This is a genomic window from Streptomyces sp. NPDC048353 (assembly GCF_055587165.1).
The window spans coordinates 1,069,880-1,125,864 of record NZ_JBVJGU010000002.1 but is presented as its reverse complement, the minus strand read 5'-3'; the positions used below and the strand labels follow the sequence as shown (position 1 = coordinate 1,125,864).

The window sequence follows — 55,985 nt, the reverse complement described above, 5'->3', positions numbered from 1 at the left end:
GCGGTCGCCGACGACCGTCACGCAGACGTCGCGGGTCGCGGAGCCCTCGGGGCGGATGCGGTAGCCGGTGACCGGAGTGCCGAAGGGTTCCACGGCGAAGGACTCCAGACGGGCCGGATCGCCGCACTCCGAGTCCTCCAGGGGCGCGTCCGGGATGCGCCCGCCGGACGGGATGCCCGAGCAGCCGGGGCCGTAGTCCGGGTGGTCCGAGAGGATCTGCCAGTGGCCGCCCCGGTTCTTCAGGGAGTAGAGGGGGACGACCGCGTCCTCGCAGGGGACCTGGTGGACCTGTCCGTTCCTGCTGCCCCGCCGCTCGTTCAGGCACAGGTCCGAGCCGATCACCCGTATCCGTATCTCCCCCTCCGCCGGGGCCGTCAGCCGCCGCGGGCCCGTCCCGCCGTCGTCCCGGACGACGGTGAGCACCAGGCTGAGGGCGGCGAGGACGAGCCCCGCGACGGCCACGACCGTGACGAGGGTCCGCCCTATGCGCCACCGGGGCGGCTCAGGGGCGGACGGCTCGGGTGCGGGGGCGGGGCCCGAGGGCCAGGTGGTGTCCACCGCCTCCGCCGAGCCGGGCCCCCGCTCGCCGGCTTCCTCGTCGGCGTCGGGTTCGTCGTCGGCGTCGGCTTCCTCGTCGGCGTCGGGTTCCTCGTTCGCCTCGGGTTCCTCGTTCGCCTCGGCCGAGGTACCGGACGGGGTCGCGGGTCCGGTGTCGTACGCCCCCCGTGCCGCCAGTTCCGTGCGGACGGCCTGCCAGCCCTCCAGCTCCCCCGCTCCGACTCCGCAGGCGCGGACGAAGGAGGTGAGCAGCTCCTCGCGGGGGAGCGTCGTACGGGCCAGCATGTTCGCCACCGTCGAGCGAGGCAGCACGTCGCCCTGTGCCTCCGCGCGGGACGACAGCTCGCGGTACGTGAGTCCGGACCGGTCCTTGAGCTCCTGGAGCAGGGCGATGAAGGCGGCGGGGTCGCCGGCCGTCCGCGGGTCGGGCGCTCTCCGCCCGCCGGTGTCCCCCTCGGTCATGCGACGTACCCCGCCCCTCCCCGGAACCGGCCATCGGACGTGCCCGGACGGAGTTGGGACATGTCCGGGACAGGCGCAAGCCTTGTTGATGATGGTGTTCGACTCAAGAGTGGAAATCAGCAATTCCGTTCGAAGGCCGAAACGTCTCGGTCACGTACCGAACGGCCCCGATCGCCCGCGGGGGTGGCGATCGGGGCCGTACCCCCGTGGCCGGATCACGGCCGTCGGGGTCAGAAGACCGACTCGGCCTCCGACATCCGGCTCTCCGGCACCGTCTTCAGCCGGGTCACGGCCTCGGCGAGCGGCACCATGTGGATGTCCGTGCCGCGCAGCGCCGTCATCCGCCCGAACTCGCCGCGGTGCGCCGCCTCCACCGCGTGCCAGCCGAAGCGGGTGGCGAGGACGCGGTCGTACGCGGTCGGCGTGCCACCGCGCTGGACGTGACCGAGGATGACCGGCCGGGCCTCCTTGCCGAGGCGCCGCTCCAGCTCGACCGCGAGACGGTTGCCGATGCCCTGGAAACGCTCGTGGCCGTACTGGTCGATCTCGCCCTTCTGGTACTCCATGGAGCCCTCGGCGGGGTGCGCGCCCTCGGCGACGCAGACGACCGCGAACTTCTTGCCGCGCGCGAAGCGCTCCTCGACCATCTTGACCAAGTCGTCGATCTGGAAGGGGCGCTCGGGCAGGCAGATGCCGTGGGCGCCGCCCGCCATACCGGACTCCAGCGCGATCCAGCCGGCGTGACGGCCCATCACCTCGACGACCATGACCCGCTGGTGGGACTCGGCGGTGGTCTTCAGACGGTCTATGGCCTCCGTCGCGACGCCCACGGCGGTGTCGAAACCGAAGGTCCGGTCGGTGGAGGAGATGTCGTTGTCGATCGTCTTCGGGACGCCGACGACGGGCATGCCCGCCTCGGAGAGCAGCCGGGCGGCGGTGAGCGTCCCCTCGCCGCCGATCGGGATGAGCACGTCGATGCCGTACTCCTTGGCCAACTCGGGCGCGGAGGCGGCGGCTTCCGCCAGCCGGGCGCGCTCCAGGCGTGCCGAGCCGAGGATCGTGCCGCCCCGGGCCAGGATGCCGCTGACCGCGTTGAGGTCGAGGGGGCGGAAGTGACCGTCGAGGAGACCCTTGAACCCGTCCTCGAAACCGATGACTTCGGCGTGGTGACCGGTGAGCGCGCGGTGCACGACCGACCGGATCACTGCGTTCAGGCCAGGGCAGTCGCCGCCTGCGGTGAGAACTCCGATGCGCATCGTGCTGTGTCTCCTGCTCGGGTAGCGGTACGTGTGAGCGCCTTCGATTGTCCCACGCCGGGCCCCGCGGCGACGCTCGCGACTGCTCCGCGCGTCCCCGGGGCAGACGGTCGGGAGGGCCTTTCGTCCCCTCTTACAGGCCTTTCGTCCGGCGGGCGCCCTACCCACCCGCGGAGGTATTGTCAAGAGGGCATTGCCGCCCTATCGGATGTTCCGAGCACACTCGGTTGACAGGACTGGACAGGAGACCACGGCGTGACGCGGAGCGTGTACGTGACCGGGATCGACCGCGGCGACGGTCGGCAGGTCGTCGAGCTGGGAGTCATGGAGCTCCTGACCCGCCAGGTGGACCGGGTGGGGGTGTTCCGACCCCTGGTGCACGACGGTCCCGATCGCCTGTTCGATCTGCTGCGGGCGCGCTACCGCCTCTCCCAGGACGCCGCGACCGTCTACGGCATGGACTACCACGAGGCGGCCGCGCTCCAGGCGGAGCGCGGCACCGACGAGCTGGTCGCCGTCCTCGTCGACCGCTTCCACGCGGTCGCGCGCGAGTACGAGGTCGTGCTCGTCCTCGGCACCGACTACGCCGCCACCCAGCTCCCCGACGAGCTGTCGCTCAACGCGCGCCTGGCCAACGAGTTCGGCGCCGCCGTGATCCCGGTCGTCGGCGGCAAGGGCCAGCCCCCCGAGTCCGTACGGGCCGAGGCCCGCAACGCCTTCCGGGCCTACGAGGTGCTCGGCTGCGACGTCCTCGCGATGGTCGTCAACCGGGTGGCCGCGGACGACCGGGCGGTCATCGCCGAGCGGCTCGCCGCCCGGCTGCCCGTGCCCTGTTACGTCCTGCCCGACGAGCCGGCCCTCGCCGCCCCCACCGTCTCCCAGATCACCCACGCCCTCGGCGCCTCGGTCGTGCTCGGCGACGACGCGGGCCTGGCCCGGGACGCCCTCGACTTCGTCTTCGGCGGCGCCATGCTGCCGAACTTCCTCAACGCGCTGACTCCGGGCTGCCTGGTGGTCACCCCCGGGGACCGCGCCGACCTCGTGGTCGGGGCGCTCGCCGCCCACTCGGCCGGCACCCCGCCCATCGCCGGCGTGCTCCTCACCCTCGACGAGCGGCCCACCGAAGCCGTACTGACCCTGGCCGCCCGGCTCGCCCCCGGCACCCCGGTCGTCTCGGTGCCGGGCAACAGCTTCCCCACCGCCGCCGAACTCTTCTCCCTGGAAGGGAAGTTGAACGCGGCGACGCCCCGCAAGGCGGAGACCGCGCTCGGTCTCTTCGAGCGGCACGTGGACACCGCCGACCTGGTGAAGCGGATCTCGGTCGCCCGCAGCGGCCGCGTGACCCCGATGATGTTCGAGCACGACCTGCTCGAACAGGCCCGGGCCGACCGCCGCCGGGTGGTACTGCCCGAGGGCACCGAGGAGCGGGTGCTGCGCGCCGCCGACGTACTGCTGCGCCGGGACGTCTGCGACCTGACGCTCCTCGGCGACATCGAGGTCATCCGCAAGAAGGCCGCCGACCTCGGCATCGACCTCTCCTCGCCGTCGACGCAGCTCATCGACCCGCACACCTCCGAGCTGCGCGACACCTTCGCCGCGAAGTACGCCGAACTGCGCGCCCACAAGGGCGTGACGGCGGAACTCGCCTACGACGTGGTGTCGGACGTGAACTACTTCGGCACGCTCATGGTCCAGGAGGGGCTGGCCGACGGCATGGTCTCCGGCTCGGTCCACTCCACCGCGGCGACCATCCGCCCCGCCTTCGAGATCATCAAGACCAAGCCGGAAGCCTCGATCGTCTCCTCCGTCTTCTTCATGTGCCTCGCCGACAAGGTCCTGGTCTACGGCGACTGCGCGGTCAACCCGGACCCGAACGCGGAGCAGCTCGCGGACATCGCCGTCCAGTCGGCGGCGACCGCGGCCCGCTTCGGCGTCGAACCCCGCATCGCGATGCTGTCGTACTCCACCGGCACCTCGGGCACCGGCGCCGACGTCGACAAGGTCCGGGAGGCGACGAAGCTCGTCCGGCAGACCCACCCCGGACTGCGGATCGAGGGCCCCATCCAGTACGACGCCGCCGTCGAACCGTCCGTCGCCGCCACCAAGCTGCCCGGCTCGGAGGTCGCCGGGCAGGCGACCGTGCTGATCTTCCCGGACCTCAACACCGGCAACAACACCTACAAGGCCGTGCAGCGTTCGGCCGGCGCCGTGGCCGTCGGACCGGTCCTGCAGGGCCTGCGCAAGCCCGTGAACGACCTCTCGCGCGGCGCGCTCGTCAGCGACATCGTCAACACGGTCGCCATCACGGCCATCCAGTCCCAGGTACAGGAGCCCTCCGCATGACCGCCCGCCCGTCACCCATCCCCCCGCACCTGGACGAGACCCGCCCGGAACCTCACGCCACCCGGGTCCTCGTCCTCAACTCCGGCTCCTCGTCGGTGAAGTACCAGCTCCTGGAGATGCGCGACGGCGGGCGGCTCGCGGTGGGCCTGGTGGAGCGGATCGGCGAGGAGACCTCCCGGCTCCTGCACACCCCCCTCCAGGGTGGCGGCGGCGTACGGCGGGAGAGGACCGGCCCCATCGCCGACCACGCGGCCGCGCTGCGGGCGGTGGCCGAGGAGCTGGCGGCCGACGGCCTGGGCCTCGACTCCCCGGAACTGGCCGCGATCGGCCACCGGGTGGTGCACGGCGGGCTGCGCTTCAGCGCGCCGACCGTGATCACGGACGAGGTGCTGGCGGAGATCGAACGGCTGGTCCCCGTGGCGCCGCTGCACAACCCGGCCAACCTCACCGGCATCCGTACGGCGAGGGCGCTGCGCCCCGACCTGCCGCAGGTCGCGGTCTTCGACACCGCCTTCCACACGACGATGCCGGAGTACGCCGCCCGGTACGCCATCGACGTGGAGACCGCGGACGCGCACCGCATCCGCCGCTACGGCTTCCACGGCACCTCGCACGCCTACGTCTCCCGCGAGACCGCCCGGCTGCTGGGCAAGACGCCGGAGGAGGTGAACGTGATCGTGCTCCACCTGGGCAACGGAGCCTCGGCCTCCGCCGTCCGGGGCGGCCGGTGCGTGGACACCTCGATGGGCCTCACCCCGCTGGAGGGCCTGGTCATGGGCACCCGCTCGGGCGATGTCGACCCGGCGGTCACCTTCCACCTCAAGCGGGTGGCGGGGATGTCCGACGACGACGTGGACGCGCTCCTCAACAAGCGGAGCGGTCTCGTCGGCCTGTGCGGCGACAACGACATGCGGGAGATCCGCCGGCGGATCGACGAGGGCGACGAGCGGGCGACGCTGGCCTTCGACGTCTACATCCACCGGCTGAAGAAGTACATCGGGGCGTATTACGCGGTACTCGGGCGGGTGGACGCGGTGGTCTTCACGGCGGGTGTCGGCGAGAACGCGGCCCCCGTACGGGAAGCTGCCATCGCCGGCCTGGAAGAGCTGGGCCTGGCGGTGGACGCCGGCCTGAACGCCGCCCGGTCCGACGAGGCCCGGCTGATCTCGCCGGAGTACGCGCGGGTCGCGGTCGCCGTGGTGCCGACCGACGAGGAGCTGGAGATCGCCCGGCAGAGCTACGCACTGGTGCGCGGGGAAGTGAACGCCTGAGCGGCCCCCCGCCCATTTGTACTTTCCACCAGCCGGAATATTCCGCAGCGAAACAAACCGATAGGATCCGCCTCATGCGCCGTTCCAAAATCGTCTGCACGCTGGGCCCCGCCGTCGACTCGTATGAGCAGCTGAAGGCTCTCATCGAGGCCGGCATGAACGTGGCCCGATTCAACATGAGCCACGGAACCCAGTCCGAGCACCAGGAGCGGTACGACCGTCTCCGCAGGGCGGTGGCGGACACCGGCCGCGCCGTGGGCGTGCTCGCCGACCTCCAGGGCCCCAAGATCCGGCTGGAGACCTTCGCGGAGGGCCCGGTCGAGCTGGTGCGCGGTGACGAGTTCACCATCACCACCGAGGACGTCCCGGGTGACAAGTCCATCTGCGGGACCACGTACAAGGGTCTGCCGGGCGACGTGTCCAAGGGCGACCAGGTCCTGATCAACGACGGCAACGTCGAGCTGCGGGTCGTCGAGGTCGAGGGCCCCCGGGTCAAGACGATCGTCGTCGAGGGCGGTGTCATCTCCGACCACAAGGGCATCAACCTGCCCGGCGCGGCGGTGAACGTCCCGGCTCTGTCCGAGAAGGACGTCGAGGACCTCCGCTTCGCGCTCCGCATGGGCTGCGACATGGTCGCGCTCTCCTTCGTCCGCAACGCCGACGACGTCAAGGACGTCCACAAGGTGATGGACGAGGAGGGCCGCCGGGTCCCGGTCATCGCCAAGGTCGAGAAGCCGCAGGCCGTGGACAACATGGAGGGCGTCGTCGCCGCCTTCGACGCGGTCATGGTGGCCCGTGGCGACCTCGCCGTGGAGTACCCGCTGGAGAAGGTCCCGATGGTGCAGAAGCGCCTCGTGGAGCTGTGCCGCCGGAACGCCAAGCCGGTCATCGTCGCGACCCAGATGATGGAGTCGATGATCACCAACTCGCGCCCCACGCGCGCGGAGGCCTCCGACGTGGCCAACGCGATCCTGGACGGCGCGGACGCGGTCATGCTGTCGGCGGAGTCCTCGGTCGGCGCCTATCCGATCGAGACCGTGAAGACGATGTCGAAGATCGTCGTCGCGGCCGAGGAGGAGCTGCTCTCCAAGGGCCTGCAGCCCCTCGTACCGGGCAAGAAGCCCCGGACGCAGGGCGGCTCGGTAGCCCGCGCGGCCTGCGAGATCGCGGACTTCCTCGGCGGCAAGGCCCTCATCGCCTTCACCCAGTCCGGCGACACCGCCCGTCGGCTGTGCCGCTACCGCGTGGCCCAGCCGATCCTGGCCTTCACGACGGACGAGAGCACCCGCAACCAGCTCACGCTGAGCTGGGGCGTCGAGTCCTTCGTCGTCCCGCACGTGGACAACACCGACGCGATGGTCGACCTGGTCGACGCGGAGCTGCTGAAGCTCCAGCGCTACAACGAGGGCGACACCATGGTCATCACCGCCGGTTCGCCCCCCGGCGTCCCCGGCACCACCAACATGGTCCGGGTGCACCACCTCGGCGGCCGGCAGCGCGACTGACGCGCGGCCCGTCCGCGCCCATGACGAGGGCCCCCGTCCGGAGTCGGACGGGGGCCTCGTCGCGTGCGGCCGCGGGTGGTACGGGCGGTCAGCTCGCCTCGATCGTGTTACGCAGGCCGGGCACCTTGAGCGTGCCGCCGAACTGGCCCGCCTGGATGACCTCGACGCCGGTGAAGAAGGCGAAGGGCACATCGAGCGGCGGCGGACTCTGCGGGTTGAAGGTGATCGGGATCAGACCGAAGAGGTTGCCCTTCAGCTGCTCCGTGTACATGGTCACCGTGCCGTTGCGGATGGTCGACGTCGAGCCCTTGTCCGAGCGGACGTGGCCGGTGTGACCCTCGGAGTGCACCGTGCGCTGGTGCAGGTCCTTGATGTCGACACCGTCGCTCGCGGTGAACTTCAGCACCTTCTTGATCTTGCCGCTGCCGGTCTTCACCTCGACGATGCCGTGGTACTTCAGGCCCTTGAGCGTCAGCATCGTGCTGTTCAGCTTCCAGGGCTCGTCCGGGAGCAGCGGGATGCCGGGCTCCAGCTCCGCCGCCGCCAGCGCCTCGGGGTCGGCCTCCGGGCACGGGAAGCGCGGCTTGGCGCCGTCGGGTATGTCCTCGTCCTTCTTGGCGTCGAGGCCCTTGGCGTCCTCCGGCAGCTCCTTGACCTCGGCGCCCGCCTTGTCGGCGGCCTCCTTGATCGCGTCCTTGGTCTTGTCGACCGGCGCGTCGGGCGCGTCCGGGGCGTCGGGCTCGGGCGCCGTGTCCTTCTTCGGCGGGGTGGCGGGAGCGGTGGTCGGAGCCGTCGTGGGCTTCTCGGCCGGGGTGGTGGCCGTCGGCGACGGGGTGCCGGTGGGCGTGGCGTCCGGACCGTCGAAGAAGTCCTTGATCTTGTCCCCGAGGCCCAGCGGGTCGAGCGGGTTGACGCTCTTCGTCGGGGTGGGGGTGGGGGCCGGGGCCGGCTGCTGCGGGGCGGCGTCCTGCTCGGCCCCGGTCTTCGCGGGCCCGGTGCCGGCGGTCCCGGTCTTCGGGGCGTCGTCGGCCGGGGTGCCGGTGTCCGGTGCGGGCTTCTCCTGCTCCTCGCCGGTCTCCGGGCCGGACGTCGCGTCGGGCGCCGGTGTCCGGCTCGCGCTCGCGCTCGGCGTGGGCTCGGGCTTCTCGGACGGCTTCTTCGACTCCTCGTCCACCGGCTCGTCCGAGCGGGTCACGCACGGACCGGGGGCGAAGGGGATGTCCTTCTCGTCGGCGAGGGCGAGCTTGGGCGCCATGCCCATGCCCATGAGGACCGCCGTCGGCATGGCCGCCAGGGCCATCGCCTTGCCCGCGGGTCCCTGGATCTTGTTCAGCAGCGACTTGCGCGGAGCCGCGTGCCGCGGACCCCTCCTCGCCAGAGTGGCGTCGCCGGCAGCCGTCGCCGACTGCGCCGACCCTGTTTCGTCACCCCGCACTGTTCCTCCCGCCGTTGGCGTCGATCGTCGATTCGGTCGCCTGCGCACCGGGGCCCGGCAGCGGGTCCGGCTCCTGACCGGCGCGCTGCTCCGGGACCGTGACGGTGCCGAAGGCGTAGCGGCCCTCGTCCCCCTCGGCGCCCAGCGGCGGACCGTCGTACTCGTGCTGGTGCGTGGCGGCTTCGGCCTCGGTCTGTCCGGCGGACTGCTCCACCGGTACGCCCGGGGCCCAGGAGACGGAGAGTCCGCCGCCGATGAGCGAGCACAGGAACCCGACGACGAGGCCGCCGAAGTTCGAGACCGGGATGGAGACGAGCCCCAGGACGATCGCCGCGACGCCCGCGAACACCCGGACGACGGGCTGGAACCACATCGTCAGGCCGAGCGTGATCAGCAGAACGCCGATGATCAGTGCTCCGGCGCCGGCCGTGGTCGCCATGGCGAGCGTCATGTTGCCGAGTCGCATGTCGCCGTAGGGCAGATACGCGATCGGAACACCGCCGATCATGGTGAACAGGCCGCCCCAGAACGGGCGGTTGCCCCGCCAGGCGCGGAAACGCAGCCGCCAGTAGTGGAATCCGCGGGAACCAGTGGACTCGGCGCTCATGGAAAACAGCTCCCTGGAAGCGGTGTTGCTGAGAAGAGTGGTGAAAGGGAGAGCGAATCCCCCGGAACGGACGGGGCCGCACGGAACGGCCCCGTCCATCGAGGAGGACTACTCCTAGAAGCACTCCTTGGTGCCCTTGTGCAGCTTCAGCTTCAGGTCGGGAAGCTTGAAGGTCGCGGCGGTGGTCGCCCACGCCGTCTGCTCCACGCCCGTCAGCGTCGCGTCTTCGGCGCGCTGGGAGAAGCCGTACGGGTTCGCCTGGGTGTTCGGCTGAATACCCGGCTTGCCGTCCTTCTTCGGAAGCTGGCCCGCCGCGACGCCGATGTCGATGTTGCCGAACTCGGCGTCCGCCTTCAGCGAGGAGACATCGAGGTAGATGCCCTTCGCGTAGACCGGCTTCTTGTCCTCCGTGCCGGCGCGCAGCTCCAGCGAGACGTTGCCGATGAACGGCACGTCCGGAGTGACGACGGACTGGCACATGTTGGTGATCCAGGCCTCGGAGAAGCCCGAGACGGCGACCGGAGCCGCGAACGGCTTGCCGTGCAGGTCCTTGCCGGACGCCACGCTGCCGTACTGGACGAAGTCCTTGCCGACAAGACTGTCGGCCTTAACCTTGAACTCCTGGCCGGAGATGCTGAAGGACGCGGCCAGCGCGCCCTGGGCCAGGCCGACACCGATGGCGGCCGTCGCGGCCACACTCGGCACCATGACGACGGCGAACCGCTTCCATCTGGTCCCGCCACGAACCTGGGACTTCATGAGAATTCCTCCTTCTCGGACGTACATCTCCGGAAGGGCCGGGGCCCGTCCTGGGATGGGAGAAGTGCTACGTCCTCGGGAAGGTAGGCGCCGGCCCATCGGGCACGATGCGCGTCCGAATCACCGGCGATCACCCCCGAGCGACAACCACTGGCCACGCCTTGCGCGCAACCGCTTGGACAGGCCCTGCCGGTGAGGGCAGGAACCCCCCTGTCCACGGCCGGCGCCACTGCCGCCGGCCGACTCGGTGGGGACCCTCGCCGCGGACCCGGGTGGTTGCCGGGCTGGTGCGGTATCGGACCGAGCGTCGCCGATCGTGGTCCATTACGGGCCGGGGCACAAGGGGGCTCGTTACTCGCTAGTAACGGCCTGATAACCCGCCCACGACAGGGCGATGTCGGCCGGGCACACAGGGTGTGGTTGACAGGCTCAGTACATCAGGAGGATGAGGTTGAAACCCGGACAGACCGTCGGGTTCGATTTACTGCAAGTAACAGCGGCCGCGTTTACCAAGTTTTGGTAAAGCGCGGCCGCGTTATGTCACTGTGTCGCCAAATCGGCCCGGCCCTCAGGGCCGGACGGAGGTCAGAAGAGCACCCGCGCGAGGGCCTGCCGGCCCGCGGTCACCCGCGGGTCCTCGGGGCCGATCACCTCGAAGAGCTCCAGGAGCCGCAGCCGCGCCGCGTCCCGCTGCTCGCCCGCGGTCTGCCGCACCGCGTCGACCAGCCGGCTGAAGGCGTCCTCGACGTGACCGCCCACCAGGTCCAGGTCGGCGGCGGCGATCTGCGCGTCCACGTCGGCCGGGTTGTCGGCCGCGTTCTTCCGGACCTGCTGGGGGTCCATGTCCTGCACCCGCGCCAGCAGCTCGGCCTGGGCCAGGCCCAGCTTGGCCTCCGGGTGGGCCGGATCGTCGCTCAGCACGTTCTTGTACGCCTGGACCGCGCCGGACAGGTCGCCCGCGTCCAGCGCGGACATGGCCGCTTCGAGGAGGGCGTCGTACGGACCGGCCGGCACCGGGGCCGACTCGGCGGCCGCGCCGGCCTCGGGGTCCACGGCGATGCCGGTGAGACCGAAGCGCTCCTCGCCGACCTGGATCAGCTGGTCGAGCGTCTGCCGGATCTGTGCCTCGGGGGCCGCACCCTGGAAGAGCGGCAGCGCCTGACCGGCGACCACCGCGAAAACGGCCGGAATTCCCTGGATGCCGAACTGCTGCATCAGCATCTGGTTGGCGTCGACGTCCACCTTGGCCAGGAGGAACCGGCCGTTGTACTCGACGGCCAGCCGCTCCAGCAGGGGGCCGAGCTGCTTGCACGGCTCGCACCACTCGGCCCAGAAGTCGATGACGACCGGGACCTCGGCGGAGCGCTGCAGGACATCGCGTTCAAAGCCGGCCTCGTCGACGTCGATCACCAGGGCGGAAGGGGTGACGGCCGTCGGGCCACCCTGCCGGGCGGCATCGGCGCGAGCCTGCTCCGCCTTGGCCTTGGCCTCTCCGGCCGCCTTCACCGCGGCGAGGTCGACGACGCCGCTCATGGACATGTTTCGGGGCTGCATGGGTACATCCTCCCCCTTCCGCGCGCGTAACCGGTAAGCCATGGCTGAACCGTGCCGTCCGCAGGTCTCCCGCCGGTGTGCGAGACGTACGGACGACACGGTTCTTCGTTGTGTCTGCGGTGTACATCGCACCGGGTCCCCACCCGGCGCTCGTGGTTGTCGCTGGGGCCGCTCAAAGCCTTTCGCTACAGGTCGTAGCGTAACTGCACAACGGCGGCCGAGGGAAGACGGCCTCGGTGAACTGGCTCACATCACCACCCTCTGGCGCAAGACCTACCGGCGGGTATGGTCCATGCCCATGTGCAGCCGTACCAGCCCCCGACCCCGCGCCGCGGGACGTCCCGGCCGTCCGCGCTCCCCCGAGGCCGACACGGCCATCCTGGAGGCGACGCGCGCCGCTCTGGTCGAGCTGGGCTGGTCCAAGCTCACGATGGGGGACGTGGCGACGAGGGCGGGGGTCGCCAAGACCACGCTGTACCGCCGGTGGGCCAACAAGAACGAACTGGTCGTCGACGCCGTCGCCGTCCTCTTCGACGAGCTCGAACTCCCGGACCTGGGCAGCCTGCGGGCCGACATCGAGAACGTGGTGCTGCAGTTCGCGGCGCTCCTGGAGCGGCCGGAGACGAAGACGGCCCTCATGGCGGTGGTGGCCGAGTCCACCCGCGACGCGCCGCTGCGCGAGCGCATCCGGGCGTCGATCGTGGACCGGCAGAAGCGCCTGGTCCTGGAGGGCCGCCAGCGCGCCCAGGAGCGGGGCGAACTGCCCGCCGACCGCGACCCCGTGGCGATGGACGCGACCGACGACCTGATCTTCGACGTGATCGCCGGGGCGGTGGTGCACCGGGCCCTGGTGAGCGCGGAGCCGGTCGACGGGGAGTGGGTGCGGCGCCTGTCCGCGCTCCTGATCGGCGGCCTCGGCGAGGCCGCCGCCTCCGCCTGACCCACCGTCACCCCACCGACCGCCACCACCCGGGCCGGCGGCGGCGGGACGTCCGGTGACCAGTCCCGGCGTACGGCAGATGCGGCGGATCCGGGCGGAGAGCCGCTTAACTGACCCCATGACAGGCCGTGACAGCCCGCGCGGACACGGGCCGCGCAGGGAAGCCCTGGACGAGCGACGGCGGGCCGCCACCCGGCGCTTCCGGGAGAGCCAGGCGAACGAGATGTGGAGCCGGCTCTCCGCGCTCGACTTCCTCGGCAACTGCTTCCAGCTCGCCGCGCTCGCGATGCTGTGCTTCTTCCCCTTCCTCATCGTCGTCACGGCCGCCGCCGGGCGGGACGCGGCCGCCTCGATCGCGGTCTGGCTGGGGCTCGACCACGAGGCGGCCCAGGCCGTGGCATCGCTCTTCGTGGACGGCGAGGACCCGGGCTCCCTCACGGTGGCGAGCGCCGCCATGCTGCTCATCGGCGCCGAGGCCGTCGCCGGCACCCTGCAGGGCTGGTACAAGAGGCTCTTCGACGTCCCGCGCCGGGGCTGGCGTGACCTCACGGCGCAGCTGTGCTGGATCGGGCTGCTGATCGGCTACGCCGCCACGCAGACCGTCGTCGGCCGCGCCCTCGGCCAACCGCTGCTCCAGGGCACGTTCGGCATCGCCGCGGCGACCTGCTTCTGGTGGGCGACCATGTACATCCTGCTCGCGCGCGCCGTGCGGTGGCGGGCCCTGCTGCCCGCCGCCGTGGTCACGGCCCTGTGCTGGACCGGGCTCGGGCTCTTCTCCTCCCTCTTCTTCTCGTCGGCGATCGTGGAGAACAGCGAGAAGTACGGCCCGATCGGCGTCGTCATGATCATCATGTCGTGGCTGGTGGCGGTGGGCGTGGTCATCCACCTCGGAGCGGTCGTCGGCCGCCTCTACGAGGAGCGCCGCGCCGCCCGACGGGCGTAGGGGTCTCCCTCGGCGGGCACGGCCTCGCACCGGACCGGCGGGCTGGCCGCGCGGGCGGCCGGGCGGGAAGGTGGGCGGGCGACCGGCCTGGCGGAGGGCCGGCCGCGCGGGCGGCCCGGCGGGAAGGCTGGGATGCTGAGGGAAGGAAGCCCCCTGCCCCTGGACGCGGGACCTGGACGGACGGTGGTGAGCGCCGTGGCACGGACCGGGGAGACCGCTCCAGGACGGCCCGGCCCGGCCAGTCCCCCCACCGGCGCCTCGGCCGGCCCCGCGGAAGGCGGTGCCTCCACCGGGCCCTCGGGCAGCGCGTCCACCGATCCCCTGGGCGATCCGTTCCTGCGTACCCGCACGGCGCTGCCGGCCAGGCCGGCCGCCTTTCTGCGGCGGGAGCGGCTCGTCCGCCACCTCGACCGGGCCCTGGAGACCCCGCTGACCCTGGTCAACGGCTCCGCCGGGGCGGGCAAGACCCTGCTGGCCGCCGACTGGGCCGCCGGACTGCGGCAGCCGGTCGCCTGGCTCACCGCCGAGGCGGGGGAACACCGCCCGGGCGTGTTCTGGGCGTACGTCCTCCAGGCCCTGCGCGCCTGCGGTACGCCGGTCTCCGACGCGGTGGGGGCCCCGGCCGAGGCGTCCCGGGTGGACCACACGCTGCTGGCGAGGCTCGCCGCCGAGCTGGAGGCGCGCGATCGGCCGGTGGTCGTGGTGCTCGACGAGTTCGACCGGGTGACGGCGCCCGAGGTCGCGGAGCAGCTGGAGTTCGTCCTGCACCACGCCGGGCGGGGCATGCGCCTGGTCCTGGTGACCCGTACCGAACCGCTGCTGCCGCTGCACCGCTACCGGGCGGCGGGCGAGCTGACGGAGATCCGCGCGGCGGAGCTGGCCTTCACCCCGGAGGAGGCCGTCGTCCTGCTGGAGCGGCACGGTCTGAGCCTGCCGGTCGCCGCCGGACGCGCCCTCGTGGACCGTACGCGGGGCTGGGCGGCCGGCCTGCGCCTGTGTGCCCTGGCCGCCCGCGAGAGCGCCGATCCGGAGGCGTACCTCAAGGAGTTCGAGGCGGGTCACAGCACGGTCGCGGACTTCCTGCTGGCCGAGGTGCTCAAGCGGCAGCCGCCGCAGACGCAGGACCTGCTGCTGCGCGTCAGCGTCCTGGACCGGTTCTGCCCCGGTCTGGCGAATGTTCTGACCCGGCGGGACGACGCCGAGCCGATCCTCGTCGGGCTGCACCGCGAGAACGCGTTCGTCGAGGACCTCGGGCACGCGTGGTACCGGCTCCATCCGCTCTTCGGGGAGATCCTCCGGGCCCATCTGCGGGTCAGCCTCCCCGGGCTCGAACCCGAGCTGCACCGGCGGGCCGCGCGGTGGCTACACCGGCGCGGGCCGCTCACGGACACGCTGACCCACGCCGCCGCCTCGGGTGACTGGGCCTTCGCGGCCGGGGCCCTCGTCGGCGACCTGGCGATCGGGCAGCTCTTCACCGGTCTGCGCTCGGGCGATCTCGACCGGCTGTTCTCCGGGATGGGCCCCGAGGCCGCGGGGCCGGCGACGGAGCTGGTCCGGTCGGCGCGGGACCTGGCCCGGTGGGACGTCGAGCGCGGTCTGCTCCACCTGCGCCGCGCCCAGGAGCGGCCGGCCGCCGCCGATCGACCCGCCGAGCCCGCCGAGCTGCTGTCCCGTGCGCTGCTCGAGACCCTGGCCGGGCGGCTGACCGGCTCCCTCGAACGGGCCGAGCGCGCCGCCGAGGCCGCGGACCGGCTCCGGCGCGAGGTCCCGCCCGACCTGCTGGACGCGCACCCGGAACTCACCGCGCTCCTGCTGACCCACCTGGGCGCCACGCGCCTGTGGGCCGGGCGCTTCGAGGACGCGCGGGCCGTCCTGACGGCGGTGACCGGCGGGCAGGGCACCTCGGCCACCGCGCTCCCCCGCCACGACGCGATGGGGCACCTGGCCCTGATCGACTATCTGGACGGCTGGACCGGCCGGGCCGAGCGCAAGGCGCTCGCCGGGGCCGCCGAGGCGGAACGGTTCGGGCTGTCGCGTCCCGGCGCCTCCGGCCTCGGGCTGCTGGTGCTGGCCGCCGTCGCCGTCGACCGCGACGAACCGGGCCGGGCCCGGGCGCTCCTCGACGAGACGGCCCTGCTGCCCTCGGCGGCCCGCGATCCGGTGACGGCGGCGGCGCGGGCCCTGGTCGGGGGCCGTCTCCTGTCGGCGCGCGGCGAGGCGCGGGCCGCCGCCGAGCAGGCGGTCCCGGCCGTCTCCGCCGTCGTCGCCTCGCCCTGGGCGACCGGCCACGAGGCCCTGGCCACCGCCGCCGCTCACCTGGCCGAGGGGCGGCCGGAGAGGGTCGCCGAGGCGCTCGAAAGTGTGTCCGGCGGCCAGCCGGCGTCGGCGGTGGAGGCCGCGCGGATGCTGTTGGCCGCGGGCCGGCCCGAGACGGCGCTCGGGCTGCTCGACGGCGTCCGCAGCGGGGCCAGGACCGGCCCGGCGGTGACCGTGCGGATGACGTTGGTCCGCGCCCACGCCGCGTACCGGACCGGGGACGTCGCCACCGCGCGCCGGCTCGTCGCGCAGGCACTGCTCGACGCGCGGCGCGACCGGCTGCGCGGGCCGTTCCGTGACGCCCGGTCGTGGATCCGGCCGCTGCTGTCGACCGCGCCGTTGGACGGGCTGGCCGCGGATTGGCTGACGCCGGGCCGGCCCCGGGGCGGTGCGCCGGCGGCCCTCGTCGCCGAGGAGCTGAGCGGGCGCGAGCGGGACGTCCTGGAGCGGCTGGCCCGGATGATGTCGACCGAGGAGATCGCCGCCGACCTCTACGTCTCGGTGAACACGGTGAAGACGCACCTCAAGAGCGTCTACCGGAAGCTAGCGGTGAACCGGCGCAACGAAGCGGTGCGCCGCGCGCGCGAGCTGGGCCTGGTGTGAGCCTCCGCCCTCCCCCGCGACGGGTGAGCCGCGGGCGGCCGGGGGCCGACATCCTGAGCCGGAGGAGGCACCGATGTCCCGGTTGATCCACCACGACCCGGCCCGGGCCGGGCGAGCCGCAGAGCGCCGGGCCCACGCGGACTACTCGGGCGGCGTCTACGGGTCGATGCTCGCGGCCTCGGTGGTGATCGGCGCCGGCACCCTGGGCTCCTTCCCGCGCGCGGAGCTGGTGATGCTGCTGGTGCTCACCGGCGCGGTGTTCTGGGCCGCGCACGTGCACGCACACCTCTTCGGAGCGCGTCTGACGCAGGGGTCCCTGGACCGGCGGACGGTGCTGGGCGTGTGCCGGGAGGAGTGGCCGATCGTCAAGGCGGCCCTTCCGCCGGCGATCGCGGTGGCCGTCAGCCCGCTCCTGGGCCTCGACGTGGAGGGCGCCCTCTGGCTGGCGGTCTCCGTCGCCGTGGCGGGCCAGGTGGGCTGGTCGGTGGCGGCGGCCCGGCGGGCCGGTGCCTCCCGACGGCTCATGGCGGTCAGCGCCTCGGTCAATCTGCTGCTCGGCCTGCTGATCATCGGCTTCAAGCTCGTGCTGACGCACTGACCCCGGTCGGCCGGGATGGGACGGGTCGCGGGCTCGGCAGGTCAGGTCACCTGTGCCGGGTGAGGCCGGGCCCGCGCCCGCGGAGGGACGATCGCGGGGTAGGGCGCCGTCCGTCTGCCACCACGCAGCCCCGCGGGAGAACAGCCCATGCGCTACGAGATCCGCGTCGAGGGACACATGTCGGAGACGCTGACCCAGGCCTTCCCGGAGCTGGGCCACGTCACGATGTCCGGCCAGACGGTGCTGTTCGGCCCCGTCGTGGACGAGGCGCATCTCTACGGGCTGCTGGCCCGCTTCCAGTCGCTCGGCCTGCGCGTCCTGGAGATGCGGCAGCTGCCGGAGTGACCGGCCGGGTGCCCGGCCCGTGCAGGGGCGTCCCGGGCGCGGGCCCGCGGTGACGCCCCGGACGGCCTGCGGCGGTGTCCCGGCCGCCGTCAGAGACTCCCCGCGGTGACCCTTCCCGAGCGGACCGCGGCCTGCAGCGCCTCGAAGTCCCGCTCGTTCCGGTCGGCGTAGGACTGGGCGAACTCGGTGAGCGCGCGCTCGAAGCGGTCGCTCTTCCCGAGGTACGCGGCGATGGCGACGGGGTCGCCGGAACGGGCGTGGGCCCGCGCCAGGGACGCTCCGCAGAGCCGGCCGAAGAGGCGGAAGAGACCCGGCCCCATGGTCTCCGGCCGGGCGATGCCCTTCCAGTCCCAGAGCTGGCGTACGTAGAAGTCCCGGTGCCGGCCGTCGAGACCCACGACGTGCGTCCAGCCGAGGAGGATGTCGCTGGTGGTCTGGATCAGCCGCTGGCCGGTGACGACCCGGCGGCCCTGGTTGTCGAAGTCGTCGCCGCCGACGTGGGCGGAGAGCACCGATTCCTGCGCCTCCTTGGCCTGCAGCAGCAGGGGGTCCTCGTCGTCCCTGCCGAGCAGGAGCACGATCCAGCAGCGGGTCCCCACGCTGCCCACGCCCACCACCTTCCGGGCCATGTCCACCAGGCGGTAGTGCCGCAGCAGGTGCCGGCGCTCGGCCGGCAGGGTCCGGGCGTACCCCTCCAGGACGCCGGTGAGCTCCTCCGCCCGCCCGGCCTCCGGCGCCTCGGCGAGCAGCCGGTCGAGGGGGGTGATCAGCGGCGGGTCCGGGGCGATGCGCCGTCCCTCGTCCGTGAGCCGGGTGAGCTTCGCGAAGGCCTCCAGATGGGTCCGGGTGCGGGCTTTCGCCGTCGCCCGGTCGGTGCGGCGCCGGGCGTCCTCGTCCAGCGAGGAGGCCATCAGCTCCCGCATCCGGTCGGCGTCGTCCTGGGCGTACCAGATGTCCAGGGTCCGCATGCCGGCGAAGGCGCGCATCCGCTCCCGGTACGCCCCGACGCAGGTGCGGACAGCGGCGTTCTGTTCCTTCGGCGAGAAGCCGTTCGCCCGGCCGGCCGTCACGAAGCTCGCCGCCAGCCGCTTGACGTCCCATTCGAAGGGCCCGGGCAGGGTCTCGTCGAAGTCGTTGAGGTCGAAGACCAGATGACGCTCGGGAGAGGCAAGCAGCCGGAAGTTCAGCAGGTGGGCGTCCCCGCACAGCTGCACCGTCAGCCCCGTGTGGGGCAGGGTCCCGAGGTCCGCCGCCATGATCGCCGCGGCGCCGCGGTAGAAGCGGAAGGGTGACTCGATCATGCGGCCGTAGCGGATCGGCACCAGTTCGGGCAGGCGCGTCGCCGACTGGCCCACGATCACGTCGACCGGGTCGGGCCGGTTCGGGTCCGGCTCGAACCGCCCGTGGCTCGTCCGCGGTACGCGCTCGCGCGCCTTTCTGCCGAGTTCCGCCCGCTCGGCCGGTGTCGGTACGGCGGTGAAGTCGCGCGGTACGGTCATGATGATCCGGCCTCCCGGTCCGTCGGGGTGTCCGTTGCGCCGTCCGTCCGGGTATCACCCGTGGCGTCCGTCGTGGTGTTCCTCCCGGTGTCCGCCGTGGGGCCTGCCGGGGGCTCCGTCCCGGGGCCCCGCGCCGCGTCCGGCTCCGTCGGCTGCTCGCGGCCCTGCCGGCGCAGCCCGGCCTGGACCGCGCCCGCCAGCACCCGGGCGGCGACGCCGACGAGGAGCAGTCCTCCCGCCATCTGCATCATCGTGAGGATCCGGCCCGCCTGCGAGCGGGCGGTGATGTCGCCGTAGCCGACGGTGCTGAACGTCGTCAGCGTGAAGTAGAGGGAGTCCGTCCTGGTCAGCGGCTCGCTGAAGGAGCCGGGGGCGGAGTCGTCCAGCAGGTAGTAGGCGCCGGCGAACAGGACGAGGAACAGCGCCAGCGTGGCCGCCAGGGCCTCGACGGCCTTCAGACGCGGATGGGCCGAGCGCGTGATGACGCGTACCTCCCACAGGAACACCAGCACGACCGCGAGCAGACCGGTCGCGAGCAGCGCCAGCCGGCCGGCCGTGTCGCGGTCGGTCAGCGGGAGCAGGAAGTACGCGGTGAGGAGGAAGGCGACGATGAGGAAGGCGCGGGCGATGGTCGCGAGGGCCGCCCGCCGGTCGCGGCGCGCGGGGACCTCCGTTCCGGTCGGGTCGTCCGGGGCTGACGCGGCATCGCTCATCGCAAGCCTCTTCGTTCCGTGTCGCGGTCCGGGGCCGTCGTACGGGGTCGTCGTCCCTGGTCAGGGCTCGGTCGTCGTTCCGTGTCGCGGTGTGGGGCCACGGCGCGGCGCCGGCGGGCACCTGCCGGCGCCTCCCCGCCGGCGGACACCTGCCGGTCTCCAGCCCACCGCCGCCGGGGCTCCGACGGATCACCCGCCGTGGGTGACCCGGTGGCGGGTGGCGCGCGGGACGCTGAGACGGCCGGGTCCCGCCCACCGCCCCGACGGCGGTCGCGGGCGACCCGCTCGAACGCGCGAGGAGCCCCCCATGACCTCATCGCCTGGTCCGGCACCGCGGACCGGACCGGAAGAGACCGCCGGTGGAGCCGCCGGAGCGGACCGCCACCCGTCCGGCGACCCGGCGGAAGTGCTGGCCCGCCTCGGCCGTTCGTGGACGTGGCTGCTGATCTCGGCGGTGGCGACGCTGGTGCCGGGCATCCTGATCCTGGTGTGGCCGGACGGCACCCTGCACGTGGTGGCCGTCCTCATCGGCCTGTACCTGCTGGTGACCGGGGCGTTCCGGTTCGTGGGCGTCTTCGCGCGCGAGGAGCACGGCGAACGGCTCCCCGGGCTGCTCGTGGCGGTGCTGTACATCCTGGCCGGGGTGCTGTGCCTGCGGAACCCGCTGCAGACCATCGCCGCGCTCTCGCTGATCGTCGGCGTCGTCTGGCTGGTCTCGGGCGTCCTGACCCTCTACACGGCCCTCGCCGCCAAGGACCTGCCGCACCGCGGCATCGTCCTGGCGATGGCGGTCCTCGCCATCGTCGCGGGGATCGTGGTGCTCGCCCTGCCCACGGAATCGGCCCGCGCCCTCACCCGCCTGCTCGGCCTGTGGCTGGTCCTGCTCGGCCTCGCCGAGGGCGGACTCGCCCTCGCCCTGCGGTCCGCGCTCAAGGGCGCCCGCCCGAGGGGCCCGCACGGCGCCACGACGCCGGTCTGACCCCCCGGGGCCGTCGCGCACACGGCGCGCGTTCCCTCGCCCCGGACCGCCCCTCCACCGCACGGGCCGGCCCGGCTGGGGACCCGTCCGCCGCCGGCCCCGCACGGCGGAGGGGGCCGAACCGGTTACCGGCTCGGCCCCCTCCGTCTTTCCCCACGTCTCAAAAGCCCGGGGGCTCGGTGTAGACGCCCCACTCCTCCCGGAGCACGTCGCAGATCTCGCCGAGCGTGGCCTCCGCCCGTACGGCGTCGAGCATCGGGCCGATCATGTTCGAGCCGTCGCGGGCCGCCGCCAGCATCGCGTCGAGGGAGGCGCGGACGCGGGCGTCGTCGCGGTGGGTCCTGCGCTCGCCGAGGGCCCGGACCTGCTCCCGCTCGACCTCGTGGCTGACCCGCAGGATCTCCAGGTCGCCGGTGACCGAGCCGTGGTGGACGTTGACCCCGACGACCCGCTTGTCGCCCTTCTCCAGGGACTGCTGGTACTGGAAGGCGGACTCGGCGATCTCGCCGGTGAACCAGCCGTCCTCGATGCCGCGCAGGATGCCGGAGGTGATCGGTCCGATCGGGTGCTGCCCGTCCGGGTGGGCCCGGCGGCCGCGCTCCTTGATCTGGTCGAAGATCTTCTCGGCGTCGGCCTCGATCCGGTCGGTGAGCTGCTCGACGTACCAGGAGCCGCCGAGCGGGTCGGCGACGTTGGCGACGCCGGTCTCCTCCATGAGGACCTGCTGGGTGCGCAGCGCGATCTCGGCGGCCTGCTCGCTGGGGAGCGCGAGGGTCTCGTCGAGGGCGTTGGTGTGCAGCGAGTTGGTGCCGCCGAGGACGGCGGAGAGGGCCTCCACGGCGGTCCGTACGACGTTGTTGTACGGCTGCTGGGCGGTGAGGGAGACACCGGCGGTCTGGGTGTGGAAGCGGAGCCACTGGGCCTTGTCGGTCTGCGCGCCGTAGACCTCCTTCATCCAGCGCGCCCAGATCCGGCGGGCGGCGCGGAACTTGGCGATCTCCTCGAAGAAGTCGAGGTGCGCGTCGAAGAAGAAGGAGAGACCGGGGGCGAAGACGTCGACGTCCAGGCCGCGGCTCAGCCCCAGCTCGACGTAGCCGAAGCCGTCGGCGAGGGTGTACGCCAGCTCCTGCGCGGCCGTCGCCCCGGCTTCGCGGATGTGGTAGCCGGAGACGGAGAGCGGCTTGTACGCGGGGATGCCCTGCGCGCAGTGCTCCATGAGGTCGCCGATGAGGCGCAGGTGGGGCTCGGGCTGGAAGAGCCACTCCTTCTGCGCGATGTACTCCTTGAAGATGTCGGTCTGGAGCGTGCCGTTGAGCACGCCCGGGTCGACACCCTGGCGCTCGGCGGCGACCAGGTACATGCAGAAGACGGGTACGGCGGGCCCGGAGATGGTCATGGAGGTGGTGACGTCGCCGAGCGGGATGTCCTTGAAGAGGACCTCCATGTCGGCGGCGGAGTCGATGGCGACGCCGCAGTGGCCGACCTCGCCGAGCGAGCGCGGGTCGTCGGAGTCGCGGCCCATGAGGGTCGGCATGTCGAAGGCGACGGAGAGCCCGCCGCCGCCGGCGGCCAGGATCATCTTGTACCGCTCGTTGGTCTGCTCGGCGTTGCCGAAGCCGGCGAACTGGCGGATGGTCCAGGTGCGGCCGCGGTAGCCCGTGGGGTGCAGCCCGCGGGTGAAGGGGTACTCGCCCGGCCAGCCGATGCGCTCGAACCCCTCGTAGGTGTCGCCGGGCCGGGGCCCGTAGACGGGCTCGACCGGGTCCCCGGAGAGCGTGGTGAAGTCGGCGTCGCGCTTGCGGGCCTTGTCGTAACGGGCCTGCCAGCGGCGGCGGCCTTCCTCGATCGCGTCAGCGTCCATACCCACGAATTTACTAGGACGTCCTAGTAAATGTCGATGGCAAACCTCCGCACATCCGTGCGGAGGCAGGCGTCAGACCTTCGCCGGAGCGGGCCGCGCGCCGCTGACCAGCGGAAGCGTCTCGCGGACGACCTTGCGCTCGACGAAGAAGGCGGCGAAGGGAATCGTCCCGGACAGCAGCACCCACAGCAGCTTGCCGAACGGCCACTTCGCCTTGGAGCCCAGATCGAAGGCGAAGATCAGGTAGATGATGTAGAGGACGCCGTGGGTCTGGGAGACCGCGAAGGTCACGTCCTCGCCCATCTCGAACCCGTACTTGAAGATCATGCACGTGCAGAGCACGAGCAGCATGACGGCGGTGATGTACGCCATGACGCGGTAGCGGGTCAGCACGCTGGATTTCATGCCGTCGAGCGTAACGGCAGGTTCCGGGCGATCTTCGGGCGGGCCCCTCGCCCGCTACGTCTCGTCGAAGTCGTGCGCGGCGACCCGCAGCGGCCGCAGCATCGCGAAGATCTCGCCGCACTCCTCGGAGTCGTACACACCCAGCCCGAAGTCCATCTCCATCAGGTCCTTGGTGGCCGACTCGACCACCTCGCGGCCCTTCTCGGTGATGGAGGCGAGGGTGCCGCGGCCGTCGTTCGGGTTGGGCCGCTTCGCGACGAGACCGGAGCGGACCAGCCGGTCGACGGTGTTCGTCACCGAGGTGGGGTGCACCATCAGCCGCTCGCCGATCTTGGACATCGGCAGCTCACCGGCCTTGGAGAAGGTGAGCAGCACCAGCGCCTCGTACCGCGCGAAGGTCAGTCCGTACGGCTTGACCACGGCGTCGACCTCCGCCAGGAGGATCTGGTGGGCCCGCATGATGGAGGTGATCGCCGCCATCGAGGGGACCGGGCCCCAGCGGTGCTGCCAGAGTTCGTCGGCGCGGGCGATGGGGTCGAACGGGAGACTGAGCGGCTTCGGCACGCGTCGACCTTACCGACTGGTCATATGCCGGTCAGCCCCGTCTCGCACTTCGGTCCGGTGGTGCGCGGGAGGGCGCGGTGTCGCGCCCCGGCGCGGACTGACCGGTATGCCACGATGGCCCGATCTGTCCCGACCCGACCCTGGGGGCTGGATGTCCCGCCGCACCCTCGCCGCCGCCCTCGCCCTGGCCTGCGGTCTGCTCCTCGCCGGATGCGGCGGGCAGGAGCCGCCGGGGACACCGGCCGGCCCGCCCTCGGCGCGCGGCGAGTCCGGCGGCCCGACGGCCGGTTCGCCGTTCTGGGTCGATCCCGACAGCGACGCGGCCCGTCAGGTCCGGGCGTACGAGGAGCAGGGGCGGGCCCGGGAGGCCGAGCTGCTGCGGCGGATCGCGGACCGCCCGGTCGCGGAGTGGCCGGCCGGCGACGATCCCGTGGCGGACGTGACCAGGGCGGTGCGCGGCGCCGCGGCCGGCCGGCGGACCGCGGTCTTCGTCGCGTACAACATCCCGCACCGCGACTGCGGGATGTACTCGGCGGGCGGCGCGCGCGACGGGAACGCGTACCGGACGTGGGTCGACTCCTTCGCCTCCGCGCTCGGCGACGCGTCCGCGGTCGTGGTCCTGGAGCCGGACGCGGTGCCGCACATCGTGGACGGGTGTACGCCGGGGCAGTACCACGACGAGCGCTACCGACTGCTCTCGGAGGCGGTCGACCGGCTGAAGCGGCAGCCGAACACCCGCGTCTACCTGGACGCGGGCAACCCGGCGTGGATCCACGATCCGGGCAAACTGGTGGAGCCCCTGCGGCGGGCCGGTCTCGCCAAGGCCGACGGCTTCTCCCTCAACGTGGCCAACTTCCAGACGACCGAGGCCGTGAAGGGCTTCGGCGCCCGGCTGTCCGGCATGCTCGGCGGGGCCCACTTCACGGTCGACACCAGCCGCAACGGCGACGGCCCCCTCCCGGGCGACGGGGAGGAGGCCTGGTGCAACCCACCGGGCCGGGCGCTCGGCCTCCCGCCGACCGACGAGACGGGCGACGACCTGGTCGACGCCTACCTGTGGATCAAACGCCCGGGCGAATCGGACGGCACCTGCAGGGGCGGCCCCGCCGCCGGCGTCTGGTGGCCGGAGTACGCCCTCGGCCTGGCCCGCAGGGCCAAGGAGGCGTAGCGCGGGGAGGGGTAGGGCTGGGGAAGGGGCGCCGGGCCTGGAGGCACCGCCTCTCCACGCCGTTCACTCCCGCCCGCCCGCGCCGTCCTCGGCGACCGCCGCGTCCTCGCCCACCCGCACCCAGCTCGCCTCGGACGGCGTCCCCTCCCCGTCCGTCACGAAGAGCATGTACCAGCCGGGGGGCACGAGCGTGCTGTCCGGGGGGATCTCGAACGTCACCGTGTCCTTCGTCTTCGTCAGGCCGAGGGCGATCGAGCGCTGTTCCACGTCCGTGGTGTGGGTGACCGCGCTCGGCCGCATCAGGCGGGCCGTGGTGATCCGGGACGCGTCCTTCGTGCGGAAGGTGGCGCGGCCGCCGCGGGTGAGTTCGCGGGGGCCTTCGGCCAGGACGGGCCGGTCGGCGCCGCCCTTGTGGAGGTAGGGCGGGGTGAAGACCTCGATCTCCTGCTCGAAGGTGCCGAGCTTGGTGTTGTCCTTGTCGTCGAAGAGCGGGTCGGAGCCGAAGGTGGCGACCCGGCCGTCGGGCAGGAGCAGCGCCTCGGAGTGGTAGTTGCGGCCGACGGTGGGTTCGGCGGCGGCGCGGAAGGTGTTGGCGGTCGGGTCGTAGAACTGTGCCTTGAGGATGTCGCTGCCGCTGCGGCCGCGGTACTCGCGCGAGCCGCCGGTGGTGAAGACGGTGTCGTCGGGCAGGAGCACGCTGCTGAGGTAGCGGGTGCCCTGCGGCAGCGCGGGTCCGTCCCGGAAGACGGGGCTCTGCCGGGAGAGGTCGATGATCGAGGTGCGGGCGGTGGACTTGGGGGACTCGCCGACGCCGCCGCCGCCCAGGACCATGATCTTCTGGTCCTGGGCGGGCGGCAGGATCAGCGAGGCGGAGGTCTCCAGCTGGTCGGGGTCGGTCAGCCCCCGGATCTTCTGGAAGGAGTTGCTCCGCAGGTCCCACAGCCCCGGTTCGCGGCCCTTCCCGGCGGGGCCGTAGCCGGCGTTGGAGCCGGTGTAGAGGAGCCGGCCGCCCTGGGTGAGGAAGAGCGACGGGTAGGTCGGGAAGTAGCGGAACGGCCCCTGGGACCACTTCTTGGTCTTCGGGTCGTAGATCTCGTTGTCGCCGGGGACCACGTCGCCGACGTCGTTCAGGCCGGAGACGGCGAGGACCTTCCCGTCCTGGAGGGTGACGAGGGTGGGGTACCAGCGGGCGTCCTTCATGGGGGCGACCGGGATGTACCTCTCGGCCTTCGGGTCGAACTCGTACGCCCCCTTGATGCCCTGGAAGTCCTGCTTCTCGGTGGTGAGCCGCTGGGCCAGGCCGTAGACGTTCCCGGCGTCGGCGCCCTCGAGGCCGAGGACCTCGTACTGCGCGGCCTCGGTGGTGAGCGCCTCGGCGCCCTCCTTCCGCGCCTCGACGAAGACCCGCGCCTCCGCCGGGGTGATCTTGGTCTTCCAGGGCTTCATCTGGCCGCTCTCGAAGTACGAGATCTCGAACTCGCGCTTGGCCTTGGGAACGGTCACGTCGAAGCGGGAGACGTACTCGACGCCCGAGGGCGAGCGGAAGACGGTGCCCTTCTTGAGGGTGACCGCCCGGTCGGGACTCTCGTTCTTGACCCGCATCCCGCCGCCGGCCTTCTTGACCTCGCCGTCGAGGATCTCGTAGCGGGCGGTGCCGCCGGCGACGAGGAGGCGGCCGTCGGGGAGCTGGGTGTGGCCGGCGCAGAAGAAGTCCTCGGGGGTCGGGATCTTCTTGAAGGTGTTCTTCACCGGGTCCCAGAGGATGGTCTCGAAGGTGCCGGAGTCGAACTTCTTCTGGTCGTTTCCCGAGCCGGCGATCAGCAGCACCTTGCCGGTGCGGAGCAGTGCGGCGTGGATGGCGTTGATGCGGTACGCCTCGGGGACGTCGACCCGCGCCCAGGAGCCGTACCTCCGCTGGTAGCCGGGCTGCGCGATCTTGTAGGCGTGGTACTTCTCCTCGACGAAGGAGACGGCGGCCGGGGCGTTGAGCGCCGCGAGGACCACGACGGCGCCACCTCCGAGAAGGGTCTTCTTCACGTTCCTCGTCGGCCGGTGGGCCATGGTTCAGCTCCCTCCGGTGGTGCTCGGCGCGGGAGCGGCGGAGGGCGCGGGGGCCGGGTGGACCGCGACGGCTCGTCGGGCGAGGGCCCGGGCGCGCCGGTCCCGCAGGGTCGTCCAGCTCCAGATCGCGACCGGGGCGAGGGAGACGGCGAGGGCGAGGACGGCCCAGGTGCGCATGGCCGCGTGGGTGTGCCGGAAGTACACCGAGGCGGCGAGCGAGGCGGCCAGGACGGCGGCCCAGTAGAGGTGGATCCGGAAAGTGAGGACACGGTCGGGGCTGGCCTGGCCGCCCTTGGGCGTGACGACGAAACGGCCCTGGGTGCGCAGGACCGCCGAGCAGAGCGACATGAGGTAGATCGGGGCGGAGAGGGCGGACATCGCGATGCCGGCGAGGCCGCCGGAGCCCTCCGGCTCGTGGGGGGAGACGTTGTGCCGCCGGTTCCACAGATAGAGGCCGATCTGGAGGGCCACGGCGTCGCTGTAGATCATCAGCCAGACGGAGGAGGAGACCTGGGTGCCGGAGGCGCCGAGCCAGAGGAACAGGACGCAGCTGAGGATGCCGAGGAGCCAGTTGACGGCGGTCATGGGGTAGTAGAAGAGCATGAGCGTGTAGTTGAGGAAGCGGCCGGGCGGGGTGCGGAAGGGGGCCCGCCAGTACTGCTTGATCAGCGTCTCGTACGTCCCCCGCGACCAGCGGAGCTGCTGGCTGAAGAAGTCGGTCCAGGAGGCCGGGCCCTCGCCGACGGCGAGCACGTCGGGGGTGTAGACGGAGCGCCAGAAGCGGCCGGTGCGCGGGTTCCTGGTCCGGTGGAGTTCGAAGCCGGTGGCCATGTCCTCGGTGATCGAGTCGTAGAGGCCGCCGACCTGCATGACGGCGGAGACCCGGACGGCGTTGTTGGTGCCGACGAACATCGGGGCGTGATAGCGGTTGCCCGCCCGCTGGATCAGGGCGTGGAAGAGGAACTGCTGGGACTCGGCGGCCTTGGTGACGGCGGAGGTGTAGTTGCCGTAGACCTGCGGCCCGACGACGAAGGCGATGTCGGGGTCGCGGAAGTAGCCGAGCATCCGCTCCAGGAAGTTCGGCAGGGGGACGTGGTCGGTGTCGACGGAGGCGAAGAAGTCGTACGCGTCATGGTGCATGGCGAGCCAGGCGTTGTAGTTGCCGTGCTTCGTGCGGGCCTTGTGGGGGCCCTTGCCGCGGTTCCATTCGGGGATGCCGGCCCGGGTGAAGTGCCGCACCCGGAGCTCCCGGCACATCTCCTTGGCCTGTTCGTCGTCGCCTTCGTCGAGGAGCCAGATGTCCAGCGGGCCGCAGTGCCGCAGCCGGACCGCGCCCTCCAGGGTGGCGCGGACCATGGAGAGGGGTTCCTTGCCGGGGACGTAGGTGGTGAGGAAGGCGACGCGGGTGCTCTTCTCCGGGTACACCGGGACGGGGTCGCGCGCGACCATGGTGGCGTGGGTGATGGAGGCGACGTTCACCAGCATGAAGAAGCAGATCAGCCCGATCGACGCGAGCATCACGGTGTCGAAGGCGACGAGCCATCGGGCGCCGCCCTCGCGGACGGTCCAGTGGCTGGGCCAGACGAGGTAGACGAGCAGCAGGGCGGAGAGCACGGGCGCGAGCCCCATGAGGAGGGCGGCGCGTATGCGGTGCGGTTCCTTGGCGAGGAGGCTGCGGTACTCCACCGCGTAGACGTCGGTGTCGGGTTCCGTGAGCGGGCCGGCGAGTCGGCTGTAGGTGGCGTAGTCGTAGCCTTGCGGCCGCACGGTGCCTCCAGCTGTCGTCGAACGAGCTGTCGTCGAACGAGTCGATGTCCCCACGAAAGTGGAGTTCGATCGGCATGTCGACCGGAGTAGTCCGAGCGGGTCGTTCTCGGCGGCGTACGGGTGAGCCCCCGTCCCAAAAGGGTTCGGGGGCTCGGGTGAGCCCCCGTCCCAGGAGGGTTCGGGGGCTCGGGCGCGTTGGGCGGATCAGCCCGCCAGGTGACGTTCCACGGTGTCGATCTTCGAGGTCAGTCCGTCGGTGACACCCGGACGGACGTCGGCCTTCAGGACCAGGGAAACCCGGGGGGCCCGGGCCTCCACGGCGGCGACGGCGCGTTTGACGACGTCCATCACCTCGTCCCACTCCCCCTCGATCGAGGTGAACATGGCGTCGGTGCGGTTCGGCAGGCCGGACTCGCGGACGACCCGGACGGCGTCGGCGACGTAGGCGCCGACCTCCTCGCCGACGCCGAGCGGGGTGACGGAGAAGGCGACGATCACGCGTTCACCGTGCCCTCGCGCCGGGCGCGGGAGGCGATGACCGCGTCCTGGGCCTCGCGCTTGAGCTTGCGCTCGGCGAAGAAGCCGCCGAAGGGGAGGACGGAGAGGACGAAGTAGAGCGCCGCCGTCTTCAGGTTCCACTTGGTGCGGTTCCAGGAGTCCAGCCAGAAGAGCACGTAGATCACGAAGAGGATGCCGTGGATCGCGCCCATCACCGGCACCGCGTTGAACTCCGTGGTGCGCTTCAGCACCGAGCAGACCAGCAGCAGGAGGAAGGACACGGCCTCCGGCGCGGAGACGAGCCGGAGCCGGTGGAGGGAGGAGGCGGTCTTGATGTCCACGGGTGGGGTCACCTTCGTTCGATCTTGTGAACGGATGCACAAGGGCCTGACCATTGTGCACGGCGACTTTGCTGTCTCTTTATCCGGGGGCCCAGTACCGTCACTGGGTGGCAACGTTCCGACTCCAAGGCAGCAAGACGCTCGCCGTCGACATGACCGGCGACTCCGTCAAGGCGAAAAACGGCTCGATGGTCGCCTACGACGGCCAGATGGCCTTCAAGAAGATGTCCGGCGGCGGTGAGGGCCTGCGGGGCATGGTGACCCGCCGGCTCACCGGCGAGCAGATGGAGATGATGGAGGTGAAGGGCCAGGGGACCTGCTGGTTCGCGGACCGCGCGTCCGAGATCAACCTCGTCTCCCTGCACGGCGACAAGCTGTGGGTCGAGTCCAGCAATCTGCTGTGCACCGACGCGGGCCTGCGCACCGGCACCACCTTCACCGGCCTGCGCGGCGGCGCGACCGGCAACGGCCTCTTCACCACCACCGTCGAGGGCAGCGGTCAGGCCGCGATCATGTCCGACGGTCCGGCCGTGGTGCTGCGGGTGTCGCCGCAGTACCCGCTCTCCGTCGACCCGGGGGCGTACATCGCCCACCAGGGCAACCTCCAGCAGAGCTTCCAGTCCGGTGTGACCTTCCGCACGTTCCTGGGCGAGGGTGGCGGCGAGGCGTTCCAGATCCGCTTCGAGGGCGACGGGCTCGTCTACGTCCAGCCCAGCGAGCGGAACACCGTCGGGGGTGACGTCTGATGCCGTTCCAGGAGATCAACGCGAAGATGGTCGAGGCCACGGTCGTCCCGGGGCAGCGCATGTTCAGCCAGCGTGGCGCGATGCTCGCCTACCGCGGGGACGTCACTTTCACGCCGAACACGGCCGGCGGGCAGGGCGGCGTGATGTCGATGATCGGCCGCCGGGTGGCGGGCGAGGCGACGCCGCTGATGACGGTCGAGGGCAACGGCACGGTGATGTTCGGGCACGGCGGCCACCACATCCAGGTGATCCGGCTGACCGGCGACACCCTCTTCGTCGAGGCCGACCGGCTCCTCGCCTTCGACGGCACCCTGGAGCAGGGCACGATGTTCATGGGCTCGCAGGGCGGCGTCATGGGCATGGTCCGCGGCCAGGTGACGGGGCAGGGCCTCTTCACCACGACCCTGAAGGGCCACGGCGCCGTCGCCGTCATGGCGCACGGCGGGGTCATCGAGCTGCCGATCAGCCCCGGGCGCCCGGTCCATGTGGACCCGCAGGCCTACGTCGCCCACCACGGCGACGTGCGGAACAAGCTCTCCACCGCGCTGGGCTGGCGCGACATGGTGGGGCGCGGCTCGGGCGAGGCGTTCCAGCTGGAGCTGAGCGGCAGTGGTGCGGTGTACGTCCAGGCGTCGGAGGAGAAGCTGTGAGCGCCCCCGTGATTCATGACCCGATGACGCTGCCGTCGGACGACAACGTGAACCCGTACACCTTCTGCGTGGAGCTCAAGGGCTCCCAGTGGTTCCTGCAGAAGGGCAAGATGATCGCCTACTACGGGCGGATCGACTTCAACGGCATCGGACACGGGCGCCTGGACCGCCTGGTCCGTACGTCGTTCCACTCGCCGCTGCACGCGAGCGACTGGGTGGTGGCGGAGGGCAGCGGCAAGATGCTGCTGGCCGACCGGGCCTTCGACGTGAACTCGTTCGACCTGGACGAGGGCAATCTGACGATCCGTTCGGGCAACCTCCTCGCCTACCAGCCGACGCTGGCGCTGAAGCAGTCGATCGTGCCGGGCTTCGTGACGCTGATCGGCACGGGCAAGTTCGTGGCCGCCTCGAACGGTCCGGTGGTCTTCATGGAGCCCCCGATGCGGGTGGACCCGCAGGCGCTGGTCGGCTGGGCGGACTGCCCCTCGCCGTGCCACCACTACGACCACGGGTACATGACGGGCGTGATGGGCGGGGTCCGGGCGCTGACCGGGCTCGGCGGCACCTCGGGCGAGGAGCACCAGTTCGAGTTCGTGGGGGCCGGCACGGTCCTGCTCCAGTCGACGGAGCTGCTGATGCCGGAGCGGGCGACGGGCGAGACGCCGCACCAGCCGGGGGTGCCCGGTACGCACGGTTCCGGCCACACTGGGGCGGGTTCGGCACCGCGTCTTCCCGGACAGCTGGGGGACCTCCAGCGTCGCTTCGGGCTGTGAGCGGTAGTCTGCGGAGTGTGACGTCCTCGAACGTCTGCGCCCGTACGCCGTGGTCCAGGTGCCCGGCGTCACACTTCGCGACTTCGTCCAGAATTCAACTTCTTAGGTAGAATCCGTATATGGAGACCGAGACGGCCACCCCCTGGCTCACCGACGCCGAGCAGTGCGCCTGGCGCACCTACCTCGATGTCAACAGAATGCTGACGTACCAGCTGGAGAAGGACCTTCAGCCCTTCGGCCTGACCATCAACGACTACGAGATCCTCGTGAACCTCTCGGAGTCGGCCGACCGGCGGCTGCGGATGAGCGACCTCGCGGCGGCGACCCTGCAGTCCAAGAGCCGGCTCTCCCACCAGATCACCCGGATGGAGACCGCCGGTCTCGTGCGCCGGGAGAACTGCGAGTCGGACCGGCGCGGGCTGTACGCGGTCCTGACCGACGCCGGCATGGAGACCATGCGCAAGGTGGCGCCCCACCACGTCGATTCGGTACGCCGGCACTTCATCGACCAGCTGAGCCCCGAGGCCCTCGGCGACCTGCACGAATCCCTGAAGCCGGTCGCCGACCAGCTCAGGGGCCGCCGGGGCAAGCCCTGACCCTGGTCCCGCCGTCACTGCCCCGCGGCCACCTCGGCCCGGGGCGGCCGTCACCGTCCCGCCGGGGACGGGTCCTCGGCCCGGGGCAGCCGCAGGACGAAACAGGCGCCCCCTGACGGAGCCTCCGTCACGGTCAGGTCTCCGCCGTGGCGGCGGGCCACGTCGCGGGCGATCGCCAGCCCCAGGCCCGCCCCGCCCTCGTCGCGGGTGCGGGCCTCGTCGAGCCGGACGAACCGCTCGAAGACCCGCTCGCGTTCGGACTCGGGCACGCCCGTGCCGTCGTCCGCGACCTCCAGGAGCGCCCACGGGCCCTCCGCGCGGACCGTGACCGTGATCCGCCGCCGGGCGTGGCGCCGGGCGTTGTCCAGCAGGTTGGCCACCACCCGGCCCAGCTGGGCCCGCGAGCCCGCCGCGCCGACGCCCTCCCCCGGGCCCGGGTCCGCCGCGGACTCCACCCGTACCTCGACGCGGTCTCCCGTACGCCCCGCCGACTCCGCGCGCACCAGCTCCGCCAGGTCCACCCGCGTCCGCCCCGGCCGCTCCCCCGCGTCCAGACGGGCGAGCAGCAGCAGATCGGCGGCGAGACGCTGGAGCCGCACCGTGTCCTCCACCGCCCCCGGGACGTCGAGCAGCTCCGGATGCGCGGCGCCCACCTCCAACTGCGTACGGAGGCTGGCGATCGGGCTGCGCAGCTCGTGCGAGGCGTCCGCGACGAACCGCCGCTGCCGCTCCACCGAGGTCTCCAGGGCGGCCAGCGTCTCGTTGGTGGTCCGGGCGAGCCGGGCGACCTCGTCGTGGGTGCCCGGCTCCGGCACCCGCCGCGAGAGGTCCTGCGAGGCGGTGATCTCGGACATCTCCCGGCGGATGGACTCGACGGGCCGCAGCGCCCGCCGGGTCACCAGCCAGGTCACCGCGCCGACCACGGCGAGGAGCACCGGCAGCCCGGCCAGCATGACGAAGGACGCGGTGCGCACCGCGTCCCGCTGCGCCGCCAGCGGCGCGCCGGCGTGGACGAGGACCGTCCCGCCCTCCGGGTCCGTGACCTCCACCTCCGCGAACCGGTACTCCGCGCTCGTGCCGTCCACGGTGGCCCGCCCCTGGGCGTGCCCGGTGACGACGCCCGCCCCGGCGGTCCCGGAGTCGTCGTCGTCATCGTCGTCCTGCCCGGGGCTCGGGCTCGCCTCCGGGCGGACGTCGGACGATCCCGTACCGCTGATCGCCGTCAGGCCCTTGCTCACCGCGAGCGCCCGGCCGGCGCGGTCGACGACCTGGACCGGGTGGTCGTCCCCGTCCGGGAGGTCGAGGGCGGGGTAGGGCGTGCCGGTCGCGATCCTGGCGGCGATCTCGCGGGCGACGCCGTCGGCCTCCGCGTCCGCCCGGCCGGCGAGGTTGCCGCTCAGCGACAGCAGGACGGCGATGCCCGCGGCGATCAGCGCCAGGGCGACCACGAGGGTGGCGCCGAGGGTGGTCTTGGCCCGGACCGAGGCGAACGGCCGGCGGCTCACCGGGCCTCCAGCCGGTATCCGGCGCCGCGCACCGTCCCGATCAGCGCGGCGCCCAGCTTGCGGCGCAGGGTGCTGACGTACACCTCGACGATGTTCGGGTCGCCGGCGTAGGCGAAGTCCCAGACGTGCTCCAGGATCTCCGACTTGGACACCACCTCGCCGGGGCGCACGGCGAGCTGCTCCAGGACCGCGAACTCCTTGGCGGTGAGCGGGATCTCCTCCTCGCCGCGGTGCACCCGCCGGGCCGCGGTGTCCACCCGCAGCGGGCCGATCGTCAGCACGGGCGAGGCGCCGGAGTGCCGTCGCCGCAGCAGCGCCTTGATCCGGGCGACCAGGACGACGTACGAGAACGGCTTGGTGAGGTAGTCGTCGGCGCCCGTGTCCAGGCCCTCCGCCTCGTCGTACTCGCCGTCCTTGGCGGTCAGCATCAGGATCGGCACGTCGTTGCCCGCGGCGCGCAGCGCGGCGCAGACCCGGTAGCCGTTCATGCCGGGCAGCATGATGTCGAGCACGACCAGGTCGTACGCCGTCCCGCCCGCCCGGTGCAGGCCTTCCAGGCCATCGTGGACGACGTCGACGACGTAGCCCTCCGCCGTCAGGCCCTTGGCCAGCGACAGGGCGAGTCGCCTTTCGTCCTCCACGATCAGCAGCCTCATGGGCACCAGGTTCCCAAACCGCACCTGAAGACGCCTTCAGGTTGCTTCAGCGTGGCTTCAGGTCGGGTTCCGCACAGTGGTCCACGTCGGAAACGAACACCCCACCACCGGTCGGAGGACCTCATGAAGCGCAACATCGTCATCGCCACCGTCGCGGCCGCCGCCGTGGTCTGCGGCGGGACCGCCGCCGCTTTCGCGGACGACGCGGGCACCGGCGGCGCTGGGCGCGGCGGCGCGGCGGAGGCGCGGACCGCGAAGGTGACCGCCGTCCAGGCGATCGACGCGGCCCTGAAGGCGCAGCCGGGCACGGTCGTCTCCGCGGATCTCGATCTCGACGACGACGGCGACGACGGCGGCTCGGACGAGGAGCGCGGCTGGGAGGTCGACGTCCTCGGCCAGGGCACGACCTCGTACACGGTCCACGTGGACTCCGCCAGCGGCAAGGTCCTGGGCAAGGAGACCGAGACGGACGACGACGACGCGAACGACGACGGCGCCGCCCGCAGCGGGAGCGTCGACGCGCGGCAGGCCGCCGAGGCCGCCTCGGCGAAGGGCTTCGTCACCTCGGTCGACCGGGACGACGACGGCGCCGCGGCGTGGGAGGCGGAGACGGCCTCCGGCGACTGGCGGGTCGACCCGAAGACGGGTCAGGTCACGGCGGACCGCGACGACGACGCCGACAGCGCCGGCGCCCAGGACGACACGAAGGACGGGGCCGGGGGCAAGGTTTCGGACGACACCGAGGACGACACGAAGGACGGCGCCGGGGACAAGGCCTCGGACGGCACCGAGGACGACGCGCACGACGATGACGGCGCGGCCGCCGGGCAGGACGCCCAGGACGACGACGCCTGATCACCGGCACGACGAGAGGGGCCCGGCACGCGCGCGTGCCGGGCCCCTCTCGTCGTTCTCGTGCCCCGGCGGCCGGGCCGGGCGCGCGTCCGGTCAGGTGCCCGTCAGGCTCGCGATCAGCTCGTCCGAGGCGGCGTACGGGTCCAGCTCCCCGGCCACGATGCGCTCGGCCAGCGCGTCCAGCCGGCGGTCGCCGTGCAGGTCGCCGATCCGCTCGCGCAGCGCCGTCACCGCGATCGTCTCGACCTCGCGGGCCGAACGCGCGCGGCGCCGCTCCGCCAGGACCCCGTGCTCCTCCATCCAGGCGCGGTGCTTCTCCAGGGCCTCCATGACCTCGTCGATGCCCTCGCCCCGCGCCGCGACCGTCTTGACGATCGGCGGCCGCCAGGCGCCCGGACCGCGGGCCTCGCCGAGGCCCAGCATGTGGTTCAGCTCGCGGGCCGTCGCGTCCGCGCCGTCCCGGTCCGCCTTGTTGACGACGTACACGTCGCCGATCTCCAGGATGCCCGCCTTCGCGGCCTGGATCCCGTCGCCCATGCCGGGCGCGAGGAGCACCACGGAGGTGTCGGCCTGGGAGGCGATCTCCACCTCCGACTGACCGACCCCGACCGTCTCCACCAGGACCACGTCGCAGCCCGCCGCGTCCAGGACGCGGATCGCCTGCGGTGCCGCCCAGGCGAGCCCGCCCAGATGGCCGCGGGTGGCCATCGAGCGGATGTACACCCCCGGGTCGGAGGCGTGCTCGGACATCCGGACCCGGTCGCCCAGGAGCGCTCCGCCGCTGAACGGGGAGGACGGGTCGACGGCCAGGACGCCGACCCGCTTCCCGGCCCGCCGGAAGGCGGCGACCAGGGCGGACGTCGACGTCGACTTGCCCACGCCGGGCGAGCCCGTCAGGCCCACGACGTACGCGCCGCCGGTCAGCGGCGCGAGCGCCGCCATCACCTCGCGCAGCTGGGGGGACGCCCCCTCCACCAGCGAGATCAGCCGGGCCACGGCGCGCGGCCGGCCCTCCCGTGCCTGGGCGACCAGTTCGGGGACGTCCACCATGTTCAACCGCTCCTTGGTTCCGGTGCTACTTGCCGGGTACGCGAACGATCAGAGCGTCACCCTGGCCGCCGCCGCCGCACAGCGCCGCCGCGCCGACACCGCCGCCGCGCCGCTTGAGCTCCAGCGCGAGGTGCAGCACCACACGGGCGCCGGACATGCCGATGGGGTGGCCCAGCGCGATCGCGCCACCGTTGACGTTCACCTTTTCCGGGGTAACGCCCAGGTCCTTCATTGACTGGACGGCGACCGCCGCGAAGGCCTCGTTGATCTCGATCAGGTCGAGGTCCTCGACGCCCAGGCCCTCCTTCTTCAGGGCGTGGCGGATCGCGTTGGACGGCTGCGACTGGAGCGAGTTGTCCGGTCCCGCGACATTGCCATGGGCGCCGATCTCGGCGATCCACTCCAGGCCCAGCTCCTCCGCCTTCGCCTTGCTCATCACGACCACGGCGGCGGCGCCGTCCGAGATCTGCGAGGAGGTGCCGGCGGTGATGGTGCCGTCCTTGGCGAAGGCCGGGCGCAGCTTCCCGAGCGACTCGGCGGTCGTCTCGGCGCGGATGCCCTCGTCCTTGGAGAAGACGACCGGCTCGCCCTTGCGCTGCGGGATCTCGACCGGGGTGATCTCGGCCTCGAAGAGACCGTTCTTCTGCGCGGCGGCGGCGCGCTGGTGCGAGAGGGCGGCGATCTCGTCCTGCTCGGGGCGGGCGATGCCGAGACGGGAGTTGTGCTTCTCGGTGGACTCGCCCATGGCGATGTTCTCGAAGGCGTCGGTGAGGCCGTCGTACGCCATCGCGTCGAGCATCTCGATCGCGCCGTACTTGAAGCCCTCGCGGGACTTCGGCAGCAGGTGCGGGGCGTTGGTCATCGACTCCTGGCCGCCGGCGACGACCACGTCGAACTCGCCGGCGCGGATCAGCTGGTCGGCCAGCGCGATGGCGTCGAGGCCGGACAGACACACCTTGTTGATGGTGAGGGCCGGGACGTTCATGGGGATCCCGGCCTTGACGGCGGCCTGGCGCGCGGGGATCTGGCCGGCGCCCGCCTGGAGCACCTGCCCCATGATCACGTACTGCACCTGGTCGCCGCCGATGCCGGCCCGGTCGAGCGCGGCCTTGATGGCGAAGCCGCCCAGATCCGCGCCGGAGAAGGACTTGAGGGAACCGAGCAGCCGTCCCATGGGCGTGCGGGCCCCGGCGACGATCACTGAGGTGGTACCGGTCGTTCCAGACATGAGGCACAGCCCCTTGAGATGAGGAGTGAACGAGGGTTTACCGCCAATGTACTGAGCGGTACCGCGCGGGGTCACCGCCCGGCCGGTGTGACGGCGCGCACGTTGCGTAACCACCTCCCCGGGGTTGCACTAAGACCATGCTGACGCGAATCGACCACATCGGGATCGCCTGTTTCGACCTCGACAAGACTGTCGAGTTCTACCGTGCGACCTACGGTTTCGAGGTGTTCCACTCCGAGGTGAACGAGGAGCAGGGCGTCCGGGAGGCCATGCTCAAGATCAACGACACCTCGGACGGCGGCGCCTCCTACCTCCAGCTCCTGGAGCCCACCCGCGAGGACTCCGCCGTGGGCAAGTGGCTGGCGAAGAACGGCGAGGGCGTCCACCACATCGCCTTCGGCACCGCGGATGTCGACGGGGACGCCGCCGACATCCGTAGCAAGGGTGTGCGGATCCTCTACGACGAGCCCCGGATCGGCTCCATGGGATCGCGCATCACCTTCCTCCACCCCAAGGACTGCCACGGCGTGCTGACCGAACTCGTCACGTCCGCCGAGCCGTCGGGCGACCACTCCTCGGCGGAGCACTGACCTCCGGATTCCCGGCCCGGTAGAGTGGGCGACTCCGGGCCGGGGCCGGTCGGTGCCGCATGCCATGCGGCGTCGTCGTCGGGACATCCGATCTGTCACCATTCCCCGGGGGGCCCGTTCGCCGGGGAACGGATCTCATTGGAGTGTTGCGACCAGGGGACGGATGGGACCGCGCAGTGCGGGGCTACGAACGCCAGGAGAGCCACCGAGCTGAAGACGACCATCTTTCGCGGTTCGAAGCCGAGATGGACCGGCTGAAGACCGAGCGGGAGAAGGCCGTCCAGCACGCCGAGGACCTCGGTTACCAGGTCGAGGTCTTGCGCGCCAAGCTCCACGAGGCGCGCCGCACCATCGCGTCCCGCCCGGCCTACGACAGCGCGGACATCGGCTACCAGGCCGAGCAGCTGCTGCGTAACGCCCAGATCCAGGCCGAACAGCTCCGCCAGGACGCCGAGCGCGAGCTGCGCGAGGCCCGTGCCCAGACCCAGCGGATCCTCCAGGAGCACGCCGAGCACCAGGCGCGGCTCCAGGCCGAGCTGCACACCGAGGCCGTACAGCGCCGTCAGCGCCTGGACCAGGAGCTGGCCGAGCGGCGCCAGACCGTCGAGGCGCACGTCAACGAGAACGTGGCCTGGGCCGAGCAGCTGCGCGCCCGTACGGAGTCCCAGGCCCGCCGGCTGATGGAGGAGTCGCGCGCCGAGGCCGAGCAGGCGCTCGCCGGCGCCCGCGCCGAGGCCACCCGGCTCGCCGAGGAGACCCGCCAGCGCGTCGGTTCGGAGGCCGAGGCCGCCCGTGCCGAGGCCGAGGCGATCCTGCTGCGCGCCCGCAAGGACGCCGAACGGCTCCTCAACGCCGCGTCCACCCAGGCCCAGGAGGCCACCAGCCACGCCGAGCGCCTCCGCTCGACCGCCGGCGCCGAGACCGACCAGGCCCGCCGCCAGGCCGGCGAGCTGTCCCGCGCCGCCGAACAGCGGATGCAGGAGGCCGAGGACCGGCTCCGGGAAGCCCGCGCGGAGGCCGAGAAGGCCCTCGCGGAGGCCAAGGAGGCGGCCGCCAAGCAGCTGTCGTCGGCGGAGTCCGTCAACGAGCAGCGCACCCGTACGGCGAAGGCGGAGATCGCCCGCCTCGTGGGCGAGGCCACCAAGGAGGCCGAGTCCCTCAAGGCGGAGGCCGAGGAGAAGCTCCGCGAGGCGAGCGCCGAGGCCGAAAAGCTGGTCTCGGAGGCGTCCGAGAAGGCCCGTACGGTCGCGGCGGAGGACTCCGCCGCCGCGCTCGCCAAGGCCGCGCGGACCGCCGAGGAAGTCCTCACCAAGGCGTCCGAGGACGCCCGGGAGACCACCCGCAAGGCCTCGGAGGAGGCCGAGCGGATCCGCCGCGAGGCCGAGGCGGAGGCCGACCGGCTGCGCAACCAGGCCGAGGAGCAGGCCGGCGAGCTGCTCGGTTCGGCCAAGGACGACACCAAGGAGTACCGGGCCAAGACGGTCGAGCTGCAGGAGGAGGCGCGCCGGCTGCGCGGCGAGGCCGAGCAGCTGCGCGCCGAGGCGATCGCCGAGGGCGAGCGGATCCGCGGCGAGGCGCGGCGCGAGGCCGTCCAGCAGATCGAGGAGGCGGCGAGCACCGCCGAGGAGCTGCTGACCAAGGCCCGCACCGACTCCGACGAGCTGCGCGCGAGCGCGGGCGCCGAGAGCGAGCGGGTCCGCTCCGAGGCGATGGAGCGCGCCCAGACGCTGCGGACGCAGGCCGAGGAGACGCTGGAGCGCACCCGCGCCGAGGCCGAGCGGATGCGGTCCGAGGCCGAGGAGCAGGCGGAGTCCGTCAAGGAGGCGGCCGAGAAGTCCGCGGCCGAGCTGCGCCAGGAGGCCGAGCGGGCCGTCGAGGCCCGGCACGCCGAGGCGGCCGCGGAGCTGACCCGGCTGCACACCGAGGCCGAGTCACGGGTGGAGAACGCCGGCCGGGAGCTGACCGACGCGCGCGCCGAGAGCGAGCGGATCCGGCGCGAGGCCGCCGAGGAGACCGAGCGGCTGCGCACGGAGGCCGCCGAGCGGATCCGTACGCTCCAGGCACAGGCCGAGCAGGAGGCGGAGCGGCTGCGCACGGAGGCCGCGGCGGACGCGTCCACCGCGCGCGCCGAGGCCGAGACCGTCGCGGTCCGGCTGCGCACGGAGGCGGCGACCGAGGCCGAGCGGCTGAAGTCCGAGGCCCAGGAGACCGCCGACCGGGTCCGGGCCGAGGCCGCGGCCGCGGCCGAGCGGGTCGGCGCCGAGGCGGCCGAGGCGCTGGCCGCCGCGCAGGAGGAGGCCAACCGGCGCCGCCGGGAGGCCGAGGAGACCCTGGAGTCGGCCCGTTCCGAGGCCGGCCGGGAGCGCGAGCACGCCCGCGAGCAGTCCGAGGAGCTGCTGGCCTCCGCCCGCAAGCGGGTGGAGGAGGCGCAGACCGAGGCCCAGCGCCTGGTCGAGGAGGCGGACCGGCGGGCCACGGAGATGGTGTCCGCCGCGGAGCAGACGGCCAAGGAGGTCCGGGACTCCGTCGCCGGTCTGCAGGAGCAGGCCGAGGAGGAGATCGCCGGGCTGCGCAGCGCCGCCGAGCACGTGGCGGAGCGCACCAGGTCCGAGGCGCAGGAGGAGGCGGACCGGGTCCGCGCCGACGCGTACGAGGAGCGGGAGCGGGCCGCCGAGGACGCGCACCGCACCCGGACGCGTGCCCAGGAGGAGTCCGAGGCGGCGAAGGCGCTGGCCGAGCGGACGGTCACGGACGCGATCGCCGAGGCGGAGAAGCTCCGCACGGACACCGCGGAGTACGCCCAGCGGCTTCGGACCGAGGCGACGGACGCGCTCGCCTCGGCGGAGCAGGACGCGGCCCGGACCCGTGCGGACGCCCGCGAGGACGCCAACCGGATCCGTTCCGAGGCGGCGGGGCAGGCGGACGCGCTGATCGGCGAGGCGTCGGCGGAGGCCGAGCGGCTCACCGCCGAGGCGGAGCGGCTGCGGGCCGAGGCCGAGCAGGTCAAGGCGGCCGGGGAGGCGGAGGCCGAGGCGCTGCGGGCGGCCGCCCGCGCGGAAGGCGAGCAGGTCCTCGACGAGGCCCGCGGGGCCGCCGACAAGCGGCGTGCCGACGCGGCCGAGCAGGCCGACCAGCTCATCGGCGAGGCGACCGCCGAGGCCGAGCGGATCACCGCCGAGGCGGCGGAGCTGTGGGAGACGACCGAGCGGGACGCGCTGCGGCTGCGTTCGGAGGCGGAGCAGGTCAAGAAGGACGGCGAGGCGCACGCGGAGGCGCTGCGGGCGGCCGCGCTGGCCGACAGCGACCAGGTCCTCGACGAGGCCCGCAAGGCGGCCGACAAGCGGCGTTCGGACGCCGCCGAACAGGCCGACCAGCTCATCGGCGAGGCGACGCGGGAGGCCGAGCGGATCACGGCCGAGGCGGTGGAGCTGGCGGAGTCGCTGGCGGCCGACGCCTCGCAGCAGGCCGAGACGACCGTGGCCCGGGCGTCGGACGAGGCGGAGCGGCTGCGGGCCGAGGCCGCCGAGACGGTGGACGGGGCCCGGCAGGCCGCCGAGCGGATCCGCGCGGAGGCCGTCCAGGTCCGCGAGGACGCCGAGTCCGCGGCGGAGCAGATGCGCTCCGAGGCGCGGGCGGAGGCGGACCGTACGCTCGACGAGGCGCGCGAGGCCGGTGCCAAGCGCCGCTCGGACGCGGCCGAGCAGGCCGACCAGCTGATGGCGAAGGCCCAGGAGGAGGCGCTGCGCGCCACCACCGAGGCGGAGTCGCAGGCGGACACGATGGTCGGCGCGGCCCGCAAGGAGGCGGACCGGATCGTCGCCGAGGCGACGGTCGAGGGCAACTCCCTGGTGGAGAAGGCGCGTACGGACGCGGACGAGCTGCTGGTGGGGGCGCGCAGCGACGCGACGGCCATAAGGGAGCGGGCGGAGGAGCTGCGCGGCCGCGTCGAGGGCGAGATCGAGGAGCTGCACGAGCGGGCGCGGCGCGAGACGGCCGAGCAGATGAAGACGGCCGGCGAGCGCGTGGACAAGCTGGTGAAGGCGGCGACCGAGCAGCGGACCGAGGCCGAGCAGAAGGCCAAGGAGCTGGTCTCGGAGGCGAGTTCCGAGGCGAGCAAGGTCCGGATCGCGGCGGTGAAGAAGGCGGAGGCGCTCCTGAAGGAGGCCGAGCAGAAGAAGGCGTCGCTCGTGGGCGAGGCGGAGCGGATCAAGGCGGAGGCCGAGAACGAGGCCGAGAAGATGATCTCCGAGGGCAAGCGCGAGCTGGACGTGCTGGTGCGCCGCCGTGAGGACATCAATGCCGAGATCTCCCGTGTCCAGGACGTCCTCGAAGCGTTGGAGTCTTTCGAAGCACCGTCCGCCGGGACGAAGTCCGCCGGTGGGATGGAAGCCAAGGCGGGTGCGTCGGCGGGGGTTACACGTTCGAGTGGCAAGTCTTCCGAGGGGTAGCCACTCAAAAGACTGGACATTCTCCAGACCAAACCGGCATCCGCTCGATGACACGCCGCTTCGGCCCCTAGGATTCCCTCTAACACCTCACCGGTCTCATTCGACAGGAACCCCATGAGCGACACTTCCTCCCCCTTCGGCTTCGAGCTCGTGCGGCGTGGTTACGACCGCGGTCAGGTGGACGACCGCATTACCAAGCTCGTCGCCGACCGTGACAGTGCTCTGGCACGAATCACCTCTCTGGAAAAGCGCATCGAGGAACTCCACCTCGAGACGCAGAACGCCCAGGCCCAGGTCACCGACGCCGAGCCGTCGTACGCCGGTCTGGGTGCCCGCGTCGAGAAGATCCTCCGTCTCGCCGAGGAGGAGGCGAAGGACCTGCGTGAGGAGGCCCGTCGCGCCGCCGAGCAGCACCGTGAGCTGGCCGAGTCGGCCGCCCAGCAGGTGCGCAACGACGCCGAGTCGTTCGCGGCGGAGCGCAAGGCGAAGGCCGAGGACGAGGGCGTCCGGATCGTCGAGAAGGCGCAGGGCGAGGCCAACTCGCTGCGTGGCGAGGCACAGAAGGACGCGCAGTCCAAGCGCGAGGAGGCGGACGCCCTCTTCGAGGAGACCCGCGCCAAGGCCGCCCAGGCCGCCGCGGACTTCGAGACCAACCTGGCCAAGCGCCGCGAGCAGTCGGAGCGCGACCTGGCCTCGCGTCAGGCCAAGGCGGAGAAGCGCCTCGCCGAGATCGAGCACCGCGCCGAGCAGCTGCGCCTGGAGGCCGAGAAGCTGCGGACGGACGCGGAGCGCCGGGCCCGTCAGACGGTGGAGACCGCGCAGCGCCAGGCCGAGGACATCGTGGCCGACGCGAACGCCAAGGCCGACCGGATCCGCTCGGAATCGGAGCGCGAGCTGGCGGCGCTGACGAACCGCCGCGACTCGATCAACGCGCAGCTGACCAACGTCCGCGAGATGCTGGCCACGCTGACCGGTGCCGCCGTGGCGGCGGCCGGCTCCCCGATCGACGACGAGCGTCCGGCGGGCGTCCCGGCCCAGCAGTCCCGCTGAGCCCAAGGCCCCCCGGCCTCCCGGCGAGCGAGCCGAGCGCCTGAGCGAGGTGAAAACCCTCCGCCACCACTGGCGGAGGGTTTTTCGCGCCCGTAGGTTGGTACGCATGATCGAGCTCGAGGGCCTCACGAAGCGATACGGCGCGAAAACGGCGGTCGACCATCTCTCCTTCCAGGTACGGCCGGGCATGGTGACCGGCTTCCTGGGACCCAACGGAGCCGGCAAGTCGACGACGATGCGCATGATGCTCGATCTGGACAACCCGACCAGCGGGACCGTCCGGATCGACGGCCGGCACTACCGCGAACTGCAGGAGCCCCTGAAGTACATCGGGGCGCTGCTCGACGCCAAGGCGATGCACGGCGGCCGGTCCGCGTACAACAACCTCCTCTGCCTCGCGCAGGCCAACCGCATTCCGGAGAGCCGGGTCGGCGAGGTCCTCGACCTGGTCGGTCTGACGCAGGTGGCGAAGAAGAAGTCGAAGGGCTTCTCCCTCGGCATGGGCCAGCGGCTGGGAATCGCCTCGGCGCTTCTCGGCAACCCCGAGATCCTGATGTTCGACGAACCCGTCAATGGTCTGGACCCCGAGGGAATTCACTGGATCCGCAATCTCATGAAGGCGCTCGCCGCCGAGGGCCGGACGATCTTCGTTTCCAGCCATCTGATGAGTGAAATGGCCCTGACGGCCGATCATCTGATCGTGATCGGACAGGGAAAACTGCTGGCCGACACGTCGATGGCGGATTTCATCCAGCAGAATTCCCGGAGTTACGTACGGCTCCGCTCCCCGCAACGCGAACAACTGCTCGATGTCCTGCACGCCGACGGTTTCCCTTCGGTGGAGGCGGCCGACGGCGCGCTGGAGGTGGACGGCGCCACCACCGAGAAGCTGGGTGAACTGGCCGCCGCGAACGGGCTGGTGCTCCACGAGCTGAGTGCGCAGCGGGCCTCGCTTGAGGAGGCGTTCATGCAGATGACGGCCGGCGCGGTGGAGTACCACGCGCACGGTACGGACGTGCAGGGCGCGGTCGCGTCCGGCGCGGCCGGTCCCCGCTGGGGCGAGACGACCGACGGCCCCCGCTGGGGCGACACCACCAAGGGAGCCTGAACGATGGCAGCCGTATCCGCGGTCCTGCAGTCCGAGTGGACGAAGATCCGGACGGTCTCCTCGACCGTCTGGACGCTGGCGAGCGCGCTCCTGGTGACGGTGGCGATGGGCGCGGCGCTGTGCGCGCTGCTGAAGTCGACCTTCGACGACCTCTCCGCCGCCGAGCAGGCGACCTTCGACCCGACGTTCATCAGCTTCTCGGGGATGGTGCTGGGCCAGCTCGCGATGGTGGTCTTCGGCGTCCTGGTGGTGGGCACCGAGTACAGCTCGGGCATGATCCGCACGTCGCTGGCGGCCGTCCCGCAGCGCGCCTCGTTCCTCTTCTCCAAGATCACGGTGGCCGGGGTGCTGGCCCTGGCCGTCGGTCTGGCGACGAGCTTCCTGTCGTTCTTCCTGGGCCAGGCGCTCCTCGGCGAGCACCGGACCTCGCTCGGCGCGGACAACGTCCTGCGGGCGGTGATCGGCGGCGGGCTCTACATGGGCCTGATCGCGATCTTCTCGATGGGGGTGGCGACGATGCTGCGTTCGTCGATGCTCTCGCTGGGCATCCTGGTGCCGTTCTTCTTCCTGATCTCGCAGATCCTGTCGGCGGTCCCGAAGGCGAAGGACGTGGCGCTGTACTTCCCCGACCAGGCCGGATCCAAGATCATGCAGGTGGTGCCGGACGCGATGAACACGGAGGCGGCTCCGTACGGCCCGTGGGGCGGGCTCGGCATCATGGTGCTCTGGGTGGCGGCCGCGCTGCTCGGCGGCTATCTGGTCCTGAAGCGCCGGGACGCGTAGACGGCGGGGCCGGGCGGCGGCCGACGGTTCCGGCGGCATGTGGTTGATGTTTCATGCTTCGCCGGAACCGTCAATGGCTCGATAAGCTCCTAGCTCATACGGGGGGCTCAGCCCGACGGCCACGGCCCCGACGACGACCTGACCTGTCGATGGGGCTGGAGAATGATCGAGGCAGTCGGCCTGACGAAGCGCTACGGCGCCAAGACGGCCGTGTACAACCTTTCCTTCCAGGTGCGGCCCGGGACCGTGACGGGCTTCCTGGGACCCAACGGCTCCGGCAAGTCCACCACCATGCGGATGATCCTCGGCCTCGACCAGCCGACGGCCGGGCACGTGACGATCGGCGGCCATCCCTTCCGGCAGCTCCCCAACGCGCCCCGGCAGGTCGGCGCGCTGCTCGACGCCAAGGCCGTGCACGGCGGCCGCAGCGCCCGCAGCCATCTGCTCTCGCTCGCCCAGCTCGCCGGGATCCCGGCCCAGCGGGTGGACGAGGTCCTCGGGGTCGTCGGCCTCCAGGACGTCGCCAAGCGCCGCTCCCAGGGCTTCTCGCTCGGCATGGGGCAGCGGCTCGGCATCGCGGCCGCGCTGCTCGGCGACCCGCAGGTGCTCCTCTTCGACGAGCCGGTCAACGGCCTCGACCCGGAGGGCATCCTCTGGGTCCGCAATCTGATGAAGAAGCTGGCCGCCGAGGGCCGCACGGTCTTCGTCTCCAGCCACCTCATGAGCGAGATGGCGCTCACCGCCGACCATCTGATCGTGATCGGCCGGGGCCAGCTGCTCGCCGACATGAGCGTGAAGGACTTCATCTCGGCGAACTCCGCGGACTTCGCCCGCGTGCGGACCCCCGCGACGACGCCGGAGCACCGGGAGAAGCTGACGGCCGCGCTCATCGAGGCCGGCGGCCGGGTGATGTCCGAGCCGGACGGCGCGCTGCGCGTGACCGGCCTCGCCCTGCCCCGCATCAGCGACCTGGCGCACGGGGCGGACGTACGGCTCTGGGAGCTGTCCCCGCACCAGGCGTCGCTGGAGGAGGCGTACATGCGGATGACGCAGGGCGCCGTGGACTACCGCTCCACCGAGGACCAGCTCGCCCACCTCCAGCAGCCGCAGCCGGCCCATCACCAGCAGCACGCCCAGCCCGCGCCGTACGTGGCGCCGGAGGTGCCGCAGCAGGGCTGGTACGCCCCGCCGCCGCCCGGGCAGAACCCGTACGCCACGCAGAGCGAGCCGAGCGGCACGCCGGAGAAGCCGAACGCCGAGGACGCCCGATGACCACCCCCCACGCGTACGTCTCCCCCATCCCGGTCCGCCGGGCGCACCTCGGTGACGCGCTCGCCTCGGAGTGGACCAAGATCCGCTCGGTGCGCTCGACGATGTGGACGCTCGGCGTCATGGTGCTGCTGATGCTCGGGATCGGTGTGGGTGTCGCCGCCGTCGTGTCGGCGTCGAGCGTCCCCCCGCAGGACGAGTCGCCGCTCGCCTTCGGCTTCTTCGGCGTGCTGCTCGGCTCGATCTGTGTGATCACCCTCGGCGTGCTGACGATCGCCTCCGAGTACGGCACGGGCATGATCCGCACCACGCTGACCGCCTGCCCGAGCCGCGCCCGAGTGCTGACGGCCAAGGCGATCGTCTTCTTCCTGCTCGTCTTCACCGTCACCACGGTGACCGCGACCGTCGTCGCGCTGGCGCAGGTGGCGATGATCGACGCGGCCGAGCCGACCAGTGGGGAGTGGCTGCGCTCCACGGTCGGCGCCGGTCTGTTCCTCGCCCTGCTCGGGCTGGTCGCGCTCGCGGTCGGCACGGTCGTCCGGCACTCGGCCGGCGCGATCACGATCATGATCGGTGTGCTGCTGCTGCCGCTGGTCGCGGCGATGTTCATGTTCTCGGAGTCGCTGGCGAAGGTGCAGCAGTGGCTGCTCGAGTACGCCATCCCGAGCCAGCTGATCGCGCTGTACGCCGGCCGGACGACGGTCGGGCAGTCCGGCCCCTCGGGCTGGGAGCCGGTGTGGATCCTGCTGGGCGTCACGGCGGTGGCGATGGGCGGGGCGTACGCCCTGCTGAACAACCGGGACGTCTGACGGCCCGGGAGGCCGGTCCGGCGCGGGCCCGACGGCCCGGAGCCGGTCTCAGTACCTCGGCGCGTTACGGGACCGCTGCATCCGAGAGGTGCGGCGGTCCTTCGCGTTCCAGCACGCCTTGTGCCAGTGGCGCCGGCCCTCCACCCCGCCGTACTCGGGCCAGGCGACGACGTGCGGGGCGCCCGCCGGGATCTCCTGGTCGCAGCCGGGGCAGCGGTAGCGCTTGCCGGGCGCGCTCGCACCGGCCACGTGCCGTACGCACCACTCCTCGCCCTGCCAGGACTCGGTGCGCTGCGAGCCTCCGTACCGGTCGGCTTCCGCGCCCTGGGGGTCGGGCTTCTCGCCGCCAGGGGGGCGGTTGCGACGCGGGGACACGAATCACCTCACGGGGGCCGGGTACACGGACGGTTCCTTCAAGCGTACGGGGCGCGACGAAGTGGCCCGGTCCACCCTCCAGGCCCAGTTAGCGGAAAATCGCAAGAACTTCACGTGGGGCCGTTGCCTTTGGCACGTGTCAGACGTTGTTGCCAGTACGAGGGGGAGAACCGCGTCGGCCGCAAGGAGGCAGAAGGCGATGCGCGTGGGTACGTTCGTCCTGGCCGCCCAGTTCCCGGGCCAGGGTCAAGGAGAGGCGCTGCACCGAGCGGTGCGGACGGCCGAGGTGGCCGAGGAGTCGGGACTCGACTCCGTCTGGCTCGCCGAGCACCATTTCGTTCCGTACGGCGTCTGCCCGTCGGCCGTGACGCTGGCCGCGTTGCTGTTGGGCCGCACGCGCCGCATCCGGGTGGGGACGGCCGTCAGCGTGCTGCCGACCGTGCACCCGGTCGCCCTGGGCGAGCAGGCGGCGCTGCTGCACCTCACGTCCGGCGGCCGCTTCACCCTCGGGGTGGGCCGGGGCGGGCCGTGGGTCGATCTGGAGGTGTTCGGCGCGGGCCTCGGCGCGTACGAACAGGGTTTCCCCGAGTCGCTCGATCTGCTGCTGCGGTGGCTCTCCGAGCCACGGGTCGGGGCCGAGGGAGAACGGTTCGCCTTCCGTGAGGTGGCCGTCGTGCCGCGCGCGGGCGAGCTCATCGGCGGGGAGGCGGCGCCGGAGGTGGTGGTGGCCTGCACGTCCCCGAAGAGCGTCCGGCTGGCCGCCGAGCGCGGGCTGCCGATGCTGCTCGGGATGCACTGCGGCGACGAGGACAAGGCCGAGATGGTCGCCGCCTGGCGGCGCTTCGCCCGGGAGGCCGGCCGGACCCCGGACGAGATCGCCCGGATCGCCGCCGGCCATGTCTCGGCGGGCGTCGTCCAGCTCGCCGACCGCGGGGCGGACGCGGCCGAGGCGCTGGTGAAGGCCATGCCCGGCTGGCTGAAGCAGGGCCTGGACGCCCATGTCACCGTCGACGGCCGGCACCGCTCGATGCGGGACCCCGTCGCGTACACGGAGCTGCTGTGCGGGCTGCACCCGGTGGGCACACCGGGCCTGGCGGCGGACCGGCTCGCTGCGACCGCGGAGCGGACGGGCATCACGCGCTTCGCGCTGCTCGCCGAGGGCACCGGCGATCTCGCGGCCACCGAGGAGAACGTACGCCGGCTGGGCACCGAAGTGCTGCCGCGACTGGTGTGAAGCGTGTGGGGGGTGGCGGGTCATGCTCGTCGGCTCATGATCGGTCGTCGACAGATGTCAGGGGGCCGGATGCCGCCGCTCCGGCATCTCGCGCATCGTTCGGGTCTCCCCCGATGCGGAGCGGCAGCACCACGCTTCAGCAGTCGCGGAGTTCCGGCGACTGGTTGAGCAGCTGTCCTCGTACGGAGGTGAAGCGGGCCAGCCGCTCGTCCACCGCCGGGTCCAGCGGGAACACCGCCACACGGTGGCAGTTCTGGAAGGCCAGACGCACGCCGAAGTGCCGCTGCAGCGCACCGCGGATGGCGTCACTCGCGAGCGCACGCAACAGCTGGCCACGTGCCTGCTCGTTCGGCGGCGGCGTCTGGTTGTCGGCGAACTCGCCGCCGTCGACCTTCAGCTGGGCCACCAGAGAACTGATCATCTCCCATGCGAAGGGCAGGGAGGTCCGGACGCAGTCGACGAAGTCGGCTTCGTCGACCTCGCCTCGCTCGGCCTGTTCCAACAGAGCCGGTGAGACGTCGAGCGACATGGGTTCTCCTCTCGCGACCCCGACGGACGGGGTCTTACGGGCAGGGTCGAAGGACCCCCGTGCGACACGCAGCGTGCACGGACGGCGACCTCCTGCTTCCACGGTAAGCGCGCGGTGCGGAGCGCACCAGGAGATTGGGAGCACAACCGGCCAATAACCGACGGGGGTTGGGCGGGCGTTAACAGCCGAATCGCGCGGAAGAGCGTGCGTCTTGTAGCGTTGCCGACCATGCGTCTCGTCATCGCCCGTTGCTCCGTGGACTACGCGGGCCGGCTCACCGCCCACCTGCCCTCCGCTCCCCGTCTGATCCTGGTCAAGGCGGACGGCAGCGTCTCCATCCACGCGGACGACAGGGCGTACAAACCGCTCAACTGGATGTCTCCGCCGTGCACCCTGAAGGAGGGCGCCGACGGTGAGACCGGGGTGTGGACCGTGGTGAACAAAGCGGGCGAGAAACTGATCATCACGATGGAGGAGATCCTCCACGACTCCTCGCACGAACTGGGTGTCGACCCGGGTCTCATCAAGGACGGCGTGGAAGCGCATCTCCAGGAGCTCCTCGCGGACCGCATCGAGACCCTGGGCGACGGCCACACGCTGATCCGCCGCGAGTACCCGACGGCGATCGGCCCGGTGGACATCCTGTGCCGGGACGCCGCCGGGGCGACGGTCGCGGTGGAGATCAAGCGGCGCGGCGAGATCGACGGCGTGGAGCAGCTGACCCGCTATCTGGAGCTGCTGAACCGCGACCCGCACCTGGCGCCGGTGAAGGGCGTCTTCGCGGCGCAGGAGATCAAGCCGCAGGCCCGGGTGCTGGCGACGGACCGCGGCATCGAGTGCGTGGTGCTCGACTACGACGCGATGCGGGGCATCGAGGACGACAAGCTGCGGCTGTTCTAGCCGGCGGGGGTACGGGTACGGCGAACGGCCCCGGGCGCGGTGAGCGCGCCCGGGGCCGTTCGCCGCGCCGTGGTGCGGCCGGTCAGGCGGGGGCGCCGGTGGAGGGGGCGCCGCCGTCCGTGGCGGAGGCGGAGTTGGTGGGGGGTTCGCCCTCCGCCGGCGGTGTCGTCGTGGCCGGGGGCGTCGTCTCCGTCGCGGTCTCGTCGGGCGTGGGCTCGGTCGTCGTCGGGGGCGGCGTCGTCTTGGTCGGCGTCGGCTTCGACGTCGGGCTCAGCGTCGGGAGCGGGCGCCCGGGCTGAGACGCCGTGGGCGAAGCGGGCGTGGGGCCGGTCGCGGTCCGGCCGGCCGGGGAGGACGGGCCGCCCGTCGTGCCGGGGCCGCCCGGGGCGGGCGCGTCGGTCGAGCCGGGCGAGGACGGGGCCGAGGGGCGGGGGGTCGACCCGTCGGTCGGCTCGTCCACGTCCGGGCCGGCGTCGCCGACGCTCCCGTCGCTCGTGGTGCGGTCGGAGGTGACCCGTTCGGGTCCGGGCTCGTCGCCGTTGCCCGAGGTGGCGCCGATGGTGACCACGGTGCCGAGCACGGCGGCGAGGAGCGCGCCGGTGCCGACCGCGACCAGGTTGCGGCGGGCTCCGGCGAGCAGGCCCCAGCGGGCGCCGGGGCGCCGCTGGTCGCCGCCGTGCGGGGTGTCGGGCCGCGAGATGAGGGTCGGGCCCTCCTCCGCGAAGGCGGGGAACGCGGTGCCCGGCGGGGGCGTGGGTGTGGCGGTGGAGGCGAGCGTCGCCTTGGGGAAGGCGGTCTTGGCCGCCGTGGACGCGGCGAGGGCGGCCGGTACGCCGCGGGGCGGCGAGACGGGCTCGTCACCCGGCGTCCGGTCGCCGGAGGGCCCCTCGGCGCGGTCGGCGACCAGGGCGAGGGCCCGGCGGCCGGCGACGGTGCCGCGCTTGTCGGCGAGCGCTCCGCGCAGGCCGATGGAGGCCTCCAGCTCGGCGCGGGCCCGTTCCGGATGGCCGGAGCAGAGTGCGAGGACGCCCAACTCGTGGTGGAAGTAGGCCTCTTCGGCGACTTCTCCGGCGAGGCGGGCGGCTTCCTGGCCGCTGCGCAGGGCTCGCTCCCAGGCGCCCCAGTGCAGTCCGGCGGCGAAGGCGGGCGCGGCGCTGCGGGCGAGGAGGACGGCGGTGGCGGGGTGCTCGGTCGCCGTGCCGGGGACGAGCGCGGTGAGTGCGGCGAGGAGCGCGTCGGCCTCGGCGGCCGCGCGGGCGGGCGTGACGGAGGGGTGCCCGGCCCACCAGGCGTAGTGCTGGGCGACGGTGTGGGCGCGGTCGGCCGCGTCGGCGGCGTAGTCGTGGGCGAGGAGCTGGGTGAGGACGCCGGCGGCGAGGCGGTAGCGGGTGCCGACCGGGGTGAGCAGGGCGCACTCCAGGAGCTCGCCGAGGGCGGCGTCGGCGTGGGTGTCGCCGACGAGGGCCGGGAGGTGGGCCTGGTGGGGCACCTCGCCGCCGAGGGCGACGGCGAAGCGGAGGGCTTCCCGGGCGGAGCGGCTGAGCCGTGAGGCGAGTAGGGCCGCGGGTGCGGCGCCCTCGCCGAGGCTGGGCAGCGGTATGTCGCGCAGCTCCACGTCGGCGTCCTGCGCGGGGTCGTCCCGGAGGGCGGCGGGCTCGGCGTCGGCGGGTGCGTCGGAGGGCCCGAAGGCGTCGTCGAGGGCTCCGAAGGCGTCGAACTCCGAGGGGGCGTCCTCCTGGATGCCGAAGGCGTCGAACTCGGCGGGGGTGACGCGGAGCCGGTCGCGCTGGCGGAGCAGGGCCGCGGCCTGGACGAAGCGCAGCGGCAGGCCCTCGGACTCGAACCAGAGGTCGCCGGCCCAGTTGGCCTCGTCCTCGGTGAGGGCGCGGCCGACGGCGTTCTCCAGGAGTTCCAGCGCGGAGGCGCGGCCGAGTCCGGCGAGGAAGACCTCTTCGACGTGGGCGTCGGCGGAGGGGGGCGGCACGTCGGGGGTGGCGGCGAGCAGGAAGGCGCATTCGGGGGCGGCGGCGAGCAGCTCGTCGAGGGCGGCCCCGCCGCATTCCAGGTCGTCGACGACGACGATGGCGCCGATCTCGCGGACGAGGGCGAGCAGGGCGGGCCGGTCGGGCCGCTGGTCGGGGGCGTGCCGGACGGCGTGGAGGAGTTCGTACAGCAGCTCGGTGGGTGTGCGGTGGTAGCCGGAGAGGCGCACCACACCGTCGGGTGCCAGGTCGGCGCAGTCGCCGGCGACGGCGTCGAGGAGCGCGGTGCGGCCGGATCCGGGGGGTCCGGAGAGGCGGACGGAGCGGCCGCGGCCGAGGAGCTGGACGAGCCGTTCGCGTTCCTCTTGGCGTTCGACGAGCGGCAGGGGCGCCGCGGCGGGGCCGGGCGGTACGGGCGGGGCGGCGGCCCGGGCGGCGTCGGCGCGCTCCTCGGGGGTGCGGCGGCGGGGCGCGGCGGGCGTCTCGTCCCCGAAGCCCTCGATGCCCGCGGGGCCGCCGGGCGGGCAGGTCTCGACCTCGCTGCCGTCGACGGGGTTGACGGTCAGCAGCAGGTCGCCGGCGACGAGCCGGGCGGTGCGGACGCGTGCGGGGGTGGTGACGGGCCCGCGCTCGGGGGCGGCGCCCCGGGCGCCGGGTGTGTCGTCGTCCGCGTGGTCGTGGCCGTACTCTTCCGGCCCCCGGTTCATCGGGTCCATGCTCAAAGCCCCCAAAAGCGGTGCGTGCCGAAGCCCCATCCGGCCGATCTGCACGCTCGCTGTCGCTTCTGGTCCGGTGCCCGCCGGGTGGGTTCGTCAAAGGGCGGGCGACCGAACCCTAGACCTTCCGCGCGGATCCCGGAACATCCGGGGTGCCGGCCGCCCCAGCCGTCACTGTCTTGTGAGGATTGGGGCGTGACGCCTGGTTCACACAGCGGCTTCACAGGCGGTGCGGCGGTGGGACGCGGCCCGGAGGCCCCGGCTCCGCGCTCAGACGCGGGGCAGGGTCTCGGCGGCGAGGCCGCCCTCGATGGCCAGGATGCGGTGCAGCCGGGTGGCCACGAGGAGGCGCTGCATCTGGGGCGGCACCCCGCGCAGCACGAGCCGGCGGCCGCAGCGGCCGGCCCGGCGGTGTGCTCCCATGATGACCCCGAGACCGGTGGCGTCCCAGGAGTCGAGACCGGTCAGGTCGAGCACGAGGTCGCCGACGCCGTCGTCGACGGCCGAGTGCAGGACCGTACGGGCGTCCGCCGCGCTACGGACGTCGAGGCGGCCCCCGACGACCAGCTCGACTTGGTCGCCCCTGATGTGCATATGCGCTCCCCGGGAGTGCTCCGTCTTTGCATCAACTGACTGTCACGGGCGCAGAAGCGTTGCGCCTTGTAAGCGAACTGATACCGAATTCACCCCTTGGGGTGATCGCCGGATGATCGTCGGGCGTCAGTGCTTGTAGAAGCCCTGCCCGCTCTTACGGCCGATGTCACCGGCGTCCACCATCCGGCGCATCAGCTCCGGCGGGGCGAACTTCTCGTCCTGCGTCTCGGTGTAGATGTTGCCGGTGGCGTTCACGAGGATGTCGATGCCCGTGAGGTCGGCGGTGGCGAGCGGGCCCATGGCGTGGCCGAAGCCCAGCTTGCAGGCGATGTCGATGTCCTCGGCGGTGGCCACGCCGGACTCGTGGAGCTTGGCGGCCTCGACGACCAGCGCCGAGATGAGCCGGGTGGTGACGAAGCCGGCCACGTCGCGGTTGACGACGATGCAGGTCTTGCCGACCGACTCGGCGAACTCCCGCGCCGTGGCGAGGGTGGCGTCGCTCGTCTTGTACCCGCGGACCAGCTCGCAGAGCTGCATCATCGGGACGGGCGAGAAGAAGTGGGTGCCGACGACGGCCTCCGGGCGCTGCGTCACCGCGGCGATCTTGGTGATCGGGATGGCGGAGGTGTTGGAGGCGAGGACGGCGCCGTCCTTGGCGATGGCGTCGAGCGAGCGGAAGATCTCGTGCTTGACCTCCAGCTTCTCGAAGACGGCCTCGACGACGATGTCGGCGTCGGCGACCGCTTCGAGTGCGGTGGTCGCGGTGATCCGGCCGAGGGCGGCCTCCGCGTCGGCGGCGTCCAGCCTGCCCTTGGCGACGAACCGGTCGTACGACGCCTTGATGCCGTCGGTGCCACGGGTCAGGGCGGCGTCGGTGACGTCACGCAGGACGACGTCCCAGCCCGCCTGGGCCGAGACCTGCGCGATTCCGGACCCCATGAGTCCGGCCCCGATGACGGCGAGCTTCCTGGCCACGATGTTCCACCCCTTAACGCCTGTTCACTTCCGGCTCTTCGGCGGAGATTAGCGGTCGCGGGGCGCTGTGTGACCGGTAAGTAACGCGCGTCACGCCCCGTTTGACGGACGTCACACCGGCGACAGGCCCCGGAGGGGCGGGCCGGGGGCGTCGCGTCGGGACCGGGACCCGCGAAGGGGGCCGCCGCCCCCGCCCGTACGGCGGAGGGCCGCCGCCTCCGCCCGTAGAGCGGTCGCCGTGACGGTGGGCACACGGGCCGCCTGCGGAGCCGGAGCGTAACTACGCTGGACCCATGGTCAATCTGACGCGCATCTACACCCGTACCGGCGACCAGGGCACCACCGCGCTGGGCGACATGAGCAGGACCCCCAAGACCGATCTGCGGATCTCGGCGTACGCCGACGCCAACGAGGCCAACGCCGTCATCGGCACCGCCATCGCGCTCGGCCGGCTCGACGAGGAGGTCGTCAAGGTCCTCGTCCGCGTCCAGAACGACCTCTTCGACGTGGGCGCGGACCTGTCCACGCCGGTGGTCGAGGACCCGAAGTACCCGCCGCTGCGGGTCGAGCAGAGCTACGTCGACAAGCTGGAGGCGGATTGCGACCGCTTCCTGGAGCGGCTGGAGAAGCTGCGCTCCTTCATCCTGCCGGGCGGCACGCCCGGTGCGGCCCTGCTGCACCAGGCGTGCACGGTGGTCCGGCGGGCGGAGCGCTCCACCTGGGCCGCGATCGAGGTGCACGGCGAGTCGATGAACGCCCTCACCGCGACCTACCTCAACCGGCTGTCAGACCTGCTCTTCATCCTTGCGCGCACCGCGAACGGAGAGGTCGGGGACGTGCTCTGGGTCCCGGGCGGGGAGCGCTGAGCCCTTACCGGCACCCGGTGCGGCGGGCCGGTCCGAGGTCTCCCCGGAGGCCTCGGCCCCCGGCTTCGGTGCGCTCTTCGGCCAGATCGCGTAGCTGAGCGCGATCAGGCCGTGGATCCCGACCGCCCGCCAGGCGACGAGGATCCAGCCGCGCAGCGACTCGGTGTTCCCGCCGTCGCCGACGTACCACATGGCGAGCAGCAGCAGTCCGGAGGCGACGGCCCCGCCCACCAGCGAGCCCATCCAGATCGCGCCCTCGTGACGGGCGCGCGCCATGCCGTAGCGCGGCGGCTTGGCGGGCGGCGGGGCGCCGCCGAAGCGGTGGGCGGCGTGGCCGTCGAGCCACT

The 55,985-nt window shown here is 72.4% G+C and carries 50 protein-coding genes (2 of these 50 running past the window's edge); 25 read left to right on the top strand and 25 right to left on the bottom strand.

Features of this window, described 5'->3' with window-relative positions; all coding sequences use genetic code 11:
- Together ACZ6RC_RS10495 and ACZ6RC_RS10490 are read right to left on the bottom strand one after the other, a co-directional pair.
- Positions 1-1,020, bottom strand: partial view of a hypothetical protein gene (locus tag ACZ6RC_RS10495; protein ID WP_469580702.1) — the 5' portion only. The gene continues 93 nt to the left of window position 1, outside the view; only the first 1,020 of its 1,113 coding nucleotides appear in the window; its start codon is at positions 1,018-1,020; its stop codon lies off the left edge, out of view.
- A 230-nt stretch (positions 1,021-1,250) separates the two neighbouring features.
- Positions 1,251-2,276: an ATP-dependent 6-phosphofructokinase gene (locus ACZ6RC_RS10490; protein ID WP_391139116.1), complete on the bottom strand. Its 1,026-nt coding sequence runs from the start codon at positions 2,274-2,276 to the stop codon at positions 1,251-1,253.
- A gap of 255 nt (positions 2,277-2,531) precedes the next feature.
- On the opposite strand from ACZ6RC_RS10490, the gene pta reads away from it, so the two are divergent.
- The 3 genes from pta to pyk all read left to right on the top strand — a co-directional run bounded on the left by pta (position 2,532) and on the right by pyk (position 7,395).
- Positions 2,532-4,619 (top strand): phosphate acetyltransferase, encoded by a 2,088-nt coding sequence (gene pta, locus ACZ6RC_RS10485; RefSeq protein ID WP_469580699.1) that lies wholly within the window; start codon positions 2,532-2,534, stop codon positions 4,617-4,619.
- On the top strand, positions 4,616-5,890 hold the full coding sequence (locus tag ACZ6RC_RS10480; protein WP_469580696.1) for an acetate kinase: 1,275 nt from the start codon (positions 4,616-4,618) through the stop codon (positions 5,888-5,890). Before pta ends, ACZ6RC_RS10480 begins: the two co-directional genes overlap by 4 nt.
- Positions 5,891-5,964: 74 nt before the next feature.
- Positions 5,965-7,395 (top strand): pyruvate kinase, encoded by a 1,431-nt coding sequence (gene pyk / locus ACZ6RC_RS10475; RefSeq protein WP_391139122.1) that lies wholly within the window; start codon positions 5,965-5,967, stop codon positions 7,393-7,395.
- Positions 7,396-7,483: 88 nt separating this feature from the next.
- Here the strand turns inward: pyk and ACZ6RC_RS10470 are convergent, their stop codons facing one another.
- The 4 genes from ACZ6RC_RS10470 to ACZ6RC_RS10455 form a co-directional block, all read right to left on the bottom strand.
- Entirely contained in the window at positions 7,484-8,830 is a 1,347-nt protein-coding gene (locus ACZ6RC_RS10470) for a hypothetical protein (protein ID WP_469580693.1), read from the bottom strand.
- A complete protein-coding gene (locus ACZ6RC_RS10465; protein ID WP_391139127.1) occupies positions 8,820-9,437 on the bottom strand; it encodes a DUF6114 domain-containing protein in 618 nt (205 codons plus the stop codon). The genes ACZ6RC_RS10470 and ACZ6RC_RS10465 overlap by 11 nt, the downstream gene beginning before the upstream one ends.
- Before the next feature lie 114 nt (positions 9,438-9,551).
- Entirely contained in the window at positions 9,552-10,196 is a 645-nt protein-coding gene (locus tag ACZ6RC_RS10460) for a DUF6230 family protein (protein WP_391139129.1), read from the bottom strand.
- 585 nt (positions 10,197-10,781) lie between these two features.
- Positions 10,782-11,735 (bottom strand): tetratricopeptide repeat protein, encoded by a 954-nt coding sequence (locus ACZ6RC_RS10455; RefSeq protein WP_391139667.1) that lies wholly within the window; start codon positions 11,733-11,735, stop codon positions 10,782-10,784.
- Positions 11,736-12,048: 313 nt separating this feature from the next.
- Between ACZ6RC_RS10455 and ACZ6RC_RS10450 the strand changes: the two genes are divergently transcribed.
- The 5 genes from ACZ6RC_RS10450 to ACZ6RC_RS10430 all read left to right on the top strand — a co-directional run bounded on the left by ACZ6RC_RS10450 (position 12,049) and on the right by ACZ6RC_RS10430 (position 17,495).
- A complete protein-coding gene (locus ACZ6RC_RS10450; protein WP_391139131.1) occupies positions 12,049-12,690 on the top strand; it encodes a TetR/AcrR family transcriptional regulator in 642 nt (213 codons plus the stop codon).
- A gap of 118 nt (positions 12,691-12,808) precedes the next feature.
- Positions 12,809-13,633 (top strand): YhjD/YihY/BrkB family envelope integrity protein, encoded by an 825-nt coding sequence (locus ACZ6RC_RS10445; protein WP_453613858.1) that lies wholly within the window; start codon positions 12,809-12,811, stop codon positions 13,631-13,633.
- Between the two features lie 132 nt (positions 13,634-13,765).
- A complete protein-coding gene (locus ACZ6RC_RS10440) occupies positions 13,766-16,552 on the top strand; it encodes a helix-turn-helix transcriptional regulator (protein ID WP_469580688.1) in 2,787 nt (928 codons plus the stop codon).
- A 73-nt stretch (positions 16,553-16,625) separates the two neighbouring features.
- Positions 16,626-17,150 (top strand): hypothetical protein, encoded by a 525-nt coding sequence (locus ACZ6RC_RS10435; protein ID WP_391139137.1) that lies wholly within the window; start codon positions 16,626-16,628, stop codon positions 17,148-17,150.
- Between the two features lie 147 nt (positions 17,151-17,297).
- Entirely contained in the window at positions 17,298-17,495 is a 198-nt protein-coding gene (locus tag ACZ6RC_RS10430; protein WP_391139139.1) for a hypothetical protein, read from the top strand.
- Between the two features lie 89 nt (positions 17,496-17,584).
- Here ACZ6RC_RS10430 and ACZ6RC_RS10425 read toward each other — a convergent pair whose 3' ends face one another.
- Positions 17,585-18,994, bottom strand: coding sequence for a DUF2252 domain-containing protein (locus tag ACZ6RC_RS10425; protein WP_469580685.1), 1,410 nt, complete (start codon positions 18,992-18,994; stop codon positions 17,585-17,587).
- On the bottom strand, positions 18,991-19,707 hold the full coding sequence (locus ACZ6RC_RS10420; protein ID WP_469580682.1) for a potassium channel family protein: 717 nt from the start codon (positions 19,705-19,707) through the stop codon (positions 18,991-18,993). Before ACZ6RC_RS10420 ends, ACZ6RC_RS10425 begins: the two co-directional genes overlap by 4 nt.
- Positions 19,708-20,014: 307 nt before the next feature.
- Here ACZ6RC_RS10420 and ACZ6RC_RS10415 point away from each other — a divergent pair, with 307 nt between their 5' ends.
- Entirely contained in the window at positions 20,015-20,686 is a 672-nt protein-coding gene (locus ACZ6RC_RS10415; RefSeq protein ID WP_469580679.1) for an HdeD family acid-resistance protein, read from the top strand.
- Positions 20,687-20,846: 160 nt separating this feature from the next.
- Here ACZ6RC_RS10415 and ACZ6RC_RS10410 read toward each other — a convergent pair whose 3' ends face one another.
- The 3 genes from ACZ6RC_RS10410 to ACZ6RC_RS10400 form a co-directional block, all read right to left on the bottom strand.
- Positions 20,847-22,547 (bottom strand): acyl-CoA mutase large subunit family protein, encoded by a 1,701-nt coding sequence (locus tag ACZ6RC_RS10410; protein WP_391139148.1) that lies wholly within the window; start codon positions 22,545-22,547, stop codon positions 20,847-20,849.
- A gap of 72 nt (positions 22,548-22,619) precedes the next feature.
- Positions 22,620-22,952, bottom strand: a complete 333-nt coding sequence (locus ACZ6RC_RS10405) for a DUF3817 domain-containing protein (protein WP_469580677.1) — start codon at positions 22,950-22,952, stop codon at positions 22,620-22,622.
- A gap of 54 nt (positions 22,953-23,006) precedes the next feature.
- Positions 23,007-23,516 (bottom strand): MarR family winged helix-turn-helix transcriptional regulator, encoded by a 510-nt coding sequence (locus tag ACZ6RC_RS10400; RefSeq protein WP_391139152.1) that lies wholly within the window; start codon positions 23,514-23,516, stop codon positions 23,007-23,009.
- Between the two features lie 151 nt (positions 23,517-23,667).
- Between ACZ6RC_RS10400 and ACZ6RC_RS10395 the strand changes: the two genes are divergently transcribed.
- Positions 23,668-24,684, top strand: coding sequence for a glycoside hydrolase family 6 protein (locus ACZ6RC_RS10395; RefSeq protein WP_469580673.1), 1,017 nt, complete (start codon positions 23,668-23,670; stop codon positions 24,682-24,684).
- Between the two features lie 63 nt (positions 24,685-24,747).
- Here the strand turns inward: ACZ6RC_RS10395 and glxA are convergent, their stop codons facing one another.
- The 4 genes from glxA to ACZ6RC_RS10375 form a co-directional block, all read right to left on the bottom strand.
- A complete protein-coding gene (gene glxA, locus ACZ6RC_RS10390; protein ID WP_469580670.1) occupies positions 24,748-26,745 on the bottom strand; it encodes a radical copper oxidase GlxA in 1,998 nt (665 codons plus the stop codon).
- A 3-nt stretch (positions 26,746-26,748) separates the two neighbouring features.
- Entirely contained in the window at positions 26,749-28,512 is a 1,764-nt protein-coding gene (locus ACZ6RC_RS10385) for a glycosyltransferase family 2 protein (protein ID WP_453613819.1), read from the bottom strand.
- 204 nt (positions 28,513-28,716) lie between these two features.
- The gene (locus ACZ6RC_RS10380; RefSeq protein ID WP_391139161.1) at positions 28,717-29,010 is read right to left on the bottom strand and encodes an MTH1187 family thiamine-binding protein; all 294 of its coding nucleotides are present in this window, start codon (positions 29,008-29,010) and stop codon (positions 28,717-28,719) included.
- Positions 29,007-29,351, bottom strand: a complete 345-nt coding sequence (locus ACZ6RC_RS10375; protein ID WP_391139163.1) for a DUF3817 domain-containing protein — start codon at positions 29,349-29,351, stop codon at positions 29,007-29,009. Before ACZ6RC_RS10375 ends, ACZ6RC_RS10380 begins: the two co-directional genes overlap by 4 nt.
- 107 nt (positions 29,352-29,458) lie before the next feature.
- Between ACZ6RC_RS10375 and ACZ6RC_RS10370 the strand changes: the two genes are divergently transcribed.
- The 4 genes from ACZ6RC_RS10370 to ACZ6RC_RS10355 all read left to right on the top strand — a co-directional run bounded on the left by ACZ6RC_RS10370 (position 29,459) and on the right by ACZ6RC_RS10355 (position 32,116).
- Complete coding sequence (locus tag ACZ6RC_RS10370; protein WP_391139165.1) at positions 29,459-30,097, top strand: AIM24 family protein; 639 nt, start codon at positions 29,459-29,461, stop codon at positions 30,095-30,097.
- The gene (locus ACZ6RC_RS10365; RefSeq protein ID WP_391139167.1) at positions 30,097-30,747 is read left to right on the top strand and encodes an AIM24 family protein; all 651 of its coding nucleotides are present in this window, start codon (positions 30,097-30,099) and stop codon (positions 30,745-30,747) included. Before ACZ6RC_RS10370 ends, ACZ6RC_RS10365 begins: the two co-directional genes overlap by 1 nt.
- Positions 30,744-31,520: an AIM24 family protein gene (locus ACZ6RC_RS10360; RefSeq protein WP_453613815.1), complete on the top strand. Its 777-nt coding sequence runs from the start codon at positions 30,744-30,746 to the stop codon at positions 31,518-31,520. Before ACZ6RC_RS10365 ends, ACZ6RC_RS10360 begins: the two co-directional genes overlap by 4 nt.
- A 119-nt stretch (positions 31,521-31,639) precedes the next feature.
- Positions 31,640-32,116 (top strand): MarR family winged helix-turn-helix transcriptional regulator, encoded by a 477-nt coding sequence (locus ACZ6RC_RS10355; protein WP_391139170.1) that lies wholly within the window; start codon positions 31,640-31,642, stop codon positions 32,114-32,116.
- Positions 32,117-32,166: 50 nt separating this feature from the next.
- On the opposite strand, the gene ACZ6RC_RS10350 is transcribed toward ACZ6RC_RS10355, so the two are convergent.
- Together ACZ6RC_RS10350 and ACZ6RC_RS10345 are read right to left on the bottom strand one after the other, a co-directional pair.
- Entirely contained in the window at positions 32,167-33,621 is a 1,455-nt protein-coding gene (locus ACZ6RC_RS10350; RefSeq protein ID WP_469580663.1) for a sensor histidine kinase, read from the bottom strand.
- Positions 33,618-34,277, bottom strand: a complete 660-nt coding sequence (locus ACZ6RC_RS10345) for a response regulator transcription factor (RefSeq protein ID WP_391139172.1) — start codon at positions 34,275-34,277, stop codon at positions 33,618-33,620. Before ACZ6RC_RS10345 ends, ACZ6RC_RS10350 begins: the two co-directional genes overlap by 4 nt.
- A 123-nt stretch (positions 34,278-34,400) precedes the next feature.
- On the opposite strand from ACZ6RC_RS10345, the gene ACZ6RC_RS10340 reads away from it, so the two are divergent.
- Positions 34,401-35,132, top strand: coding sequence for a PepSY domain-containing protein (locus tag ACZ6RC_RS10340; protein WP_469580661.1), 732 nt, complete (start codon positions 34,401-34,403; stop codon positions 35,130-35,132).
- A 93-nt stretch (positions 35,133-35,225) separates the two neighbouring features.
- Here ACZ6RC_RS10340 and meaB read toward each other — a convergent pair whose 3' ends face one another.
- Complete coding sequence (gene meaB, locus ACZ6RC_RS10335; RefSeq protein ID WP_391139176.1) at positions 35,226-36,182, bottom strand: methylmalonyl Co-A mutase-associated GTPase MeaB; 957 nt, start codon at positions 36,180-36,182, stop codon at positions 35,226-35,228.
- Between the two features lie 25 nt (positions 36,183-36,207).
- Complete coding sequence (locus ACZ6RC_RS10330) at positions 36,208-37,410, bottom strand: acetyl-CoA C-acetyltransferase (protein ID WP_391139178.1); 1,203 nt, start codon at positions 37,408-37,410, stop codon at positions 36,208-36,210.
- A gap of 137 nt (positions 37,411-37,547) precedes the next feature.
- Between ACZ6RC_RS10330 and mce the strand changes: the two genes are divergently transcribed.
- The 7 genes from mce (at position 37,548) to ACZ6RC_RS10295 (ending at position 47,467) form a co-directional block, all read left to right on the top strand.
- A complete protein-coding gene (gene mce / locus ACZ6RC_RS10325) occupies positions 37,548-38,000 on the top strand; it encodes a methylmalonyl-CoA epimerase (RefSeq protein WP_469580656.1) in 453 nt (150 codons plus the stop codon).
- A 176-nt stretch (positions 38,001-38,176) separates the two neighbouring features.
- Positions 38,177-42,448, top strand: a complete 4,272-nt coding sequence (gene scy / locus ACZ6RC_RS10320; RefSeq protein ID WP_469580653.1) for a polarized growth protein Scy — start codon at positions 38,177-38,179, stop codon at positions 42,446-42,448.
- 114 nt (positions 42,449-42,562) lie between these two features.
- Entirely contained in the window at positions 42,563-43,498 is a 936-nt protein-coding gene (locus ACZ6RC_RS10315; RefSeq protein WP_391139183.1) for a coiled-coil domain-containing protein, read from the top strand.
- Between the two features lie 106 nt (positions 43,499-43,604).
- Entirely contained in the window at positions 43,605-44,606 is a 1,002-nt protein-coding gene (locus ACZ6RC_RS10310; protein ID WP_391139185.1) for an ABC transporter ATP-binding protein, read from the top strand.
- Positions 44,607-44,609: 3 nt separating this feature from the next.
- A complete protein-coding gene (locus tag ACZ6RC_RS10305) occupies positions 44,610-45,389 on the top strand; it encodes an ABC transporter permease (protein ID WP_391139187.1) in 780 nt (259 codons plus the stop codon).
- Positions 45,390-45,551: 162 nt separating this feature from the next.
- A complete protein-coding gene (locus ACZ6RC_RS10300) occupies positions 45,552-46,661 on the top strand; it encodes an ABC transporter ATP-binding protein (RefSeq protein WP_391139189.1) in 1,110 nt (369 codons plus the stop codon).
- Complete coding sequence (locus ACZ6RC_RS10295) at positions 46,658-47,467, top strand: ABC transporter permease (RefSeq protein WP_391139191.1); 810 nt, start codon at positions 46,658-46,660, stop codon at positions 47,465-47,467. The genes ACZ6RC_RS10300 and ACZ6RC_RS10295 overlap by 4 nt, the downstream gene beginning before the upstream one ends.
- 48 nt (positions 47,468-47,515) lie before the next feature.
- On the opposite strand, the gene ACZ6RC_RS10290 is transcribed toward ACZ6RC_RS10295, so the two are convergent.
- Positions 47,516-47,842: an ATP/GTP-binding protein gene (locus tag ACZ6RC_RS10290; RefSeq protein WP_469580647.1), complete on the bottom strand. Its 327-nt coding sequence runs from the start codon at positions 47,840-47,842 to the stop codon at positions 47,516-47,518.
- A gap of 199 nt (positions 47,843-48,041) precedes the next feature.
- Between ACZ6RC_RS10290 and ACZ6RC_RS10285 the strand changes: the two genes are divergently transcribed.
- Complete coding sequence (locus ACZ6RC_RS10285) at positions 48,042-49,076, top strand: LLM class flavin-dependent oxidoreductase (protein ID WP_391139194.1); 1,035 nt, start codon at positions 48,042-48,044, stop codon at positions 49,074-49,076.
- Between the two features lie 136 nt (positions 49,077-49,212).
- Here ACZ6RC_RS10285 and ACZ6RC_RS10280 read toward each other — a convergent pair whose 3' ends face one another.
- Positions 49,213-49,605, bottom strand: coding sequence for an SCO5389 family protein (locus tag ACZ6RC_RS10280; protein WP_359669716.1), 393 nt, complete (start codon positions 49,603-49,605; stop codon positions 49,213-49,215).
- Positions 49,606-49,833: 228 nt separating this feature from the next.
- Here ACZ6RC_RS10280 and nucS point away from each other — a divergent pair, with 228 nt between their 5' ends.
- On the top strand, positions 49,834-50,505 hold the full coding sequence (nucS, locus tag ACZ6RC_RS10275) for an endonuclease NucS (protein ID WP_391139195.1): 672 nt from the start codon (positions 49,834-49,836) through the stop codon (positions 50,503-50,505).
- Between the two features lie 82 nt (positions 50,506-50,587).
- On the opposite strand, the gene ACZ6RC_RS10270 is transcribed toward nucS, so the two are convergent.
- The 3 genes from ACZ6RC_RS10270 to ACZ6RC_RS10260 all read right to left on the bottom strand — a co-directional run bounded on the left by ACZ6RC_RS10270 (position 50,588) and on the right by ACZ6RC_RS10260 (position 54,772).
- Positions 50,588-53,203: an ATP-binding protein gene (locus ACZ6RC_RS10270; protein WP_469580643.1), complete on the bottom strand. Its 2,616-nt coding sequence runs from the start codon at positions 53,201-53,203 to the stop codon at positions 50,588-50,590.
- A gap of 270 nt (positions 53,204-53,473) precedes the next feature.
- Complete coding sequence (locus ACZ6RC_RS10265; RefSeq protein ID WP_391139197.1) at positions 53,474-53,797, bottom strand: STAS domain-containing protein; 324 nt, start codon at positions 53,795-53,797, stop codon at positions 53,474-53,476.
- 126 nt (positions 53,798-53,923) lie between these two features.
- Entirely contained in the window at positions 53,924-54,772 is an 849-nt protein-coding gene (locus ACZ6RC_RS10260) for a 3-hydroxyacyl-CoA dehydrogenase family protein (protein ID WP_391139198.1), read from the bottom strand.
- A 293-nt stretch (positions 54,773-55,065) separates the two neighbouring features.
- Here ACZ6RC_RS10260 and ACZ6RC_RS10255 point away from each other — a divergent pair, with 293 nt between their 5' ends.
- Positions 55,066-55,638, top strand: coding sequence for a cob(I)yrinic acid a,c-diamide adenosyltransferase (locus ACZ6RC_RS10255; RefSeq protein WP_391139199.1), 573 nt, complete (start codon positions 55,066-55,068; stop codon positions 55,636-55,638).
- Here the strand turns inward: ACZ6RC_RS10255 and ACZ6RC_RS10250 are convergent.
- Positions 55,558-55,985, bottom strand: partial view of a hypothetical protein gene (locus ACZ6RC_RS10250; RefSeq protein WP_469580638.1) — the 3' portion only. It continues 250 nt past the right edge of the window; only the last 428 of its 678 coding nucleotides appear in the window; its start codon lies off the right edge, out of view; the stop codon is at positions 55,558-55,560. The two genes, ACZ6RC_RS10255 and ACZ6RC_RS10250, sit on opposite strands and share 81 nt — an antisense overlap.

What these genes read in the sequence shown, in the direction of transcription:
- ACZ6RC_RS10340 (WP_469580661.1), top strand. Translation starts at nt 34,401, where the DNA reads ATGAAGCGCAACATCGTCATCGCCACCGTCGCGGCCGCCGCCGTGGTC.
- ACZ6RC_RS10310 (WP_391139185.1), top strand. Translation starts at nt 43,605, where the DNA reads ATGATCGAGCTCGAGGGCCTCACGAAGCGATACGGCGCGAAAACGGCG.
- ACZ6RC_RS10440 (WP_469580688.1), top strand. Translation starts at nt 13,766, where the DNA reads ATGCTGAGGGAAGGAAGCCCCCTGCCCCTGGACGCGGGACCTGGACGG.
- ACZ6RC_RS10355 (WP_391139170.1), top strand. Translation starts at nt 31,640, where the DNA reads ATGGAGACCGAGACGGCCACCCCCTGGCTCACCGACGCCGAGCAGTGC.
- ACZ6RC_RS10265 (WP_391139197.1), bottom strand. Translation starts at nt 53,797, where the DNA reads ATGCACATCAGGGGCGACCAAGTCGAGCTGGTCGTCGGGGGCCGCCTC.
- ACZ6RC_RS10420 (WP_469580682.1), bottom strand. Translation starts at nt 19,707, where the DNA reads ATGAGCGATGCCGCGTCAGCCCCGGACGACCCGACCGGAACGGAGGTC.
- ACZ6RC_RS10330 (WP_391139178.1), bottom strand. Translation starts at nt 37,410, where the DNA reads ATGTCTGGAACGACCGGTACCACCTCAGTGATCGTCGCCGGGGCCCGC.
- ACZ6RC_RS10315 (WP_391139183.1), top strand. Translation starts at nt 42,563, where the DNA reads ATGAGCGACACTTCCTCCCCCTTCGGCTTCGAGCTCGTGCGGCGTGGT.
- ACZ6RC_RS10365 (WP_391139167.1), top strand. Translation starts at nt 30,097, where the DNA reads ATGCCGTTCCAGGAGATCAACGCGAAGATGGTCGAGGCCACGGTCGTC.
- ACZ6RC_RS10465 (WP_391139127.1), bottom strand. Translation starts at nt 9,437, where the DNA reads ATGAGCGCCGAGTCCACTGGTTCCCGCGGATTCCACTACTGGCGGCTG.
- ACZ6RC_RS10450 (WP_391139131.1), top strand. Translation starts at nt 12,049, where the DNA reads ATGTGCAGCCGTACCAGCCCCCGACCCCGCGCCGCGGGACGTCCCGGC.
- ACZ6RC_RS10395 (WP_469580673.1), top strand. Translation starts at nt 23,668, where the DNA reads ATGTCCCGCCGCACCCTCGCCGCCGCCCTCGCCCTGGCCTGCGGTCTG.
- glxA (WP_469580670.1), bottom strand. Translation starts at nt 26,745, where the DNA reads ATGGCCCACCGGCCGACGAGGAACGTGAAGAAGACCCTTCTCGGAGGT.
- ACZ6RC_RS10270 (WP_469580643.1), bottom strand. Translation starts at nt 53,203, where the DNA reads ATGGACCCGATGAACCGGGGGCCGGAAGAGTACGGCCACGACCACGCG.
- ACZ6RC_RS10430 (WP_391139139.1), top strand. Translation starts at nt 17,298, where the DNA reads ATGCGCTACGAGATCCGCGTCGAGGGACACATGTCGGAGACGCTGACC.
- ACZ6RC_RS10255 (WP_391139199.1), top strand. Translation starts at nt 55,066, where the DNA reads ATGGTCAATCTGACGCGCATCTACACCCGTACCGGCGACCAGGGCACC.
- ACZ6RC_RS10455 (WP_391139667.1), bottom strand. Translation starts at nt 11,735, where the DNA reads ATGTCCATGAGCGGCGTCGTCGACCTCGCCGCGGTGAAGGCGGCCGGA.
- ACZ6RC_RS10415 (WP_469580679.1), top strand. Translation starts at nt 20,015, where the DNA reads ATGACCTCATCGCCTGGTCCGGCACCGCGGACCGGACCGGAAGAGACC.
- ACZ6RC_RS10305 (WP_391139187.1), top strand. Translation starts at nt 44,610, where the DNA reads ATGGCAGCCGTATCCGCGGTCCTGCAGTCCGAGTGGACGAAGATCCGG.
- ACZ6RC_RS10405 (WP_469580677.1), bottom strand. Translation starts at nt 22,952, where the DNA reads ATGAAATCCAGCGTGCTGACCCGCTACCGCGTCATGGCGTACATCACC.
- ACZ6RC_RS10280 (WP_359669716.1), bottom strand. Translation starts at nt 49,605, where the DNA reads ATGTCGCTCGACGTCTCACCGGCTCTGTTGGAACAGGCCGAGCGAGGC.
- ACZ6RC_RS10435 (WP_391139137.1), top strand. Translation starts at nt 16,626, where the DNA reads ATGTCCCGGTTGATCCACCACGACCCGGCCCGGGCCGGGCGAGCCGCA.
- mce (WP_469580656.1), top strand. Translation starts at nt 37,548, where the DNA reads ATGCTGACGCGAATCGACCACATCGGGATCGCCTGTTTCGACCTCGAC.
- pyk (WP_391139122.1), top strand. Translation starts at nt 5,965, where the DNA reads ATGCGCCGTTCCAAAATCGTCTGCACGCTGGGCCCCGCCGTCGACTCG.
- ACZ6RC_RS10425 (WP_469580685.1), bottom strand. Translation starts at nt 18,994, where the DNA reads ATGACCGTACCGCGCGACTTCACCGCCGTACCGACACCGGCCGAGCGG.
- ACZ6RC_RS10410 (WP_391139148.1), bottom strand. Translation starts at nt 22,547, where the DNA reads ATGGACGCTGACGCGATCGAGGAAGGCCGCCGCCGCTGGCAGGCCCGT.
- ACZ6RC_RS10480 (WP_469580696.1), top strand. Translation starts at nt 4,616, where the DNA reads ATGACCGCCCGCCCGTCACCCATCCCCCCGCACCTGGACGAGACCCGC.
- ACZ6RC_RS10460 (WP_391139129.1), bottom strand. Translation starts at nt 10,196, where the DNA reads ATGAAGTCCCAGGTTCGTGGCGGGACCAGATGGAAGCGGTTCGCCGTC.
- ACZ6RC_RS10295 (WP_391139191.1), top strand. Translation starts at nt 46,658, where the DNA reads ATGACCACCCCCCACGCGTACGTCTCCCCCATCCCGGTCCGCCGGGCG.
- ACZ6RC_RS10285 (WP_391139194.1), top strand. Translation starts at nt 48,042, where the DNA reads ATGCGCGTGGGTACGTTCGTCCTGGCCGCCCAGTTCCCGGGCCAGGGT.
- ACZ6RC_RS10445 (WP_453613858.1), top strand. Translation starts at nt 12,809, where the DNA reads ATGACAGGCCGTGACAGCCCGCGCGGACACGGGCCGCGCAGGGAAGCC.
- nucS (WP_391139195.1), top strand. Translation starts at nt 49,834, where the DNA reads ATGCGTCTCGTCATCGCCCGTTGCTCCGTGGACTACGCGGGCCGGCTC.
- ACZ6RC_RS10490 (WP_391139116.1), bottom strand. Translation starts at nt 2,276, where the DNA reads ATGCGCATCGGAGTTCTCACCGCAGGCGGCGACTGCCCTGGCCTGAAC.
- ACZ6RC_RS10300 (WP_391139189.1), top strand. Translation starts at nt 45,552, where the DNA reads ATGATCGAGGCAGTCGGCCTGACGAAGCGCTACGGCGCCAAGACGGCC.
- ACZ6RC_RS10345 (WP_391139172.1), bottom strand. Translation starts at nt 34,277, where the DNA reads ATGAGGCTGCTGATCGTGGAGGACGAAAGGCGACTCGCCCTGTCGCTG.
- meaB (WP_391139176.1), bottom strand. Translation starts at nt 36,182, where the DNA reads ATGGTGGACGTCCCCGAACTGGTCGCCCAGGCACGGGAGGGCCGGCCG.